The organism is Aggregatibacter actinomycetemcomitans (assembly GCF_003130205.1).
GTDB classification, from domain to species: Bacteria; Pseudomonadota; Gammaproteobacteria; order Enterobacterales; family Pasteurellaceae; genus Aggregatibacter; species Aggregatibacter actinomycetemcomitans_A.
Genome location: NZ_NRDF01000007.1, coordinates 1 through 57,671 on the forward strand (window position 1 = coordinate 1; position 57,671 = coordinate 57,671).

Here is a 57,671-nt window from a genome sequence, read left to right on the forward strand (position 1 = left end):
GCCGTACGGTAGGCGCCGGCGTGGTAGCTAAAATTATCAAATAATTGATAAGACAAACCAAAATAAAACTGAAAAGGCGTATCGAAAGGTGCGCCTTTTTGTTTGGTATCAACTCAGTAATTTTTAGATTGTTCTTTATCTACGACGACCGGATCCACATAATAAACAGCCGGAATCTCCTGTTTATTGATTTGTTTTAACGCATGCTCAATAGCAATAGCTACCTGTTTTTTCGGTAGCTGATCAATAGTATTTTGCATTTTACCTTGTTTTACATATTCAATGGCAAGCGGAATACCGTCATAGCCGGTAACCAGCACTTTGCCAACCAAACCGGCGTTTTCCACAGCGGTAACCGCACCGATTGCCATATTATCGTTAGCGGCAAAAATACCATTAATATTTGGATTAGCGGTTAAAATATTAGTAGTTACATTAAGCGCTTGCTCGGTTTCCCAATTCGCCGATTGCGACGCCACGATTTTAATCTCCGGATATTCAGCAAAGGCTTTTAATGCACCGCCTTTGCGTTGTTCACCGTTATCAACGCCCGGGATACCTTCCAAAACCGCAACGTTACCTTTTCCACCCAACGCTTCGGCCAGGTTTTTCGCTTCCAGATAGCCACCGTTAAAATTATCTACGCCCACATAATTAAATTTCAGCCCCGCGGCTTCAGCAGCTTTTGCATCAAGACGAACATCCAGATCAATAATAGGAATCCCTGCTTTTTGTGCTTTTTGGAACGCCGGGATGAAGGCGATAGAATCATTCGGCGTCACAATAATGGCGTCGACTTTTTTTGCTATCATATTTTCGACCAAGCCCACCAATTGTTCCGTAGAATCTTCTTTCTCGGCCACCTGAATAATTAAATCAACATTTTTCTGTTTGGCGGCTTCCTCTGCCCCTTGTTGCATTGAAATAAAATATTCGTTGCTTAGTGTTTTCATTAATAATGCAATCTGCGGTTTATCCGCCGCTACCGCAAGCGTTGGTAGTGCAGCAAGCAATGCACTGATTTTGAATATGTTTTTTAATAACTTTAATTTCATATAACACACTCCCTGATTTAAGACTGAATAATTTGTTTCTTGACTTGAAACCGCTTTAGTTTACTGAGATTCAATGTTGAAAACTGTGAACTTTCTCCCATTTTTTGCATAAAAAATAATCTATTCTATGAACTACTATTTAGCTGAAACGACGGAGGTTAAATGAGTGAAAATACAATTTTAGAATTAAAAAATATATCCAAGCGTTTTTTTGGTGTGACCGTACTAGACGACATTCATTTGGATATTCGTCAAGGTGAGGTACTTTGCCTGATTGGTGAAAACGGTGCCGGAAAATCCACTTTGTGCAAGATTATTGCCGGTATTTATCATTGTGATGACGGCGAAATGTTTTATTTAGGCCGAAAATATTCGCCGGACACCGTCAAACAGGCGCAGGAGGCGGGCATCGGGTTTATTCATCAGGAATTGATGCTAGTCCCCAAATTAACCGTACTGGAAAATATCTTTCTGGGTTTAGAGAAAACCTCCGCTTTCGGGCGTATGAACTGGACGGCTATGCGGGAAAAAACGCAACATATCATTAACGAACTGGAACTGGATATAAAGCCGGACGATTTAATTTCCGATTTATCTATCGCTCAGCAACAAATGGTAGAAATCGCTAAAGCGGTATTCAGCGAATATAAGATCATTATTTTTGACGAACCGACATCATCCATTTCTCGCAAAAATACCGAGGTATTGTTTAACATTATTCATCAGCTAAAAACGAAAGGCGTGGCGATGATTTATATTTCACATCGTCTGGAGGAATTCAAATATATTGCTGATCGCGTTACCGTTTTAAGAGATGGACGAATTACGGGAACGATGCGCTATCAGGATACGTCGCCGGAAGAAATCGTACGTTTGATGGTCGGACGTAAAATTGATTTCAGTAGATACCTGCGTACAGGTTCCTTTAACGAGGAAAAATTACGGGTGGAAAATTTGCACAGCAAATATATTAAACCGATTTCTTTCAGTGTAAACAAAGGAGAAATACTAGGCTTTGCCGGACTTGTCGGAGCGGGACGAACCGAAGTACTGAGAGCGATTTATGGTGCGGACGAGGCCGGTGGCAAAATTTATATCGACGGGAAAGAAGTAAAAATCAATTCTCCTGAAGATGCGGTAAAGCATAAAATCGGGTTAATTACCGAAGACCGAAAATCTCAAGGTTTGGTACTTGGTATGAGTATTCGGGAAAATATCACACTACCGATTTTAAAACGCTTTTGGCGTAAATTTTATCTGGATAAAAAACAAGAACGGAGAGTCGCTGAAGAAAACAGAACCAAACTCCATATCGTTTCTCACGATCAGGAACAGCAAACTAAAACCTTATCCGGCGGCAATCAGCAGAAAGTGATTCTGGCTCGCTGGTTGGAAAGCGAAGTGGATATTTTATTTTTTGATGAACCGACTCGCGGCATTGATATCGGAGCAAAATCGGAAATTTATGATTTAATGCGCCAATTTACCGAAAGCGGTGGCACCATCGTGATGGTATCGTCGGATTTACCGGAATTAATCACCATCTCCGATCGCGTCGTAGTAATGCGTAACGGTGAAAAGATAAAAGAAATCGCCAATCGCACCGAAATTACGGAAGAAAATTTAATGCGCCTGATGATAGGTATTTAGAATAAGGATGACACTATGTTTTCATTGAAAAAAATAATCTCCAAATTAGGAATCGGGTTAGTTTTATTGTTCATGATTTTAGGGATGTCTTTCACATCGGAAGCCTTTTTATCGACTAACAATATTTTTAATATCCTATTACAAGTATCCGTCATTTGCGTGATCTCCGTCGGTATGACTTACGTCATTCTAACCGGCGGTATTGACTTATCGGTAGGCTCTATCGTCGCATTGAGCGCTGTTTGTTTGGGATTATTCACCCATTGGGGAGTAGCTCTTTTAGGTGAAAATCCGACGGAACTTATGCTTTCGATCGTTGTGATGGTATCCGTGCTTGGCTCCATCGGAGTCGGAGCCTTATGCGGGTATGTAAACGGTGTGATTATCGTTTACGGCAAGGTTACTTCGTTTATTACTACATTAGGCATGATGGGAATTGCACGAGGGCTGGCACTCACGCTGTCTAACGGTAAAACCATCTATAATTTTCCCGAGGCATTACGTTTTTTTGGTAACGGGCGATTGAATATAACGGATGGCTTTGGTATTCCGATACCGGTAATCATTGCTTTAATCGTCGTATTAATCAGCTTTTACATCTTAACCCAAACCGTTTTTGGACGGCAGGTTTATGCACTTGGCGGTAATCGTGAAGCGGTGAGATTATCCGGCATTAACGTGAATAAACTGGAAATTAAGACCTACGTGATTAACGGTGCGCTGGCGGCGATCGGAGCGGTAATTCTGGTAGGGCGGTTAAATGCTGCACAACCTATCGCCGGAACAGGCTATGAACTGGATGCCATTGCTGCAACGGTAATCGGTGGAACCAGTTTGATGGGCGGCGTCGGTTCGGTGATCAGCACTTCCATTGGCGCGCTGATTATGGGCGTGCTGCAAAACGGACTAACGCTTCTGAACGTCACCTCATATCTGCAACGTTTGATTATCGGTCTGGTTATCATTCTTGCCGTATTTCTTGACCAGTTGCGCCGCGGAGAAGTTTCCATCGGTCGTTTAAGACGTATTTTCTTCAGAGAGTAACGAGTATGCATTATTATTTAGGCATTGACTGCGGAGGTACTTTTATCAAAGCCGCGCTTTTTGATCAAACGGGAAGAATCCACGCCTGCGAAAGAGAAAGCCTCAGTGTAATAAGCGAGCAGGCGGGCTATGCCGAACGGGATATGGACGAGCTCTGGCGGGCATGCGCCAATGTTATTCGCGCTACCATAAAACACAGCAAAATTGAACCGCACTTTATTAAAAGCGTCGGCATTTCCGCCCAAGGCAAAGGCGCTTTTTTACTGGACAAAGAAAATAAACCGCTAGGACGGGCAATTCTGTCTTCCGATCAACGCTCGCAACCCATTGTTAAACGCTGGCAGCAAGAAGGGTTGGAAAAGAAAGTTTATCCACTTTCCCATCAAGGATTATGGACAGGTCATCCTGTTTCTATTTTACGCTGGTTGAAAGAAAACCAACCGCAACGTTATTATGCGATCAATAAGTTACTCATGTCGCACGATTACCTGCGCTTTTGTTTAACCGGTGAATTGTATTGCGAAGAGAGTAATATTTCGGAAAGTAATTTATACAATATGGCAATAGGAAATTATGAACCCGAATTGGCTCGATTGCTAGGCATTGAAGAAATCATAGATAAACTACCGCCCATTGTAAAACCGAATCAAATTGCAGGCTATGTCACGCAACAAGCGGCTCACCAATGCGGTTTGGCAGTTGGAACGGCGGTAGTCGGCGGTGTATTTGATGTCACAGCAATGACCTTATGTTTGACAGATGATAATGACGAAACCAAATTAAACGTGCTGTTAGGCACTTGGTCAATTGTTACAGGAATTACCCATACGATTGATGAAAGCCAAACCCTACCATTCGCCCACGGACGTTATGTCGAACAAAATACCTTCTTGATTCAGGAAGCAAGTCCGACTTCTGCCGGTAATCTGGAGTGGTTCATCAAGCAATGGAATTTAACTTATCATCAGACAAATCAAATAGTAGAAGCATTACCGCCGGCACAAAGTGCGGTCATTTTCATCCCATTTTTATACGGAACCAATGCCAAATTGGGCATGACTGCCGGATTCTATGGCATGCAAGCCCATCACACTTTGGCACATTTACTGCAAGCGGTATATGAAGGCGTATTATTCAGCCTCATGACACATTTAGCCTGGATGTATCAACGTTTTCCTCACGTACAACGATTGCGCGTAACAGGCGGCCCGGTAAAATCACCTGTTTGGTTACAAATGTTGGCAGATTTCAGCGGAAAAACGCTGGAAGTACTGCAAACGGAAGAAGTCGGCTGCTTAGGCGCGGCTTTAATGGCCGCGGAAGGAATCAGTCACGAAGCATCCGCTTTAAAACGGAATCAACAGTTAAAAATTATTCGTCCTAATCCCGCTTATTTCGACGCATATCAACAGAAATATCAGCAATATTGCAAGCTGGTTAGCCTACTAAGCGAAATGGCATAAAGTGCGATCAACAACATTTCAATTATTCTCAGGATGCTTCGGGCATATCCTTACCGCTTCCAATTCTTCAACGCGTCGGCAAATGCGTTACCCATGGCGTTATTGGATTTTGGGTTATTACGTTCTTGGCGGGAACCGTTAGCGCGCGGTTTTGCCGATAAAGTGCGGTCAGATTTGCCGTCGTTTTTCACCGCACTTTCATCCAGGCGCATAGTCAACGCAATACGGCGACGCGCGACATCCACTTCCAACACTTTCACTTTGACCACATCGCCGGTTTTCACCACTTGGTGCGGATCTTCCACGAATTTATCACTTAAGGAAGAAATATGCACCAAACCGTCTTGGTGAACACCAATGTCCACAAAGGCGCCGAAATTGGTGACGTTAGTTACTGTCCCTTCTAAAATCATGCCCGCTTTTAAGTCGGTAATCTCTTCCACACCATCGGCGAAAGTCGCGGTTTTAAATTCACCGCGCGGGTCACGCCCCGGTTTTTCCAATTCTTTAAAAATGTCCTGCACCGTCGGCAGCCCGAATTGTTCATCGGTGAACTGTTTCGCATCAAGCTGACGCACCAAACCAGCATTGCCCATTAAATCCTGAATGGATTGCTCCGTCGCCTGCAAGATTTTTTCTACGACAGGATAAGCTTCCGGGTGCACGCCTGAGGCATCCAATGGATTATCGCCTGCCGCAATGCGCATAAAGCCGGCGCATTGTTCAAAGGCTTTCGGCCCCAAACGCGGCACTTTTTTCAATTGTTCGCGGCTGTCGAAACGCCCGTTTTCATCACGATACGCCACAATATTTTGCGCAATGGTTTTGGTCATTCCCGCCACGCGCGCCAACAACGGCACGGAAGCAGTATTCAAATCCACGCCCACGGCATTCACACAATCTTCTACCACCGCGTCCAATTTGCGGGCTAATTGGCTTTGATTCACATCATGTTGATATTGCCCTACACCAATGGCTTTCGGTTCGATTTTTACCAACTCCGCCAACGGGTCCTGCAAACGGCGGGCGATTGATACCGCACCACGCAACGACACGTCCAATTCCGGGAATTCCTGCGCCGCCAGTTCGGAAGCGGAATACACGGAAGCGCCCGCTTCATTCACCACCACCGTTTGCGGTTTATTCTCTTTAATTTCTTTAATCACGTCTTTGGCAAAACGCTCCGTCTCACGGGAAGCGGTGCCGTTACCGATGGCGATTAATTCCACATTATGTTGCTTAATTAATTGGAAAATGGACAACATGGCGCGCTCCATCTGCCCTGTGTGTGGATAAATGGTGTCCGTTGCCAATAATTTACCAGTGTTATCCACCACCGCCACTTTCACGCCGGTGCGCAAGCCCGGGTCCAGCCCCATGGTATTTTTCGCCCCTGCCGGTGCCGCCATCAAAAGTGCGGTCAGATTTCGGGCAAAAACGTCAATGGCTTCCTCTTCCGCTTTCTCACGCAAGGTTGCCATGAGCTCCGTTTCTAAATGCAATGCCACCTTGATTTTCCATGTCCAGGCGATCACCTGCTTACGCCATTTGTCTGCCGGCTGTCCGCTGAAACGTACGCCGAGATAATCGCGAATAATCTCTTCACAATAACTTTGACGGCTGCCTTCTTCCGCGTCAGGATCGGCATTTAAACTTAGCTGCAAAATCCCTTCGTTACGCCCACGGAACATTGCCAGCGCACGGTGTGAAGGCACATTTTTGAACAATTCCTGATGGTCGAAATAATCCTGGAATTTCGCCCCTTCCGTCTCCTTGCCTTCAATGACTCTGGAAACCAACAGCGCATTCTTACTTAAGTAATCACGCACTTTCGCTAGTAAGCCGGCGTCCTCGGCGAAACGTTCCATTAAAATGTAACGGGTGCCGTCCAGTGCCGCTTTGCTGTCGGCAACGCCTTTCTCCGCATTAATGAATTCCTTTGCCGCCGATTCCGGATCGGCTTTCGGCTCGTTCCAAAGTAAGTCCGCCAACGGCTCAAGCCCGGCTTCAATGGCGATTTGTCCTTTGGTACGAAGTTTTGGTTTAAACGGCAAATATAAATCTTCCAACTCGGTTTTGCTTTGCGTAGCTTGGATTTTCTCGCGCAGCTCGTCCGTTAACTTGCCTTGCTCCTCAATGGATTTTAAAATGGTCTGGCGGCGTTCTTCCAGTTCACGCAAATAAATTAAACGGGTTTCAAAATGACGCAATTGGGTGTCGTCCAGCCCGCCGGTGGCTTCTTTACGGTAACGGGCGATAAATGGAATGGTGTTGCCATCGTCTAACAGTTGAATGGCGGCGAGAATTTTGTTATCACGCACATTCAATTCCTGCGCAATAAGTCGGCTGATTTGTTGGTTTAACATGATATGTACTTCTTAGTAATGAAAAAAACGGGCATAGCATACTGTTTTTGGACAAGAGGCTCAAATGTTTGTTTTACCACCTCCGCATTGCTAATTCAGTGTGACAATAGAATAATGATTTCGTTCTAAAACCACTCAATTCAGAAAATGGGATCGTTAAAATTTTCATACTTAACAAAATTAATCGCAAATTAACCGCACTTTTTCATATCACGGATTATTTAAGTATGTTCAACAGTCCAATAAATCGCCCAATTGCCGATGAAAGACGTTTTTCTTTATGGTAAATATAATTTATCCCACGTTTAAATTGAAAACCGTCTAATTCCACAGTCTTCAACATACCCATTTTCAGTTCGTTTTCAACGGAAAATCGAGAAATAATGGAAACCCCTAATCCATTCATTACACAACGTTTAATACCTTCTAAACTATTAATTTCCATAAATTTAAGCATAGAAATCTGATCTTTTGAAAATTGTTGTAAAAGAAATTTTCGGGTTTGGGAATTCTTCGGTTTAATGATAAATAATTCGTCACAAAGTTGCTCAAAACAACAAGATTCATGTGCGGCCAACACATGATCAGGAGGAACAATCAAAATCAGTTCATCAGACAAAAAACGATTAACATCATATTTTTGCGGATCAAAATAAATTTGGTCGGACATAATAATAAAGTCAATGGAATGATTCTCCAGCCCCTGAATCAGCTGTTGGGAAGAAAGAATTTCAAGACGAAGTTCTACATTCGGTGATAATTTTCGATACTCTGCAATAACCTGCGGTAACAAATAAACACCGACAAAATGGCTTGCGCCGATAATAATCTTGCCATAATTAGGATCATCATATTGATGTAGGTGCTCCACTGACATTTCTAAGGTGCTAATTATCTGTTCCACATAACTATAAAAAATTTTACCTTGTTCTGTTAGATATAAGCGGTTGTTGATCCGCTCAAAAAGTACAGTATTTAGGGCCTCTTCCAATTTGCGGATTTTTATACTCACCGCAGGTTGTGTACAAAACAAACGCTTCGATGTTTCAGTCACACTCAAACAATCGGCAAGCACAATAAATGTCTTTAATTGGTTTATATTCATATAATTCCATTAAATTATTTTATGATCCCTATAGGATAATACAATTATTCGTCATGAAATGAAATCACTATAATCGGCATTGACAGATCATTATAAGGAGCTATAGGTTATGAACAAAGCTATTCAGACTACCCCAATAGAGAGTAAAGAAAAGAATAAGCTTCTCAAACAATTAGGTATTCCTCTGGCGCTTGTCATCTTACTACTTTTAATGTGGATGCCTACCCCGGAGGGGCTAGCCATTCAGGGGCAAAAATCCATTGCAATTTTTGCTAGCGCCTTGATTTTGTGGGTGTGTGGTTCTATTCCCATTTATTTGACCTCAATGATTGTCATCATCTTATTATCACTCACCCAAACTGTGGAAAAAGATAAACTTGTTTTTGCCACATTAGGCTATGATGTGATTTGGTTAATGGTATCGGCATTTGTTCTCACCTCAGCTATGATCAAATCGAATATTGCCCGCCGTTTTGCGCTTTGGATGATTACTCATTTTGGACAAACACCGAAAAAAGCCTTATTTGTGCTCGTATTAATTAATTTTATACTTGTTTTCTTTGTTCCTTCAACAACAGCACGAGCCTCATTAATGGTTCCTATTTGCTTAATTCTTTTAGAAATTTACAAAGCCATGCCAGGCGAAAGCAATTTTGGACGATTAATGATGTTACAAGGTGTACAGGCCGATGCGATTGCTACATCGGGTGTGATGACAGGTACTGCTGCCAACATTATTGCTGTTGGTTTTATCAATAGCCAAGCAAACGGCGATATCGGTTATATTGACTGGGTAATTGCCTCCTTCCCTATTGCCTTTATATCCATGATGATTTCTTTCATGGTAGGCTTTAAATTATTTTCTATTAAAAAGGAAACACAATTCATTGAGGCATTGGGGCTCTTACAGGCGGAATTCAAAAAACTGGGTAAATTCACCTTAGATGAGAAGAAAGCCATGGTAATCTTCTTGCTCACCGTAGTGTTATGGGCAACAGAAGATTATCAAAAAATCTTATTTGGTTTCAAAATCAGTGTATATATGACTGCCGTTATTGCAGCCGTACTGTGCTTAATGCCTAAAATTGGATTACTAACCTGGAATGAAGCAAAAATCAAATGGGATTTAATGCTATTTGCTGCCGGTGCTTACGCCGCAGGAAATACGCTTGAGTCAACCAAAGGTGCTCAATGGATTATGGATAAAATTGTTCATGGATTGGGTTTAGAGAGCATGAATCATACCTTCGTCTATGTCGCTGTCATTTTTATTTGTATGTATAGTCACCTGATCTTCACCAGTAAAACCGTGCGAACTACGATTCTAATTCCATCTATTATCGCATTGGCCCAATCTTTAGGGATAAATCCGGTGACACTCGCACTCTCAGCATCATTTACTCTTACCTACACTATAACCTTACCGCCACATTCTAAGGTAAATACCATTTATTTTGCTACCGGCTATTTCAGTGTATTAGATCAGATGAAGTATGGCTTAATCACCTGTTTCATTAGTGCCTGCATGATCTGCCTGGCAACCTTTACATGGTTCCAATTACTCGGATACGGTTTATAAGGAAAAATAAAATGCGTTTAATTTTATTAAGACATGGTGAAACTTTATGGAATAAAGAACACCGTCTACAAGGACACCTAAATTCCCCACTTTCGGAAAAAGGTATTGCTCAAGCAAAAGCGATTAAACCTTTAATCGAAAAATTTTCCCTAAAACAAGTTATTTGCTCCGATTTGGAACGCGCCAAGCAAACTGCTGAACTTATCGGTTTTCCCAATGCCACACCGGATAGCCATTTGCGCGAACTTGCCATGGGTGAATGGGAAGGGCGAAAAAAAGACGAGATTATGCAAGAAAACCCCATCCTTTACCAAGACTGGAGAAACGGTAACTACACACCTAGAGGTGGTGAAAACTGGCAAGATTTTTGTCATCGAATTTCAACCGCACTTTTTCAGTGGACAAATAAATCTGATGGAGACATCTTAGCCATCGTACATAGCGGTGTAGTTCGTGCTGCCTGCGAAAGATTAATTTCTTTATCAACCAAGCATCTATTACCGGTAACCCAGGGAACACTTACTATTTTTGACATAACGCCAAATCATCCCATCAAGTTAGAAGCCTATAATCTAGGAAGTTTTGCGCCGGAAATCAATGTGGCAGATTAATAAGCTAAAGCAATTTAAAAGTAAAATACTTTTTACAAACAGGCATTGATCATTTATAACGTTGAATAGAATTTTATGTGCTGCACTTTTAAATTTAGCTCTATTGGTGAAATAATTGTATTCTTCATTTATAAATTCAAAAAGATAGGCTACAGCCTTTGCCGGAGAGTCTTCCCCGTTCTTGCCAGCTTTTTATTTTATGTTTCAGCCCTTTCTCGAAAAAAACATTAGCGATTTGCCCCAAAAATGGCAGAATAAACGCTAAATTATTTAATGGAGCTTTTACTTTTCTGGCGGAAATACGTTCAAAGCATAAATATTGCAATTATTGGTACCGGTGGCGAATGGCATTCACTTCCGGCACTTTCACTTTGACCACATCACCGGTTTTCACCACTTGGCGCGGATCTTCCACGAATTCACTTAAGCAAGGAATATGCACCAAACCGTCTTAGCAAACACCGATGTCCACGGCGGCGCCGAAATTGGTGACGTTAGTTACCGCTCTTAAGTCGGCAATCTCTTCTACGCTATCAGCGAGGGTTGCAGTTTTAAATTCACCGCGTGGGTTACGTCCCGGTTTTTCCAATTCTTTAAAAATGCCCCGCACTTGTTGGTCACCCAGAATGATATATACTTCTTAGTAATGAAAAAACAAGCATAGAATACTGTTTTGGACAATAGGTTCAAATGTTTAAGCCTTTTTCGATATAATTTTGCAGCAGCTGAGGACATTATTATGGCAAAGTCAAATTACATCACCCGACAAGGCTGGAACATGCTTGATCGGGAATTGAAATTTTTATGGAAAGAAGAACGCCCGCAGGTGACGCAAGCCGTCTCCGACGCGGCAGCATTAGGCGATCGCAGCGAAAATGCAGAATATATTTACGGTAAACGACGCTTACGGGAAATCGATCGCCGCGTACGCTTTCTGACCAAGCGTCTGGAAGTATTGCAAATTGTGGATTATTCCCCGAAACAGGAAGGCAAAGTGTTTTTCGGCGCATGGGTGGAACTGGAAAATGAGAGCGGTGAGGTAAAAGAATATCGCATTGTCGGCTGTGATGAATTTAATCCGGCAAATAACTGGATTTCCATTGATTCACCGGTAGCACGCGCGTTAATCGGCAAGCAGGAAGATGACAAAATTACGGTGGACACGCCTGCCGGCAAAATTTGGCTATGTGTGAATCGAATTTGGTATGAAAAAAACGCATAGCGTTAGAATTGCTTTTCAATAGATGAAAAGTGCGATCGAAAAAACACATAAATTTCTCACCGCACTTTTAGGATATCTAATATTACCGAGCCTTCTCATTATCCGGTTGTTCGGCAAATTCGTGCATCATATCGTGCATTCTGGCGCAATTTCGAGCAAAAGCACGACAGTATGGACAAATAGCCAAATGCATATAAACCTGACTGTGTTGCAACAAGGAAAGCGGTTTTTCCTGACCATCGGAAATTAACTTAGTAACCTGTTTACACTTCATGATGTTTTCCCACTTTATTTCTTTTCATCAAACCAATTATTAGACAGGCAGGCTTGCAACTGTAAGCGTGCGCGATAAAGTAAAACATGCAGATTGGAGACGGATAAATCACATTCCTCGCAAATCTGTTCACTTTTCATTTCAAAATACTCGCGCATCATAAATACGCGGGCTTGTTGTGCCGGCAAATGCTCCAAACAAGCTTCAAAAACAACCCAAAATTCCCGTTTATGTACCTGATTATCAGGTTCGTGCCAGGTTTGTGGGGAAAAATGGCTGCGATCCCAGTGACCGCTCTGATCAAAAAAGGCATTGGGCTCATCTGCCTCATCCTCGCCATCATAAATTTCTGACACATTCACCGTACGTTTACGGTAATTAATCAAATCAATGATTTGATTCTTCAAAATAGCAAAAAACCAGGTTTTCAGTGCAGAAGCCCCTTTAAATGAGGTCGCATGCTGATACGCTTTCACTAAGGTTTCCTGCACGACATCTTCCGCTAAATCTTCGTCCCTTAACTGTAAAGTGGCAAATTTCAGCATTTGCCGGCGAATATCCTCAATTTCTTGAGATGAAATGTGTTGAAAAGAAAATTGCATTGTTGAGTCCATTTTATTTTAATGAGTAGAAAAGAAAGTATTCTACCATCATATAATACAATGCACCTATAATATCTTAAAAATAAATAATTAAATTCAGCAGCAGGCTAAGATTTTTGCGAAAAAAGGACTTGTTCACCACAAGTCCAAAATAAGTGATTATTTATAATGACTTGGAGTGAAAATTACATTTTGTGATCTTTCATTTCCTTGTCCATTTTATGGTCCATGGACTTACCGTCTTTCATCATTTTGTCTTTTTTATGATCCATCATTTTACCATCCTTCATGGTTTTATCCATTTTATGGTCCATCATAGCTTTATCATCTTTCATAGTATGCTCCATTTTATGTTCCATACCTTGTTCCATTTTATGGTCCATTGCTTTCATTTCAGCTGAAGCTTGAGTCGCCATTGCCATAGTGAATACACCTGCTAATGTAGCGAATAATGCTGTTTTTTTCATAATAAACTCCTTTAGAGATTGTGAGATTTGTTATTTATAGAAAAGTGTTTTGTACGTAAAAACTTTACGATTTTCACGTATGTGCATTAGACGGAGTTACTTCTGATTTTCTTACAAAAAATTTTAAATTTTTTAAGTTTTTTATTGAAAGGGAGAAAATAATTTTACCCGACTATGTTACAATGCCTCTCAGATACATTTTTTGCGAAATCACGAACTGGGTTCCCTAACCCCAATTTAAACTAAAAAGGTAATTTCAAATGACATATTCATTTTCGATCTTTAACGATCAACAAAAACGTCGGGCATTGGTTCTGCTCAGTTTCTTCCACATTTTTATCATCGCCGCCAGTAACTATCTCGTGCAGATTCCTTTTGAAGTGTATGTGCCGTTGACGTTCTTCGGCGCACAGGAAAATTTCATGTTTCACAGCACGTGGGGCACGCTGACTTTCCCGTTTATTTTCCTGGCAACCGATTTAACCGTTCGCGTGTTCGGCGCCAAAGAAGCGCGCTGGATTATTTTCGTGGTGATGATTCCGGCGTTAATTATCAGCTATGTGGTTTCCACATTATTTTCAGACAGCCAATACCAGGGTTGGCAGGCATTAACTACGTTCAACTTATTCGTGTTCCGTATCGCGCTGGCAAGTTTCTGCGCCTATGTGTTCGGGCAGTTATTGGATGTGTTGGTGTTCAATCGCTTACGCCAACTGAAAACCTGGTGGATTGCGCCGACCAGTTCTATGGTGTTCGGCTCTATGGCGGATACCTATTTATTCTTTGCCATCGCGTTCTACGCCAGCAGCGATCCCTTTATGGCGGAACATTGGATGGAAATCGGTTTCGTGGATTATTTGTTTAAATTGTTCATCGGGTTATTGTTGTTTGTGCCCGCTTACGGCGTGGTGTTAAACATGATTTTACGTAAGATTCAAACCCTAACGGCAGCCGTGCAAACGGAATTTGACGGAAAAATCGAAGAAGCGAACGGATAACAAAATGCCCTGATGATTAAGGGCATTTTTATTGGGAGAGATTAGTCTTTTTGAGCAATAAGTGCGGTCTCTTTTTCAGGTGTTTTTTCTTCTGCCGCCTGCGGTTTGCGGGGTGGCTATCATGGACTGCAACCCTTCCTTACGTAACTGCGCTGCCGCTGTCGTGTCGCCCACCTGTTCAAAGACATAAGACGCCATGGTAATGTCCGCCGGTTCCAGTTTATCTTTATTCGCAATTAACGCCTTAAACACCTCATTGGCTTTGGCAAAATCATTGTTGCGTACATACAGATAACCTAAAGCGCGGTTGGCGCCGCATTGCACCGACGGATTAGCGCCTTTTAACCATTTGCTGATAAATTTAATTAATTTCGTATTATCTTCCGGCTGCAAACGGCTAATTTGTTTGAAAAGCGCTTGATTTAACGGGCTGTTTTCATCGTCCAGTTTTTTCACCAACTCCAACATGAGTTCATAAGCGGATTCATGATCGTTGGCATCAATTAAACGGCTGATGAGCGCCAGTTTAACATAAACATCGTTACGGCGTTTACGCGGTTGCTCATCCCACCAATCCAACAAACCGTCCACGCCTTCTTCGTTCATTTTTTCATCCAGCAAACCGTCTTCCACCCGATGTTGTAACTGAACAAAGCCTTCTGCCGAGTACAAACCGGATTTTTCCACCTGTTCCAAGATGTTATCTAACGCCTGATAGGCTTTGGATTTCAAATAAATATCCACCGCCAGTTTTAAGACTTCCTTATTGCGCCCTTCCATCAACAACAGACTGTCCACGCAGCTACGTGCCGCAGGTAATTTATGTTGTTGCAACAAAATGCGGGTGCGCGCAATTTCCAGAATCAAACTGTCGGAACCGGCGATTTCCGTGGCTTCGATTAAATAACGATTCGCACTGAATTCATCGCCCCGTTGCTGCGCCGCTTCCGCCGCTTTAATGAAATTCAACACCGGTTCATCGGAATGTTTGGCATTTTTGCCGATGAGTTTTTCCGCTTTGGAATAATCGCCTTCATCCATGCGCATTAAGCCTTCCAGCGTTTGTTTTTGCGCTTTCGCCCGTTTACGACGGGAAAACCAGCTGTAAGTGTTATTGCTCAAACGGAAAAAGCGACTGATCGCCACCTCAATGCTGTACACCAACGCCAGCGCAATCACAAAGAAAATCACCAGCGTGGTAATAGACATTTCGATAATCTGGCTTGCGGTTTCAATGCGCACATAGCCTTGTTTACCCGATAAATACGGACCGGCAATTAAGCCCGCCAACAGCAACAACATTAAAAATAGCACTCTGACCATAATCTATTTCTCCTATTGTTGCCCTTGATGGGTATCTTGGTTTGCTTCATTTGCCGGCGCGGAACCCGCTTCATTTTCATTAGCAGGTTTCTCGGCTGCCGGTTTGTCATCGGCGTTGGTTAAATCTTTATCCACGGAAAGGGTGATTTTTTGGACTTCCTGCGGTTGTTTATCCAACAATTTATCCAACGCATTCAAGCTGCTTAATTGGGTCGGCACATCCACATAAATGGACTGTTCCGCCAGCTCATCAAGGGTTTTCAGGAAATTTTGCGCCACTTCGGTGTTGGTATCAAAATAGGTGCGAATCCAGGAAGCTACGGTTTCCAGGGATTGTTTATATAAATCATCCTGCTGACGTGGTACGGCTAAAATGGCGATTTGCAAACGTAAACGAATGTTTTCGCGTAAATAAATATCCTGATTCGGCGCTAACAACGCTTTATTGTCCGCTTTCTTCGGCGTGATACGAATAAAATGATTTAAAAAACTGACCGCACTTTTTTCTGCATTTTCCTTCCAATCGTCCAAAGAGTCCGTCAATTTATCGCTGTTCGGATCCTCATCAAAATTCACATCCAGCACGGTCAGCTCATCCACGTTATTGGCTAACTGGGATAAATTCTGCATGATGGCATTTTGGTCCACATTGTTCAGGGACAATAATTGTTTTAAATCCGCGTTAATGGCGCTACGTACCTGCGCCACTTGTGGCATAGCGACTTTGGAAAGGGTTTCATCGGCAACTTTCAGCAGGGACACGCTGGTATCCACGTCGTTATCCAACACCAATTTACGCAGGGCGTTATTTAACAGAAAGTCTGCTTCGGTCAGCAACCAATCATTCGGCTGCTCCGCTTTGGCTTGATTGGACAAACGTTGCACCTGCTGTTGTAATGCCGACAGGCTTTGTTCTTTGGTGGACAAATTCTGATTCAAGGCGCTGATTTGATCGCTTGCCACTTGGGAAAATTCCGTTAATTTCGCCAGCTGATTTTTTTCCGCACTAAAATCCGGTATGCCGGCGACATCTGCAGAAGTGCCTTTTTGTTGCAATTGGCTTTCAAGTGCGGTCAGTTTTTGCTGTATTTCGTCAACCTGCAGCTGACCGAAATAATAGCCCGCACCACCTAAACCCAACGCAATTAAAAGTGCCAGCAAGCCTAACGAGGAACCGGTTTTCTTCACCACAACGGTTTCATGCACGATCGGTTTTTGCTCTGATGGCGTGATTTTTTCTTCATTTTGTTGCATCGTTTCTGTCTTATCCTCTGCATTTGTTTCAACGTGTTCATTAGGCGTGGTATCTTGTGTCGCTAAATCAAGATCATCGCTGACATCAATTTTATGTTCAATTTCCGCATTGTTTTTCGGATGATTGGATTTCTTGTTAGCCATATTTGTTACCTATAAAAAAAGTGTTGTTTAACGACATTGTAATAAGGTTTGTAATAAAGTTTGATTGTCCGCACGCGGAGAAATCACCACATTTTGCCAGCCTAAGGCTTCCGCTAAATGGGCGATTCGTTCGCTTACTGTAATAAGTTGACAACTTTTTAACCAATTATGTTCATTTTGCGGCACAAAATCCACTAATTGGGTGAGGATTTCGGCACTGGTCGCCACGATGGTTTGAATGCCCGCGCGCTTGCAAATACTGGTTTGTTCGGCGTTATTATAAACGATAGGTTCACGTCGATAACATTCGACAATTTCCACATTCGCCCCACGCTGTTGCGCCTGTTCGGCAAATAATTCACGCCCGCCGTTGCCACGCAAAATTAATACGGTTTTGTCGGACAGATCCTGCATGGCGCTTAATTGCAACAGTCCTTCGCTGTTTTCCTGCGCGGTAGGATAATGCACGGGCATTTCCGTCATGGCGGCAAAATACTGTGCCGTACCTTGCCCGACGGTAAAATAATGCAAATCGCGGCGCCACACAAACCCCGTCGCCGTTAAGGTTTTAAAGGCAGAATCCACCGCACTTTTTGACACCGCAAAAACATAATCGCCATTTTTCAGCTGCGCAAATTTATTCGGCAATTCGTTCAGTTCCGCACCGCTTTCAATACGAAATAACGGCAAATGAATGGCGACAACGCCGGCTTTTGCCAACATATCCACCAGTTGCTGACCGCGTTCATCGGGGCGGGTAACCAAAACTGCCATACGATTTCTTCCTTACGCGTAAATGTCCTGCAAAATTTTATCCGCCCCCTGCGCCAGCAGCTGTTCGGCAATTTGCACACCCAAAATGTCGGCATTTTCCACCGCACTTTTGCCTTCCGCGCAAATAATTATTGAACCGTCCACGCTGCCCACTAAGGCGCGTAAATACAATTCGCCGTCGCGCAACACCGCATAACCGCCGATAGGCACTTGGCAGCCGCCTTGTAAGCGATTGTTCATGGCGCGTTCCGCCAGCACGCAAGAGGTAGTTTCCGCATCCGCCAGCGGTGCCAGTAATTGCTGAACCGCAACATCGTCTGTCCGACATTCAATGCCCACCGCGCCTTGTCCGGCTGCAGGCAGAGATTGTTCCACATTAATAAAAGAAGCGATACGCGATACCAAGCCCAAGCGGATCAAGCCAGCAGAAGCCAAAATAATGGCATCATAGCCGCCGTTATCCAATTTGCTCAAACGCGTGCCCACGTTGCCCCGCAATGAACGAATATCTAAATCGGGACGTAATGTTTTTAACTGACATTGACGACGCAAACTGGAAGTGCCGACCACGGCACCTTGCGGCAATTCCGCTAAAGTGCGGTAAGAATTTGAAACGAATGCATCACGCGGATCTTCCCGTTTGCAAATGACCGCTAACCCAAGCCCCTCGGGAAATTGCATGGGCACATCTTTCATGGAATGTACGGCAATATCCGCCTCTTTATTCAGCAACGCGTTTTCCAGTTCTTTCACAAATAAACCCTTACCACCGATCTTCGCCAAGGGCGAATCCAAAATCACATCGCCTTTCGTAACCATCGGGACAAGTTCCACATTCAGATCAGGATATAACTGCCGTAAGCGGTCTTTCACATAATTCGCCTGCCATAATGCCAAGGGACTTTGGCGGGTTGCAATTTTTAAGTTTTTTTGCGTCATGCTAATGAAATATTTCTTAATGATATAATAAGCACTTATCCTATCATTGTTAGCCAAGAATGTCAGTTTCCATTTAATTTTTTTGCTTTCGCGGCATTCCGATGGTAGAGTAAGCGCCAACTCAGTATTACCGTTGTCACAGGTTAGGATATTACTTGAAGCTTGATCTCAATAAAGCCAGAAAACGCGTGGATTATTTAGATAGACTTCGCATCCAGCGCGCCCTATCCGATACGCCTGAATCCTTTCAACAAGTATTCCGTCTGATTCCGCTGTTGCTCCATTTTAATCACCCCGATTTGCCCGGCTACATTGCCGATGCGCCGTGCGGTATTGTGCATTTTGTTGCCAATAAATTTCAGCAGAATTATCTCAAACATAATTTTTCCCCTGACAGCATAAAAAACATTTTAAAATCCCACCGCACTTTTCGCGAACGGGTGATTCTCGGCGTATATGTGATGGGCAGTATCGCCTCCATTGCGCAAACGCCTTTTTCCGATTTGGACATTTGGCTTTGCCATCGGGAGGATTTGAGCCCGCAAGCGCGCCAATTATTACAACAAAAAATCGAATTGATTCAACAATGGGCAAAACGTTTTCATGTGGAAATCAACTTCTATTTAATGGATCAAAAACGCTTCCGCTGCTTCCGCGATACAGAACCCGTCGGCATTGAAAACTGCGGTTCGGCTCAATATATGTTGCTGCTTGATGAATTTTATCGCTCCGCTATTCGCCTTGCAGGTAAACCCTTGTTATGGCTACATTTAGCCGTTGAAAACGAAGCGGATTACGAGGCGGAAATCGAGCGCCTGGCACAAAATGGCGAGCTGGATTTAAATGATTGGGTGGATTTCGGCGGGCTGGGCAGCTTATCGGCAAACGAATATTTCGGCGCCAGCCTCTGGCAGCTGTACAAAGGGATCGATTATCCGTATAAATCCCTGCTCAAAATTTTATTGTTGGAAGCCTATTCACACGATTATCCGAACACCTTCTTAATTTCCCGCGAATTTAAACAGGCGCTGCTGAGCAATCAGCGCAAAGTTGAACACAAATTTGACGCTTATCTTGCCATGTTGCAACGGGTAACCACCTATTTAACCCAGCAAAAGGAATTCAAGCGCTTGGATTTCGTGCGTTGTTGTTTTTACATTAAAGTCCACGAAAATGAAGTGGAACCGGAACAAAGCAACTGGCGTCTGGATAAATTACTCAAGCTCACCCAGCAGTGGGGTTGGAAGTGCGGTCAGCTGGAACACTTAAATCACCGTGCCCAATGGAAAATCAAACAAACCACCAAAGTACATAACGATTTGATTAAATTCCTGATGTTAAGTTATCGTAATTTGGTGAATTTTGCCCGCAAACATCAGGTCAATGCCAGCATTATGCCGCAGGATATGAGCATCTTAACCCGCAAGCTTTATACCGCGTTTGAAGAGCTGCCGGGCAAAGTGACCTTGCTCAACCCGCAACTGGCGGTGGATTTGTCGGAAAAATACCTGACCTTCATTGAAGTAAAAAATAACCGCCGCTTTAAAGACGGCTGGTATCTCGTCAATCAAACGCCGACGGTGCAAGGTTTTAGCCGACCGCGTTACACGGAATATAATGAAAGCCTGAATAAATTGGTGGCATGGGCGTACTTCAATCGTTTGCTGACCGCCAACACCGAATTGTTCATTGCCAGTGAAAACGTGGATTTGAAAACCTTACGCCAATACGTCACCGATTTACGTTTAGCCTTCTCGCTGGAAAGTCAATTCGCCAATAATTCCGAGTTGAGCCATCCTTGTGAAATTCGTAATCTGGCAGTCATCGTCAATTTAACGCAGGATCCGACTCGCCATTTAACGGAAGTCAAATCCAGCATTCAATCCAGTGATTTATTCAGTTTCGGACCGAATGAAGAAAGTTTGGTGGGCAGCATTGATCTCACTTATCGCAATGTGTGGAATGAAATCCGCACGTTACACTTTGAAGGGGCAAATGCGATTTTGCTGGCGTTGAAAGTGCTTTCCAACAAAATCTATCGTGGCGCGCCGTTGCCGCAACAGGTTCAAGTCTTCTGTTACAGCCGTTATTACCGCCACGCCTTGCGTCGCATCGTGACCACCCTGATTAATAAATGTATCAGCATTCAAGTGGGAACCGCCGAACCGCCGAAAAATAATCTGTTACGCGTTGCCGGCAAAAACTGGCAATTCTTCTTTGAAGAACGCGGTATCAGCTTGCAGGAAATTCATAATGCGGACATCGGCAAAACGCACCAATTAGACGCCGCACTTAATGCCAAAGTCAAAGCGACGGAGCCGAAAATCGCCAAACCGCACAAATACCCGCACGAAATCGATATGTTCGCCAGCGAAGGCTTCCTGCAATTTTTCTTTGAAGATAATGCGAACGGCAGCTTTAACGTGTACATTCTCGACGAACTGAATCGAATTGAAATTTATCGCAACTGCGACGGCACGAAAGAGAAAAAAATTCATGAGATAAACCGAATTTATCAGTTATCCGGCTTGGATGAAAATGAGAATCCGTATAAAATCGTGCAACGTGATTTTAACTATCCGCAATTTTATCAACTCGTCACGACCAAAGAAGGCGCGACCATCGTTCCATTCCATAGTCGCTTGGCTTTATCCTAAAGGTTTTATATGACTGATAAATTAAAAGTATTAATTATTGATGACCATCCGTTAATGCGTCGTGGAATCAAACAACTCGTTGAATTGGAAGAGGGTTTTGAAGTTGTCGGCGGCGCAGGGAACGGCACCGAAGGCATTAATCTAGCATTACAAACCTCACCCGATTTGATTATTTTAGATCTGAACATGAAGGGGCTTTCAGGGTTGGATACGCTCAAAGCATTAAGAGCGGAGGGTGTGGATGCGCGAATCGTAATTCTCACGGTGTCCGACGCGAAAAATGATATTTTCACGTTAATTGACGCCGGCGCAGACGGTTATTTATTGAAAGACACCGAACCCGATACTTTGCTTTCTCAGCTGAAACAAATCGCCCAAGGGGAAGTGATTTTAAGCGATTCCATCAAAAATTTACTGCTGGAACGTCAATCTTCTCAAGAACCCATTTATTCCCTCACTGATCGCGAAATGGACGTGCTGCGTTTAATCGCCACCGGGCTTTCCAACAAGCAAATTGCAGGGCAATTATTCATTTCGGAAGAAACCGTCAAAGTGCATATTCGTAATTTATTACGCAAGCTCAATGTACATTCCCGAGTTGCCGCAACCGTATTGTATTTTGAACATAAAAATGGTTAAGTCCGTTTATTGAATCCCCCCTTCCAAATAGCCGGCGTGATTGTCGGCTATTTTTATGGAAAGCCCTTGACCGACCTCAGGAAATATTTTGAAAATCCACCGCACTTTGCATTGCAGGGCTTTAGCCTAACGGGTACACTACTGACGTTTGATTTTGAGGTAAATATGAAGCAATCGGACAATCGGATAACACATTGGACAGCCAAAACAATTTTCGTTTTTTGTTTTTTTTGGCATCCGTCGGTATGGGCGGAGCATCTTGTTGACTTGCAAATCACCGGCATCAAAAATGAAAAGTTAAATGAAAACGTACGAATTTACACCAATGCCATAGAAAAAGACGACATGGACGGTTCCGATCGTTATCAGGAATCCGTTCGTCAGGCGGTGGATAAAGGCTTGCGCGCTTTCGGTTATTATGAAAGTGCGATCAGTTTTGAACTCAAAAATCGCGCTAAATCCAATAAACCCTTATTAATCGCTCATGTCACCGTCGGCAATCCGGTGAAAATCACCGCCACCGACGTGGTTATCAGCGGACAGGCGGAAGAAGATCCTGAATTTGCCAAGCTGGAAAGAAAAGTGCCGAAACCGGGCACGGTGCTGAATCATGAAACCTACGACGATTACAAAAGTTCGTTGCAACAACTCGCCTTAACCCGTGGCTATTTCGACGCGGGGTTTGAAACCTCACGCTTAGAAGTGATGCCTTCCACTTATCAAGCGTGGTGGAAACTTCACTTTAATTCAAAAGCCCGTTATCACTACGGCAAAATCAATTTCCAACACGCGCAAGTTCGCGAAGATTATTTGCGTAATATGCTGAATATTCAGCCCGGTGAAGACTATTTACTCAGCGATCTTTCCACCCTGACCAACCATTATTCTTCCACCAACTGGTTTAGCTCGGTGCTGTTACAACCACATTTGGATGATGAACATAAATTGGTCGATCTGGACGTGTTGCTTTATCCGCGCAAGAAAAACATCATGAGCGTGGGTATCGGTTATTCCACCGATGTGGGCCCTCGCCTGCAATGGAGCTGGACCAAGCCTTGGATTAACGATCGCGGACATAGCGTAAGAAGCAATATGTATATTTCTTCACCGAAACAGACGTTGGAACTCACGTACAAACACCCTTTATTGAAAAATCCGCTGAATTATTACTACGAATATTCCGCCGGTTTCGAAAATGAAAATACAAACGACACCAAAACCACCGCCTCTACCCTTGCCGCCTTGCGTTACTGGAATCATCCGACGGGCTGGCAATATTCACTGGGGTTACGGGTGCGTCATGATTCCTTTACCCAAGCGGAAATCAGCGATAAAACCTTGCTCATCTACCCAACGACCTCCCTCACCCGCACCCGTTTACGCGGCGGCGCGTTTCCCGACTGGGGTGATTCGCAACGTATCACTTTTGATTTCGGGCGTAAGTTTTGGCTATCCGACGTGGATTTTTGGAAAATTCAGGCATCCACCGCATGGATTCGAACCTACGCACAAAATCACCGTTTTCTTACGCGCTTAGAAGCCGGCGTGTTAAATACTGCCAGCATTCACCGCATTCCGCCTTCTTTACGTTTCTTCGCCGGTGGCGATCGTAGCGTACGCGGTTACGGCTATAAAAAAATCTCACCGAAAGATCGCAATGGCAAACTCATCGGCGGTTCGCGCTTACTTACCGGTTCCATCGAATATCAATATCAGGTTTATCCGGATTGGTGGCTCGCCACCTTCGTGGACAGCGGGTTCGCGGCAAATTCGTTTGATATGAACGAATTGCGTTACGGCACGGGCGTTGGTGTGCGTTGGGCATCGCCGGTGGGCGCGATTAAATTTGATATTGCCACGCCGGTGCGCGATAAAGACAACAGTAAAAATATTCAATTTTATATCGGGTTGGGTTCCGAGCTATAACCCCCATCAACAAGAACGGATAATAAAATGACAGAACACACGGAACAAGCACCGCAAACGCCTGCACCGAAAAAGAAAAAAAACAAATGGCGCCGCCTTCTCTGCGCCATAAGTGCGGTCGTTTTTTTTCCTGTTTTTGCCCTGTTGGGTATGCTTGCCACAGAAAGCGGGCAGCATAAACTGATTCAATGGGCGGATGATTTCACAAATGCCCTTTCCATTGAACGGATAGAAGGCAATTTAAGTGAAGGTTTGGTGCTAACCGATGTGCGTTTCCAAACGCAAGGCATCGGCGTCCGGGTAAACCAAGCCCGCCTGCAAATACAATTAAGCTGTTTGTGGCAATTGAAGGTTTGCGTTGATGACATCAGCCTGCAACAACCCGGCATTCAAATTGATACCGCCCTCTTGCCGCCGTCGGAACAAAAGCCCAAAAAAAGCGCGCCGATGAAGCGCATTTCCCTCCCTGTTTCCGTACAGGTTAGTCAGCTTGCCGTGAAAGAATTGAGCCTGCTGATTGACAAAAACCAAATGCACTTGGCGACATTTCACACCGCCGCCGGCTTAAATAATGAAACGGGGCTCACCCTCTCCCCAACCCAAATCGACGATTTTCGTTTTGTTCAACAGCTCACTGAAAACACGTCACAGAAAGCCGAGGTTAAACCGGCAAAGACCACACCAGGCACGCCGATTAACTGGGAAAAACTGGAACAGGATCTTAGCCGTCCGTTACTTGCCGATTTACCAAAAATCGACTTGCCTTTTGATATGCACGTTCAAGGCATTAGCGGGAAAAATTGGCAATATCAACTCATTAACGATAAACAGGAAACTCTACAGGACATTTTGGTTTCTTCCGTCGAACTGCAAGCCGACGCGACGGATTATGCGGTGCAGTTACAAAAATTTAACGTGAAAAGCACCCTCGGTGACTTAACGACAAACGGGCAAATGCAATTGAACGACGATTTTCCGCTGCAATTGGCATTACGGGGGGATTTCAACACCTTCAAACACAATAATGACATGTTGTTCCCTGCAAGCAAAATCGATCTAACGCTTTCAGGATCGCTGAAAAAACAGACCGCACTTTCCCTGCAAACCCAAGGTGCGTTAGAAGCGACACTGGAAGCGCAGGCACAATTGAATGCGCCGAAACTGCCGTTAACGCTGCACTTTACTGCCGACAAAGCACAATACCCGTTTAACGATAAAGATCCGTTGAAAATTAACGATCTGGTGTTGGATGTTGAAGGAGATTTACTGGCGGCACAAGTGAACTTAAAAAGTGCGGTCAGCGGTATGGGTATTCCCGCCAGCACCTTTGAATTACAGGCGGTTGGTCATTTATCCAATGTAGAAATCAACCGTCTGCTGCTGAAAGCTTTAAACGGTTCGGCGGAACTGCAAGGCAATTTGAACTGGCGTGACGGCATCGCCTGGGACAGCCATTTGCAACTGGCGAAAATCAACGTAGGCAAATACTTATCCGTCTTCCCCGCCCGGTTATCGGGCAAATTAAGCTCGCAGGGCAAAGCCAATCAAAGCGGTTGGCAGGTTGCCGTGCCGGAATTGGACATTCAAGGAACGCTGTCCCAACGCCCGCTGAACCTGAAAGGCAATTTCACCGCCGGCGATCAGCAGCTGCTCAATATCCCGCAGTTATTGCTCACTTATGGCGACAATAAAATTGAGGCGCAAGGCTATCTCGGCGACACATCGGATTTTAACCTGAATATTAACGCACCGAATTTACAAGGCTTGTGGGCGGATTTATCGGCGGGTTTAAAAGGCAACGTAAAATTAAACGGCAGCCTCACCCGACCGAGTATTCATGCGGATTTAACCGCAAGCCGCTTTGCGTTCCAACAAATGCACCTGAACCAAGCTCTGATTAAAGGTGAAATCAACAGCGCGGAACAAATTAGCGGTCAGCTGGAGGTGAATTTAAACGGCTTTAATTACAACGACATCAAAGTAAATCAGCTCAAATTAACAGCAAACGGCGACGAACAGAAACACAGTGTGCAGCTACAATCGGACAGCAATCCGGTGGCGGCTAACGTAAATTTCACCGGAAATTTCGACCGCACTTTACAGCAATGGAAAGGCACGTTAAGCCAAATGATGATTAAATCGGACTTTGGCAACCTACAAACCAACCAAAATGTTGCCGTCACTTACGACAATAAAAACACCGAAGCCACTATTTCCGCGCACTGCTGGATACACAGCCACGCGGATTTATGTTTCCCGCAAAACTTTAAAGTCGGTGTAAACGGTGAAGTACCGTTTGACATTAAGCGCTTTGACCTGGCTTTCATCAATAAACTGCTTGAACAGGAACTGCTCAGCGGTCAGCTAAACAGTCAGGGCAAAGTGGCTTGGTTTACCGATAAGCCGTTACAGGCGGAGTTACAACTTAACGGCAATCATGTGTCGCTGACGCAAAAAGTGGATCGTAAAACCTTCCGCCTGACAATGCCGCAAATCGGTTTAAACGCCAATTTAGCCAACAATAACCTGGCGCTGAAATCCGAGATTCATCTTCAGGATCAAGGGCGAATCGGCGCCGATCTGAAACTCTCGGATATTGCCAATGCCCGTAACCTGGGCGGCACATTCAGCATTCAAAACCTGAATCTGAATTTGGCGAACCAACTGCTTAACCGTGATGATCAGGTTAATGGCGCACTGAGAACCAATCTCACCCTTGGCGGCAGTTTAACCGCGCCGACCCTCAACGGCGATGTTAATCTAAACAAACTCACCGCCAAAATACGCTCATTGCCTTTTGACATTACCGAAAGCGAGCTGACGTTGCGTTTTGCCGGCACCGGTTCCACCCTGCAAGGGTATGTACAAACCGCCGATAGCCGTTTAAACCTGAGCGGTGAGGCAAATTGGAAAAATGTGAATGACTGGCGCACCCATTTACACGCTGAGGCGGATAAATTTAAAGTGGATATTCCGTCTATAGCAAGACTGAGAATCAGCCCGAATATCGACATCAGTGCAACACCAAAGCTGTTGGAACTTTCCGGCAATATTGATATTCCCTGGGCGCGCATTGCCATTGAAAACCTGCCGGACAGTGCGGTGGCGGTCAGCTCTGATGAAGTGATTTTAAATGGCAATAAGAAGAGTACTCTGCCGAAAGCCTTGCCGAGCGAAACCCAAAGCGGCATGGCAATTCGTTCTGATTTAAGAATCAATATCGGCGACGATGTCAGTTTAAATGCCTACGGTTTGAAAACCCATCTCCATGGGTTGCTCTCGGTGAAACAGGAAAAAGGTAATTTGGGGCTTTACGGCGAGGTCAATCTGAAAAACGGTCGCTACGCTTCTTTCGGACAGGATTTGATTATCCGTAAGGGACTCATCAGTTTTGTCGGTCAACCGTCGCAACCGATGCTGAATATTGAAGCGATTCGCAATCCGGAAGCCATGGAAGATGCAAGCGTTACTGCCGGTGTGAAAGTGAACGGTATAGCGACCGCACCCAGTGTAACCATTTTCTCCGAACCGGGAATGCCGCAGGATCAAGCGCTATCTTACATTTTAACCGGTCGTTCCTTAGAAAACAGCGGCGATACTGCTTCCAGCGGTTCTGTAGGCGCCGCTTTGCTCGGCATGGGGCTCGCCAAAAGTGGTAATGTGGTCGGAGGAATCGGCAAAGCCTTTGGTATCAAAGATCTGAACCTGAGTACCGCCGGGGTGGGAGACAGATCTAAAGTAGTGGTCAGCGGTACCATTACACCACGCTTACAGGTAAAATACGGCGTTGGGTTATTTGACGGTTTAGCCGAAGTAACTCTGCGTTATCGGCTATTGCCGCAACTTTATGTTCAATCCGTCTCGGGTGTTAATCAAGCCTTTGATTTACTCTATCAATTTGAATTTTAATTATGAATAACGAAAATTTACTCAAGAAAGCGAACGAACTCTACGCCCGACGTGGCGAAGTGCGTGAAATCGCCGCGATCGACTTGGGTTCCAACAGCTTTCACATGATCATCGCCCGTATCGTCAACGGCACGTTACAGGTGCTATCCCGCCTGAAACAAAAAGTCCAGCTTGCGGAAGGTTTGGATGAAAACCAAGTGTTAAGCCGGGCGGCAATTGAACGTGGGGTAAATTGTCTGGCGTTATTTGCCGAACGCTTGCAGGGGTTTTCTACCGAAAACGTGAGCGTTGTCGGCACTTACACTCTACGACGCGCATTGAATAACGACGTGTTTTTACGTCAAGCTGCCAACGTGTTTCCTTATCAAATTAATATTATCAGCGGCAAAACCGAAGCCAAAACCATCTACGCCGGCGTTTGCCACACCCAACCGGAAACCGGACGTAAATTCGTTATTGATATTGGCGGTGGCTCAACAGAGATGATTATCGGCGATAACTTCACGCCGTTAATTTACGAAAGCCGTCACGTAGGCTGCGTCAGTTTTGCGAAAAAATTCTTTCCGAACGGCGAAATCAGCGCAGAAAATTTTCGGCAGGCAAAACAAAGCGCATTGAATAAAATTGAAGATCTCGCCTGGGAATATCGTAACCTGGGCTGGCAATCGGTGCTGGGTTCATCGGGGACGATCAAAACCGTGCATCAAGTAATTTGCGAAAATATCGATCCCAACGGTACCATCACGGCACCCCGCTTAGACCAATTGATTGAACAAACCTTACAATATTCCCATTTTAATCAGCTGAAATTTAATGGTTTAAATCCTGATCGCGCCGATGTGTTTGTGCCGGGATTAGCGATTTTAAGTGCGGTTTTTGAAAATTTTCACATTGAAAAAATGCGATATTCCGACGGTGCATTGCGCGAAGGCGTGATGTATAGCCTGGAGCAAAATTTTCAGGTCAACAATATTCGGGAGCGCACCGCACTGGGTCTGGCGGAACAATTTAATATCGATCAGGCACAGGCGGAGCGGGTGTATCAAAGCGCGGCTTTATTATTTAACCAATATAATGCCTGGCAAAATGCCGAACTGATTCCGGAAATGCAGGATGTGCTTTTTTGGGCGGCGCGTTTGCATGAAGTGGGCATTGTGATTAACCATAAAGCCATGCAGAAACATTCCGCGTATATTTTATACAACACGGAACTGCCCGGTTTTGACAACGAGCAGCATCGTCTGCTTTCCACCTTGGTACGCTATCATATCGGTAACTTTAAACTGCCGGATATGTTCAAGTTTTCCCGCTATAACGAAAAAGACGTTTTAGCCCTCATCCGTATTTTACGTTTGGCGGCGATTATTAATCGCTCTCGTCAAGCCACCGAGAAGACCGAAAAAATCATCTTGAAAAACGACCGCACTTTTAGCAATTGGCAGTTGGAATTTGAGGCAGATTATTTAACCCATAACCCGTTACTGAAAAATGATTTGGCGCTGGAAAATCGTTTTTTACAAACCCTGGAATTAAGCCTGTCGGCACGTTGATTTCGTGATAAATAAAAAATCCCCGTTACATCATATAACGGGGATTTTTGTTATATAAGCCGATTACGCTTTAGGACCGGCAGAAATTAAGGCTTTGCCTTCTGCATTGGTGGCGTATTTTTCGAAGTTCTTCACAAAACGACCGGCAAGATCTTTCGCTTTGACTTCCCATTGTGCTTTATCGGCATAAGTATCACGCGGATCTAAGATAGCCGGGTCAACGCCCGGTAACGCGTTAGGAATTGCCAAGTTGAAGATTGGTAATTCGCTCATTTGCGCTTTTTCGATAGAACCGTCTAAGATGGCATCGATAATACCGCGCGTATCTTTAATGGAGATACGTTTGCCTGTGCCGTTCCAACCGGTGTTCACCAAATAGGCTTCCGCACCTGCTGCTTGCATACGTTTCACCAACACTTCCGCATATTGGGTTGGGTGGAGGGTTAAGAACGCCGCACCGAAACAGGCGGAGAAAGTTGGAGTCGGTTCGGTAATACCACGTTCGGTACCGGCTAATTTCGCGGTGAAACCGGATAAGAAGTAGTATTTGGTTTGTTCCGGTGTCAATTTAGAAACCGGCGGCAACACGCCGAAAGCGTCAGCGGTTAAGAAAATCACTTTAGTGGCGTGACCTGCACGGGAAACCGGTTTAACGATGTTATCGATGTGATAAATCGGATAGGAAACACGGGTGTTTTCGGTTTTGGAACCGTCGTCGAAATCCACGGAACCGTCTGCGCGAACCACCACGTTTTCTAATAAAGCGTCACGGCGGATTGCGCGATAAATATCCGGTTCGTTTTCTTCGGAAAGATGAATAGTTTTCGCATAGCAACCCCCTTCAAAGTTGAAGATACCCACATCATCCCAACCGTGTTCATCGTCACCGATTAGCTCACGTTTCGGATCGGTAGAAAGGGTGGTTTTACCGGTACCGGACAAGCCGAAGAACACGGCAACATCACCGTCTTTGCCTACGTTAGCGGAACAGTGCATTGCGCCCACGCCTTTCAACGGTAGGAAGTAGTTCATCATAGAGAACATACCTTTCTTCATTTCTCCGCCGTACCAGGTGCCGCCGATTAATTGAATACGTTCGGTTAAGTTGAACGCTACAAAGTTTTCGGAATTCAAACCTTGTGCTTTCCAGTTCGGGTTGGTGCATTTAGAACCGTTCATCACCACGAAACTTGGTTTGAAATCTTTTAATTCGGCGTCGGTCGGACGAATAAACATATTTTTCACGAAATGCGCCTGCCATGCCACTTCAGTCACGATACGCACCGCAATACGGTCTTTTTCGCTGGCGCCGCAGAAACCGTCGATCACGAACAAGCGTTTGCCGGAAAGCTCTTTGGTGACGATGTCTTTCAAGCTTGCCCAAGTTTCTTGCGTCATCGGTTTATTGTCGTTTTTCGCCGCGTCGGAAGTCCACCAAACGGTGTCTTTGGTGGTGTCATCTAAAACGATATATTTATCCTTAGGAGAACGTCCGGTAAAAATGCCGGTATCTACAGCGACCGCACCGGTGGTGGTTACGGTGCCTTTTTCGAAACCTTCCAAGCCCGGTTTGGTTTCTTCTTCAAAAAGTTGTTCATAACTTGGGTTATAAACCACTTCTTTTACATTATGAATACCAATTGCCTCAAGCTCTCTAATTACGTTGTTTACATCTGTCATAATACTTCACCTCACTGTGTTAAAAGTTAAAAATTGGACAATATTCTATGAAAATTTCTCCCCAAAAACTGTTAGCTTGATCAAATATTTGAACATTGCTTTATTTTTTATTGCATTTTAGGTAAATTTACCCGCCGATTTGAGAAGCATTTTTGCCCTATTAAAAATAACACAAAAAAACCACCGCACTTTCAATGGGAACTTATGATTTGACGCCCGTTCTAAGTAACACAATGACCAACCACCCGGAAAGAATAGCATGAAATTACTCAAAACTTTTTTACTTACCGCTTTACTTTACTTTCCCGCCGCGTGGGCTGCAGACCCTGCCGGTTTAAACATCAAATACAGTTCCAATTATTTAATACCGGCTTATGTACATTTCAAATCGGACGGCTTTGAATATACAATTAAAGCTAACATTAACGTGCCTTTATACAACATTCAATTCACCTCCAAAGGTACGCAAAGCAGTGATTTTTTCAATATGTTAAGTTATCAAGACACGCGTAACAACAAACCTTATGCGGAAGCCAAAATCGCCAATCGTAAAATCGAATACGGCAAAGTAAAAGACGGCTTAAAAACCGAAGAGTTAACCTTGCCGACCTACGATTTATTCACCGTGGCATTCCAGCTCAGTTATTACGATAAACTGCCGAACAGCTTCCAAATCACCAATGGCAAAAAACTCTATCCAATGGAAAATGTAGTGCTGAACACCGGCAAGAAACAGGTTAAATATAACAAACAAGAGGTGACCGAAATCACCTACAAATTCAAAACCGGTGACAAAGACATTATGGTGAAAAAATATGAGGGAGAAAAATTCCCTCGCTTTATTTCCTACAATCGCGACGGCGATGAGTACGAACTCACCTTCAGCGAGTTTGTGAAAGACTAAAATTTTATCGAAAAACAAGGCTGCCTGAATAAAAAAGTGACTTTGTATTGAAAAGTGCGATCACAAAAAACAACGTTTTTTGAATCGGGTGAATAAAAATTTACATATTTTTTCACGCAGTTAAACAGGGGCTAAAAATGAACGCGATTCAGCCTGAAGATAAAGGCTTTTGGCTTTTCACTCGGGAATCAACAATACATTTAATTGACGGCAATCTTCCTTTCGGCAATGCCGCCGAACTGGGATTTGTCAGGCTTCATACCATGCGCATCGGCGAATGGCTGGGACAGCCGCTATATTTAGTGGAAACACAACCGAACGACCACCGCGCGTATTTTTCTTTACGCGACCAACTGCCGCTGCCGCAAGCGCAATTTAATTTGCTTAGCCGTGGCGTGGAGTTAAATCATTTTTACCAAACCCACCAATTTTGCGGAAAGTGCGGTGGAAAAACCAAGCAAATGCAAGAGGAATGGGTGGTAAAATGCCGTGCCTGCGGTTTTCATACCTATCCCGTCATTTGCCCTTCCATTATCGTTGCGGTGCGACGCGGTTCACAAATTCTGCTGGCAAATCATATACGCCACAAAGGCGGCATTTACACCACATTGGCGGGTTTTGTGGAAGTAGGCGAAACCTTTGAGGAGGCGGTATATCGCGAAATTTGGGAGGAAACCCAAATTAACGTAAAAAATTTGCGTTATTTTGGCAGCCAGCCCTGGGCGTTTCCTAATTCGCAAATGGTGGGTTTTTTAGCCGATTATGAAGGCGGCGAAATTACTATTCAGCGTGAAGAAATTTATGACGCACAATGGTTTGATTGCGACCAACCATTGCCCGAACTGCCGCCACACGGCACCATTGCACGCAAATTAATTGAAACTACACTTGAATTGTGTAAACAGCATAAAAATAAACCATGATAAGGAACGGGAATGACTATATTGAAAAATGATCGCTATTTGAAAGCGTTATTACGTCAGCCGGTGGATATGACGCCGATTTGGATGATGCGTCAGGCGGGGCGCTATTTGCCGGAATATAAGGCAACTCGTGCGCAGGCGGGGGATTTTATGTCCCTGTGCCACAATGCGGACTTGGCGTGTGAGGTGACGTTACAACCCTTGCGTCGCTATGCTTTGGACGCGGCGATTTTATTTTCCGATATTTTAACGATTCCTGACGCCATGGGGCTGGGATTAAGTTTCGGCGCAGGAGAAGGACCGAAATTTGAACGGGTTATCGACAGTAAAAGTGCGGTGGAAAATTTACCCGTTCCTGACCCGGAACAGGAACTGCAATATGTGATGAACGCCATGCGCACCATTCGCCGTGAACTGAAAGGTGAAGTGCCGTTAATCGGCTTCTCCGGCAGCCCGTGGACCTTGGCGACCTACATGGTGGAGGGCGGTTCTTCCAAAGCTTTCACGAAAATTAAAAAAATGTTGTATGCCGAACCGCACTTATTGCACGCCTTGTTAGATAAACTTGCCGACAGCGTCATTTTGTATTTGAACGCACAAATTAAAGCGGGCGCGCAAGCGGTGATGGTGTTTGACACCTGGGGCGGCGTGCTGGCGCACCGTGATTATCCGACATTTTCGCTGCACTATATGCACAAAATCGTGGACGGCTTAATTCGCGAACATGAAGGGCGTCGCGTGCCGGTAACGCTGTTCACCAAAGGCGGCGGGTTATGGTTGGAAGCCATTGCCGATACCGGTTGTGATGCGGTGGGGCTGGACTGGACGGTGGACATCGCCGAAGCCCGTCGTCGTGTGGGGCATAAAGTGGCGTTGCAAGGCAATTTGGATCCGAGCGTGTTATACGCGCCGGCAAACCGAATTGAAGGTGAAGTGCGGTCGATTTTGGCGGCGTTTGGTGCGGGCAGCGGTCATGTGTTTAACCTCGGTCACGGCATTCATCAGGATGTACCGGTGGAAAGCCCGAAAGTGTTGGTGGACGCGGTACATCAACTATCTCAGCCTTATCATCTCTAAAGTGCGGTGAAAATATGATACGAAATCCTATTCATAAACGTTTAGAAAATTTAGCCACCTGGCAACACCTGACTTTCATGGCGTGCCTGTGCGAGCGGATGTACCCGAATTATCGGCTGTTTTGCCAAATTACCGAACAACCGCAACATGCCAAGGTGTATCACAATATCCTGAATTTGGTGTGGGAATATTTAACCGTTAAAGACGCGAAGATTAATTTTGAAAATCAGTTGGAAAAATTGGAAAACATCATTCCCGATGTGAACGACTATGATTTTTACGGCGTAGTGCCCGCGTTGGATGCCTGTGAAGCGTTATCGGAAGTGTTACATACCATCATCGCCGGCGATTCCCTAACCCAAGCGGTGAAATTGAGCCAATTATCGTTGCAAACGGTGGCGGATTTGCTGGTGGAGCAAAATGAACGTGAATTATCCGAGGCGGAATTAAAGGAAACGGAGGAAGTTCAGCAGGAACTGGACGTGCAATGGCAGATTTATCGCGCACTGAAAGACACAGAAAAGCACGATGTTGAGCTGATTCTGGATTTAAAAAATGAGTTACGCGAGGTGGGAATTTCGAATATTTGTGTAAAAATTGACCAATAGTGCGATATTTTCTGTAAAAATAACATTTCCTGCTTTGCTTTAAGTGCAACTTAGATTAAGCTTTGCACTGCACTGATTCCAGTGATTATGGTCATTGAATAGATAATCTGAAACGTTGTTTATTCCACCAATGTCAAATTTATTTAAAAATAGAAGGTACTAGTCTATGAACAAAACAGATTTAATTGATGCTATCGCAAGCTCAGCTGAATTGAACAAAAAACAAGCTAAAGCGGCTTTAGAAGCAACTTTAGACGCTATCACCGGCAGCTTGAAAAAAGGTGAGGCGGTGCAATTAATCGGTTTCGGTACATTTAAAGTGAACGCACGCAAAGCGCGTACCGGTCGTAATCCGCAAACCGGCGCAGAAATCAAAATTGCTGCATCTAAAGTTCCGGCATTCGTTTCCGGTAAAGCATTAAAAGATGCTGTTAAATAATTAGCCCTTATCTTTAATGAACTTAACCCTGTTTATCAAAACAGGGTTTTTTATTTTCTATTCCCGAAAATTCTTCCGTTTACACACTGCCTAAATACCGCTAAACTTTCGAACCGAAATTTAATTTGAACTATTTTGACCTAAAAATGACTAAGCGAAACATTCAGACCCGTAATACGCAACAGCGTCGCCACGGCATCATGCAATTATTGCAGGAACGGGGCGAAATCAGCGTCGAGCAACTGGTGCAATTATTCGATACCTCGGAAGTGACGATTCGGAAAGATTTATCGGTATTGCAAAGTAATGGTTTCCTGTTACGTCGTTATGGCGGTGCGATTTTAATGCCGCAGGAATTGCTGGAAGATGCGCAGGAAGATTTTCTTTCGGAACGAAAGTTGGCAATTGCGAAAGTTGCGGCGGAACGCATTCGCGATCATAATCGTATTATTATCGACAGCGGTACCACCACGGCAGCGTTGATTAAACAGCTGAATCACAAGCAAGGTTTGGTGGTGATGACCAATTCCATGTATGTGGCAAATGAATTGCGTTCTTTGGAAAATGAGCCGACCCTGTTAATGACCGGAGGCACCTGGGATAACCGTTCTGAATCTTTCCAGGGCAATGTGGCGGAACAGGTGTTACGTTCTTATAACTTTGATCAGTTATTTATCGGTGCGGACGGCATTGATTTTGAACGGGGCACGACCACCTTTAACGAATTAGTTGGTTTAAGTCGTGTCATGGCAGAAGTAGCGCGTGAAGTGATTGTGATGGTGGAATCACAAAAAATCGGGCGCAAAATGCCCAATGTAGAATTAAGCTGGCAGCAAATTGATGTGTTAATTACCGATAGTTTGTTGGCGGAAGAAAGCAAAAACTGTATTGCAGCCCATGGCGTAGATGTGATCTGCGCTTAAAGTGCGGTGGTTTTCGCAAACGTTTTTTTATTTAATTTAGGAGAGCTAAAGCTTATGTGTGGAATCGTCGGTGCAGTAGCACAACGTGATATCGCGGAAATTTTAATTAACGGATTACATCGTCTTGAGTATCGTGGTTACGACTCGGCAGGTTTGGCGGTGGTTAATTCGCAACATGAATTGCAACGTGTGCGCTGCTTAGGCAAAGTGAAAGCGTTAGATGATGCAGTGGAAAAAACACCATTAATCGGCGGCACCGGGATTGCGCATACCCGTTGGGCAACCCACGGCGAACCTTCCGAAGAAAATGCCCATCCGCACGTTTCCGGCAATTTTGCTGTGGTGCATAACGGCATTATTGAAAATTATGAAGAATTGCGTACATTATTGAAAGAACGCGGCTATGTCTTTACCTCCCAAACCGACACGGAAGTGATTGCGCACTTGGTGGAATGGGAAATGCGCACGGCAGGCAGCTTATTGGAAGCGGTGCAAAAAGTGGTGAAACAATTAACCGGCGCTTACGGCATGGTGGTAATGGATCGTATGCAACCGGAACACTTGGTTGCCGCCCGCTCCGGTAGCCCGTTGGTCATTGGCTTGGGAATCGGTGAAAACTTCCTCGCTTCCGATCAGCTTGCGTTGTTAAGCGTTACTCGTCGTTTTATTTTCCTGGAAGAAGGTGACATCGCCGAAATTACCCGTCGTTCCGTGGATATTTACGATCGCGACGGCAACAAAGTAGAACGTGAAGCGCATGATTCCAATTTAGAAAACGATGCGGCAGAAAAAGGCAAATACCGCCACTTCATGCAAAAAGAGATTTACGAACAACCGACCGCCCTGATTAACACCATGGAAGGTCGTGTGACCCACAATAACGTGGTGGTTGAAGCCATCGGTAACGGCGCCAAAGAAATTCTGGAAAAAGTCGAACACGTTCAAATCGTTGCTTGCGGTACGTCGTACAACTCCGGTATGGTGGCGCGTTATTGGTTTGAAAGCCTAGCAGGTGTCAGCTGCGATATTGAAATCGCCTCCGAATTCCGTTACCGCAAATTCGTGGTGCGCCCGAACAGTCTGTTGATTACCCTTTCCCAATCCGGTGAAACGGCGGATACGTTAGCCGCCTTACGTTTGGCGAAAGAAAAAGGCTACATGGCGGCAATGACTATTTGTAACGTGGCGGGTTCCTCCTTGGTGCGTGAATCCGATTTGGCCTTCATGACCCGCGCCGGTGTGGAAATCGGTGTAGCTTCGACCAAAGCCTTCACTACGCAATTGGCGTCATTGTTAATGTTGGTGGTGGCGATCGGTAAAGCAAAACACACGCTTTCCGCCGAGAAAGAACAGCAAATGGTCAAAGCCTTGCAAGCGTTGCCGGCAGAGATTGAAAAAGCCTTGGCTTTCGATAAACAAATTGAAGCGCTGGCAGAAGATTTCGCCGAAAAACACCATGCCTTATTCTTAGGTCGCGGCGAATATTATCCGATTGCCATGGAAGCGTCCTTGAAGCTGAAAGAAATTTCCTATATTCATGCCGAAGCCTATGCCGCCGGCGAATTGAAACACGGACCATTGGCGTTAATTGACGCGGATATGCCGGTTATTGTGGTGGCGCCAAACAATGAATTATTGGAAAAAATCAAATCCAATATCGAAGAGGTGCGTGCTCGCGGCGGTCAGTTATATGTTTTCGCCGACAAAGAAGCGGGCTTTACCGAAGCGGAAGGGATGAAAATCATCACCATGCCGACGGTCAACGAAATCACTGCGCCGATTTATTACACCGTGCCGATGCAGCTATTGGCGTATCATATAGCGCTGATTAAAGGCACCGATGTGGATCAGCCGCGTAACCTGGCGAAAGCGGTCACCGTAGAGTAATCGCAAAAAACGCTTTAAAATCCGACCGCACTTTGGTTTCAGCAATCAAAGTGCGGTTTGTTTTTTGGGAGATTTTGCAATTTATGATCAAGAAAATAATTGCTCTTTACATATCCTCCCGCCTGCTTGCAGGGGGAGGAGGGAATGAAAGAATTACAACTTCTTCCCAAAGAAATCCGTCAATTTCTCGCTGATTTGTTTCACATATTCAGGTTTCCAGTAGGTTTCGATATGGCTCGCTCCTGGGATTTTCACCAATTCTTTGTCTTGCGAACCTGCTTTTTCGAAGGCTTTTTCACTCATATAAAGGGTGTCGGCTTTGTCGCCCGCTACAATCAATAATGGTGTATTGATTAACTCGGCATGGTCGGTGGCGTCCCATGTCATTAAGTCTAACAAGCTACCCATGGTATAACGTGGAGCGCTGTTCGGGTGGCGGTGGGTGATGCCGTAGTATTCAAAGCCGTCTTTGTATAAGCCTGCCGGCATTTTTGCAATATCCGCTTCAGTGATTTTGCTCATATCTGCGTTGGCGGCATATTCCACCTTGCCTTTCGCTTCTTCTGTACGAGCCGCTGCGGCTTGCGCTAAACGTTCTTGAATAGTGGAAACTTGGCTGTTGCCTAAACCGTTACGACGCACATCACCTGTGTTGAACAAACTAACGGTTGCTACTGCGTGTAAGCGCTTGTCACTTTGTGCTGCGGCAAAAGTGTAGCCGCCACCGCCACAGATCCCTAATGCACCGATACGGTTGGTATCTACACCTTGGTATTTTTCAAGGAAATCCACCATCGCGTGAACGTCGTTAATACGGTTTGCCGGTTTATCGGTTTGGCGTGACTCGCCACCACTTGCGCCTTGGTAAGCCGCATCAGCGGCGATGGTAATGTAGCCTTGTTCCGCTAATTTTTGTGCGTATAAACCTGCTACCTGTTCTTTCACACCGCCGTTCGGGTGGGCTACGGTAATTGCCGGGTATTTTTTGTTCAGGTCAAAGTTGGCCGGTGTGTAAACGTTGGCGGAAATTTTAATACCGTCGTTATTGATATAAGTAACCGGATGAATGTTCACTTTGCCTTGTGCGTTTTCAGTGATTGCGCCGTCATAAGCTAAAGTAAATGGATTTTTGCTGTAATCTGCTGCCATTGCGTTTGCTCCTATAAATGATGTACCGATTAATGTGGCTAAAAGGGGAGTTTTTAAAAATTTCTTCATAGTAAAGTTCCTATTGTGAGAGGTGTTCGTGATTTAATGTAATGCATTATAGATTGGCATTATGATAAGATAAACCGCTCTTTCCTTAATACATTAGAAAGTAATGCTTAATAATCTTCCCAATCTCAACGAGCTGTATTATTTTATCCAAGTGGTGCAAGCAGGCTCTTTTGCTAAAGCGGCAAATAAATTAGGTGTGACTTCATCGGCATTAAGCCAAAACGTGAAAAGCCTTGAAAAATCATTAGGGTTACGCCTGCTCAACCGCACCACGCGTAACATTTCCCCCACCGAAGCCGGGGAAAAATTACTCGCCCAAATCACACCGCACTTTCAAGCTATCGTGTGCGGATTAAATCAGTTAGACGACTGGCGACATTCCCCTCTTGGCACCATCCGCATCAACACCAGTGAAGTGGCAGCAAATTTGCTGCTTTATCCGAAATTAAAAACACTGATGCAAAATTACCCCGAATTGAAAATCGAAATAGTGGTAGACAACCGCTGGGTAGACATTGTAGAACAGGGGCTTGATATGGGCGTGCGGCTGGGCTATGCCTTATATAAAGATATGATCGCGGTGAAAATTTCCGATCCCGTGCGAATGGTTGTGGTGGCAAGCCCCGATTATCTGCACGGCAAACCGCCGATAAAAGAGATTGCCGATTTACAAACCCATCGCCTCATCGGTATGCGGTTTTCCAATCAACATGGCGAAACCAACTGGGAATTTAAGCAAAATGGCGAACGTATTACCTTTCAACCCGAACCGCATTTTTCCATCAACAACGGACTGCGCCTACAAGCTGCGCGAGACGGCTTAGGCATCGCGTGGCTACCTGATATTATGGTCAAAGAAGCGATTGCAAAAGGGGAATTGGTGGAATTATTGAGTGACTATGCCATGGAATACGAACCGCTGTATCTCTACTACCCTAACCGTCAAGGGCATTCACGGGCGTTTGAGTTGGTGGTGGAGGCGTTGAGGGTGTAGCTGTCCGTGGGTATAAATACCCACGGTTAAGCATAGCCATACCCCGTTGGGGTATTAAAAGAATCAGCTCCAAAGGGGCTGAACTATGCCTAACTGAGGGTAACTTGTTACCCTCGGCTTTACGGCTTATTGGGAATTGATTACTTATCCAACCCCTTCTCCTTCAACCAGCGCGCCATTTCTTCCGCTACTTTGTCGTTGTTCAAATCGCTGAACATAAAGTGCGTGTTGCCTTTAATACCGATTTTCGGCAGGTGAATCAGTTCCGCTTTGCCGCCGTGTTTGTTCACCGTATCAACAAACTGTTGCGCCATTTTCATACGAATGAACCACTGTTCGCCGCCTTGCGTGCCGTCCAAATGATCCGGGATGAAGTCGCCGAAATAAATTACGATAGGGATTTGCGTCAGTTTTTTGAATTGATCCATTGATACTGTCATTGGCGCAACATCACCAAATTTGCTTTCAAGTTTTGCTGGCACTTCGCCCTCAGGGAACGGGAACGCACCGGGTTCATAAGCAACAATGCCCTCGACTTTATCGCTCGCCATTGCGGCCGTCCAGCCAATCACACCACCGGCAGAGTGAGTCACAAACACACCGCCACCCGTTTTATCAAACAGTTTCACCATGCTGTCGGTAATCACCCCCATGTCAAACGCACCGGTGTTAGGTGTCATCGTACGGAAAAATTGCTCTTGTGCGGCAGGATCGCTACGCCTTCGTTCATCTTCGGATATACGCCGATCCGGAACTGCGCATACCAAAATTGATCATCGGGTGCGGCGGTGATGTTTTCCGCCACCGTGCTACGTCCCGCTTGTCCACGACGAGGCTGGTCGATCAGATAAACAGGGTATTTACGTTGCAAAAATAACTCGTTGAAGCCCGTACGTCCATCAGGCGTGGTCATCCAACCACGCGCGGACTGACCATAACCGTGCAGGAACACCAAAGGCGTTTTTTTCGCTTCTGTCGGAATTTGGTAGAACACGCTGGCGTGATCGCCGTGCAGGGTCATACCGCCCGCTTGTACTGCGGCGTTGTAAGTATCCCAAAACGAGCCGCCTTTGCGCTCGGCAATGGTTTTAGGAATTGGCGTATACGTGCCTTCGGCGGTTTTCACTGTGCCGCCCACGGCAAAAGAGCCTTGCTTCTCAATGGAAAGCGGCGTGGCGTAGGCTTGTACTGCTAAGGCACAAGCGGTGAAAAGAGTGGAGAGTTTTGCGAGTTTTTTCATGGGTTTTCCTTTTTTGAGTAATGCTATATTGTGTAATTTCTTCGTTAATCAATACTGCCACAAACGCATACGTTTGAACGTTGCTTTAGCAACGGCACGAAGTGTGAGCGCAGCGAATAAATCTCCCCTACCCCTCTTTGCTAAAGAGGGGATTTTCTTTATAGATTAAGATTATTTGGCTCATTAACTACAAGCTCTTGAAGATAAAAGATGAAATATATATTCGCTCGATCTAATCCCCCTCTTTAGCAAAGAGGGGTAGGGGAGATTTGGCAGAATCTAAACCAACCTCATACTCAATGAGCTACATGATCTTAGCTTTAAAAATACCTAAAACTTCATCCCAGGCGCTAACAATCTCTGCAATTTCGCGTCATGATGTTGTTTCACCTCCGGCTTATTATCGAAAATCATCACGTTGCCATTTTCGCGGGTGTAAGCGTCCCATTGCGGTAAGCCCTCGGCATTTGGGTTGCCGGTTTTGGCGAAGTTTGTCCACGCGCGGCTCATTTTATCCGCCAACGCTTGAGCTTCTTCGCCACCGCCTGTGGTTTGTGCCATGCGTTGAATATTGTTAAACACAAAGGCGATTGAGGTATGGTAGCTCATCGGCGTGCCGTTGAACACCGGCGTATCCCACGTGAACAAATAGTTATACACAGGCGCACCTTGTTGATCGGCTTTGAGACTTGCGGTTTTTAACGCAGGCGCACGCAAGAAGCTGTCCACATAGAGGGCATCAGCAAGCATACGGTCCGGATAGGCTTCACGGAATGCCGCCACCACTTCATCGTTTTTCTCGCCATATTTCGCTTTTAATTTTTCCTGAACTTGCGCTTCCGTCCACGTAAAGCGGTTATCTTTTTGTGAATTTGCCAAATCTAATTGCAACGGGAAACTTTCCCATTCCGTTAAGTTTGAACCGATTAAAAGCGGAATATCTTTCGCAATCTCTGGATATTTTTCACCCACAGGTTCTTGTGGAATTACTTTGCCGTCTAAGGTTGGCGCCCACGATAACGCCGTATTTCGATGGTATAAATCCGTTAAGCCGAGTTCTTTCGCGGTTTGCAGGTTCGCTTTAATCGCCGCCTCGTTAATTTGTGCAGGCGTGAAGTTATTCAGCTTCTCAAGTGCGGTCGATTTTACGCCTAAATTTGCAAGGGTGAGTTCTGCCACGCGATGGCTGGCTTTTTGCGAGGTTAAGGTCATCCCCATTTTTTCCACCGCACCACTTTCCACAACGGCTTTATGGAATAAACCTTTCGCACTTGGCATTGCCATCAGCGTCAGCACTTTTGCACCACCGCCGGACTCACCGAAAATGGTCACGTTATTTGGATCGCCACCGAATTGAGCGATGTTCGCTTTCACCCATTCTAATGCCGCCACTAAATCTTGCATACCTACATTGCCGGAATCTTTATATTTTCCGCCGTAAGCAGAGAGATCTAAAAAGCCCATAGCGTTTAAGCGATGGTTTACCGAAACCACAACCACATCGCCCGTTTTGGCGAGATTTGCACCGTCATAGCTATCTAAATCGTTCGATGCGCCCGATTGGAAACCGCCACCGTGAATCCACACCATCACAGCCCGTTTTTTGCCGTCATTTTTCGGCGCCCACACGTTTAAATTCAAACATTGCTCGCTTTCCGTCATTTCAGGTCCGGTAAAGAAGAAGCTACGACCGCCCATCGGCACTTGCGGACACACATCACCATAAGTCAATGCCATTTTCGCTCCTTGCCAATTCGCGACGGGCTTCGGTGGCATAAAACGTTCTGCCGTGGCATAAGGCACGCCTTTGTAAGTCGCCACGCCATTTTGCACAAAGCCTTGTAATGCTCCCGCTTGGGTTTGCACCACAGCAATGCCGTTGCCTGCTTGCACGGTATCATTGGCGGCATAACTGAAATTTGCTGTACTCATAAATACTGAGCCAATCAATAAAGCGGATAATAGTGTTTTCTTGAAAGTGCGTTGCATTAGATGCTCCTCATTGTGTTTGAATGAGATCATTATAAATAAAAAAATTGTTTTGATTAGATAGGTAAAGTGGGAAAGGGTTGTGAATGGGATTCAATAATTGATTACTTATGATGCCTAGGGTAACAAGTTACCCTAGGTTACGCATAGTTCAGCCCCTTTGGGGCTGAATTTTATCCTCTCGCCCGCTTGCGGGAGAGGGGATTTATCTATTAACGATTAATCATCGCCTGCCCTGCCGCACTATAACGCTCACCCACAATTTGAATTTGCGAAAGTGCGGTTTGAATTTGGGCTAAATCTTCAGCCGTTAAACGAACGTCTGCGCCGCCTAAATTTTCCACCAAACGATGCGGTTTGGTTGTGCCGAAAATCGGGGCAATCCACGGTTTTTGCGCCAACACCCACGCCAAGGCAATTTGCGCAGGGGAAACGCCTTTTTCGGTGGCAATGTTTTTCACCAATTCGGCTAGGGCAAGGTTGGCTTTTAACGCTTCGCCTTGTAAACGTGGCACGCTGTTGCGGAAATCGTTCGCCGCGAATTGGGTATCGGTGGTGATCGCGCCGGTAAGCAAAGATTTCGCCAACGGGCTAAATGGCACAAAGCCGATATTAAGGGATGCTAACAGCGGCAGAATTTCCGCTTCGGGTTCACGCCACATTAACGAATATTCACTTTGCAACGCCGACACGGGTTGAACCGCGTGCGCGCGACGGATAATCTCCGTACCCGCTTCGGACAAACCAAAATACTTCACTTTGCCCTCCGCAATTAAGTCTTTCACCGCGCCCGCTACGTCTTCAATTGACACATTCGGATCGACGCGGTGTTGATACAATAAATCAATATAATCGGTGTTCATACGTTTGAGCGATTGCTCCACCACTTGACGAATGCGTTCAGGGCGGCTATCCAACCCCTCCGCCACATTGCCATTTTTGAAACCGAATTTGGTGGCAACCACCACCTTATCACGAAATGGTGCCACGCCTTTGCCCACTAACACTTCATTCGCTTCGCCATAGGCTTCAGCCGTATCAAAAAACGTGACGCCCAAATCAAAGGCTTGGCGAATAAGTTTCACACCGTCTTCTTGCGGAATTTCCGTGCTATAGCCGAAAGTCATGCCCATACAGCCTAAACTGAGCGCAGAAACCGTTAAACCTTGTGAACCTAATTGTCGGGTTTGCATACTGTTCTCCTTGATTTTAGTAAAAATGGCAGGACAAATCCCACCCTGCGTTTTATTTTGCTTCCGAGAAATTCAAAATCGCTTCAGGCAAACGCAAGCCTGCAATTTCAATGGCTTCCAATTCTTTGCGGAATTGTGTTAATTCTTCCGCAGTAAATTTCACCGCATCCGCGCCCAAGTTATCCATTAAATGGTAACCTTTGGTTGTCCCCGGGATTGGCACGATAAACGCTTTTTGAGCCATCAACCACGCAAGGGAGAATTGCGCCGGCGTACAAAGTTTTTGGTTTACCCAGCGTTTTACCAACTGAAGCAATTCCACGTTGTGTTGCATATTTTCAGGCGTAAAACGGGGAATAATGCCGCGTAAATCTTTGCTTGGATCGGCTTCAAAACGGCTGTTTTCATCGACATACCCGCCCAATGCGCCCATTGCCAGCGGCGACCACGGAACGAAGCCGATACCCAAATCTTCACACACAGGAATTACGTCTTTTTCGCGTCCGCGGAAGAACAGCGAGTATTCGCTTTGCACGGCAGTGAGCGGTTGAATGGCGTGGGCTTTGCGAATGGTTTGCTCGCCCACTTCCGACAAGCCCCAGTTCAGCACTTTACCCTGTTTCATTAAATCTTGGATTGCGCCTGCCACATCTTCAATCGGCACGTTCGGATCCACGCGGTGTTGATAAAGCAAGTCGATGCGGTCGGTTTGCAGGCGTTGCAACATGGCATCGACCACGCGTTTGATGTGGTCAGGACGGCTATTCAGTTTGCCTGTGCGCTGCCCCTTTGCTGGTCAATATCCCAACCGAATTTGGTCGCGAGAACCACATGATCGCGAATGCCTTTCAAGCCTTCCCCCACAACGCATTCACTTTCAAAAGGCCCGTAGGCTTCGGCGGTGTCAAAAAATGTCACGCCATGATCGAACGCTCGGCGAATAATCCGCACGCCTTGCTCGCGGCTCGGTTGTGGCACGCCGTACATATTCTGCCCAAGCTCCTGACAGCCTAAGCCGATTGATGACACGGTGAGATTGCCTAATTTGCGTTGACCCGGCAGCTTGTTATTGGTAAAAGTTGGGCTATTTTTAACCGCTTGCTTCGCCATTGCCGTTCCGCCTAAGCCAAGTGCTAATGCGGTTAAACCGCCGGTTTTTAATAAATTGCGTTTGGATTGGTTGATCATGGTGTTTTCCTTGTGTGAATTTTTACTTTATACCCCCTCTCCCGTTTACGGGAGAGGGTGGAGAAAATTCGAAGAATTTTCGGAGGGGGAGGGGAAAACAAATATCGCTCCCCTCTCGTCTTCCGAAAATTGCCTTACGCAATTTCCGTCTGCCTCTCTCCCGCAAGCGGGCGAGAGGATAATGTATCGTTTGAATAAGAACATTATAAAAGGAAAAGATTGTATTGATTAGATAGGGGAAATAAGAAAAGGTTGTGAATGGAATTCAACAATCAACACAAAATACTTAAAAGTGCGGTTAATTTTGACGGAGATTTTGCAAACAAAAACGGCTGTTGATTAAAAGCAGCCGTTTACCGAACTAAGCTGTCGTTGCGTAATGTGGTTTTAAATTTAATGCCTGCATTATTCGCATAACCGTATCAAAACGTGGCTTTGCGCCGTCGGTCAGCGCTTTATAAATACTTTCACGTGCCAAACCTGATTTTTGAGCGATTTCCGCGATGCCTTTTGCCCTAGCCACATCGCCCAATGCCACAATAAAATCGTTGCTGTCGCCTGTTTCGGCTATTTCGTTCAGATAAATTGCAATAGCTTCATCGCTATCAAGGTATTTCACCATATCAAATCGTTGGGTTTTAATCATGTTGTGTATCCTTTTTCTGAAGTTTTAACTGAGAAAAAATCTGTTTCGCCCGTTCAATATCAGCAGATTGAGTAGATTTATCGCCGCCATTCGTCAAGATGTAAGTAATCTCACCAAGTTGCCCGTAATAGATTCGGTAACCTTTGCCAATATCAATTCGCATCTCACTCACGCCACCCGTGTTGGGCAGCGGCTTATGATCACCAAAATTCCCATTTTCTGCTCGGCGGATACGGGTCGCAATTTGTACTTTTGCGCGTAAATTTTTCAATCCATCGAGCCAATCATCAAACATTTCGGTAGTTTCAATGAGGTTCATTCTCTTTTTTCCTGTATTGTAATCACTTGGCTACAAAGGCGCAATAATTTACCTAAGAGCTTGACGAAATGTGAAGGAACGATTGATCGTTGTTGAGCTTGTCTTTTTAAATTTTCGAGCGGGATCGCAAAATAAAAAAGAAGAAGGGAAAAATATGGGAAGGCATAAAAAAATAGGGCGGTTGACCGCCCTATAAATGTTGACTTTTACCCACGAAATTCCGCTAACCACGCAATCATTTTCGGATCGCGGTGATTGAAGATGATTTCATTGCGGTTGAGGGTTGCGATGTCGGCTAAATCTTGTGCGTCTAAAGTAAAGCTGAAAATATCACGGTTTTCAAGCATACGTTCTACTTTTACCGATTTCGGGATAATCGCCACGCCACATTGGTTTAACCAGCGCAATACCACTTGCGCCACCGATTTACCGTGTTTTTCGGCAATTTTGGTTAAAACAGGGTTGGTAAAAATGTCAAATTTCCCTTCTGCCAACGGGCCCCAAGATTGTTGCAAAATGCCGTGTTCTTTGTGGAACGCAATTTCTTCGTCGCGTTGATAGAACGGGTGGGTTTCGATTTGGTTTACTGCCGGCACGATCTCGTGGCAAGTCATCAAATCCATCAAACGGTCGGTGTGGAAGTTGCTCACGCCGATGGCACGGGCTTTGCCGGCTTTGTATAAGTCTTCCATCGCGCGCCACTCTTCGTGAACATCGCCCAAGGGTTGGTGCATTAAATACAAATCCACATAATCCAAACCTAAGCGTTCAAGGGAATCTGCCAAGGCTTTTTTGGTGTTTTCGTAGCCGTCTTCACGTTGAATCCACAGTTTAGTGGTGACGAAAATTTCTTCACGCGGAATGCCGCTGGCTTTAATGGCACGCCCTACTCCCGCTTCGTTGGCATAAACGGCGGCGGTGTCTAATAAACGGTAGCCCGCTTTTAGGGCTTCTAACACGGCTTTTTCGGTTTCTTCGTCGCTGACTTGATATACGCCGAAACCTACCATTGGCATTTCTACACCATTGTTTAATTTGAATACTTTTTCCATTTTGATTTTCCTTGTTTTGTTGAATTTTGAGGCTACTTTATCCCCTCTCCCGTTTACGGGAGAGGGTAGAGAAAATTCGCAGAATTTTCGGAGGGAGAGGGGAAAATCAATATCGCTTCCCCTCTCGTCTTCCGAAAATTGCCTGACGCAATTTCCGTCTGTCTCTCTCACGCAAGCGGGCGAGAGAATCATTCCGCGTTTCGTTTTGATGAGTGCATTATAGAAAACTTTTATTCATTTGATTAGTAGGAAAAAATCGGATAACCTTGTGAATAATATTCAACAATAGAACGCATACTATGATCGACAACATCAACGAACTTCGCACCTTTATCACCGCGGCGCAAGAAGGCAGTTTCACCAAAGCCGCCGCAAAATTAAACGTTTCCACCTCCGCATTAAGCCATTCCATTCGCAAGCTGGAAGAACAACTCAACATCAAACTGTTCAACCGCACCACGCGCAGCATTGCCACCACCGAAGCGGGCGAGCAGCTGTTTCAAAATCTCTTGCCCTTGTTTGAAAGCATTGAAGACAATCTCAACGCATTAAGCACTTTCCGCGACACCCTGAAAGGCAAGTTGCGCATTAACGGCAACGATCACGTCTTTTTATTTGTGTTGTGGGATAAATTGATGGCGTTTAGCGCGCAATATCCTGAAATGGAACTGGAACTCACCAGCGACACCAAATTTGTGGACATCGTGGCGGGGCGATATGACGCAGAAATTCGTTTAGGTTCCGATGTGGCGCAAGACATGATTGCCGTGCGATTAAGTGACAAAATGCAAATGGCGGTGGTGGGCAGCTCCGATTATTTCGCCCGAAAAGGGACGCCGAAAAAGGTGGAAGATTTGAGTGAACATGACTGTTTACTCTTCCGACTGCCCTCCACCGACAGCATTATGGCGTGGGATTTCCGCCCCGCGAAACAATCCTCCCCTGTGGTGCAATTCCACCCGAAAGGGCAACTTTGTTTTAACAACAGCCATTTAATCAGCCGTGCCGTGTTGGCGGGAAAAGGCTTGGCATGGTTGCCTATTGACACCGTGCAGCCTTATTTAGACAGTGGCGAATTGGTGGAAGTATTGAGCGATGTTGCCATCAGTTATGACGGCTATCACCTCTACTACCCAAACCGCCGGCAAAACTCACCGCTCTTTAAAGCCTTGGTAACAGCATTGAAAATCTAACCACAGGAAAAACACGTTGAAAACAAACCGCACTTTTGGTTTTCTCAATCAAAGTGCGGTTTGTTTTTGCGCCAAATTTAAATGCCGCTTTAGCTAATTTGATAATGCAGGAAACGATAAGATTTACGCACCGTCGGCACAATCCACATAATGGCGGCTTGCAACAAACCGATACGTTTCCAGGCGGGAAAATCAAACATATATTTCGCCGAAATCAGGTGCAGATTATCCGCCCAACGTTCCATTTCATGATCATCATCGCAGCCGTAATCAAACTGCGCCCGCATATGTTTCATCACGTCATGGTGTTTTTGCGAATTGCGACTCATCCAAGTGCTGCCGATGTCAAAGGCGATTTCACCACCACTAAAACGGGCGGCAAGATCTTCAAACAGCTTTTTCACCTGCGCTTCATTGAAATACATCAGCACGCCTTCAATAACGAATAAAAACTGCGCCTGCGGATAAGTAGCGCGTAACTCGTCCATCCAATCCGTGTCAAATGCCGATGTGGCAAGTAGAATTTCATTTTCCGCCGGCGGCATCAGTTGTTTGCGCAATGCAATCACATCGGGCAGATCCAGCTCATAGAACGGCACATTTTTGCCGATGTCGCCCACGCGCTCATGACGTGCATCCAGCCCGCAACCGATCATCACGATAATCGGTTGCTGGTGTTGTTGAATAAAGGCTTTGGTGATGCTATCCAAATAGGTGGCGCGAATCGCCGATCCCACCGAACTGCGGATAGCGGTGTCAAACTTACTGAAATCATAATCAATTTGCGGCACCAGACGCAGCGCCGAGGCGTCGTGAATAATCGGCTCGGGCTTGAGGGACTCGTGATAACGCATATAGAGCGGAATAAGCAGGGTCTCGCTGACCGCATCCTGAATTTTAAACATCATTACCTCCTTGTGGAAACGCGCGGTTAAACCGCGTGGAGCGTCATGTGTGGCGGACAGTACGGCGCAATCTGCCGTCGGGAAAAGACGAGAGTTGTCTTCTTGAGAACAGGAAGATTATAGATGAGAATTATTCTTAATTAAAGGATGGGATGAGGGCAGGCGCTGAAAAACGTTTGAAAAAATGACCGCACTTTGATCTGCTCCCCAAAACTTGGACAGATAACTAAACCTAAGTTAAATATTGAGCTCTGTACTGCATAGGGCTCAAATTGTTTAATTTAGGCTTAATGCGCTCCTCGTTATAATAACGAATATAGTCGTGTATCGCCCGTTCTAATTCGTCAATGTCCTTAAACTGACGGGAATAAAAACATTCCGACTTCAACGTGCTAAAAAAACTTTCTATCACCGCATTGCCATAGCAATTCCCGCGCCGGCTCATGCTCTGTACGGCATAAGGCGAACCATCATCCCGAATCAACATTTTCCGCCAACGGGCAAGCCCGTAAAGACAGCCCTGGTCGGTGTGAATAATCGGTAAATCCGTTTCCTTTAACTGAACCAGCGTCTTTTTCAACATTGACGAAACCAAGCCGAATGTCGGGCGTCGTCCCGTTGTAAAGGCGATAATCTCCTGATTGGCTAAGTCCATCATTGGAGAAAGATACAGTTTCTCACGCCCCACCCGAAGTTCGGTCACATCCGTCACCCATTTCTCTTTCAACTTCGTCGCACTAAAGTTGCGTTGCAGTAAATTCGGTGCAATAAGACTCGTTTTCCCCGCTGTCTTACGTCGTTTCACTTTCACACAAGAACGAATCCCCAGTGCCCGCATATGTGTCAACACCGTTTTGCCACTGAGGAATATTCCTTCTTTTCGCAGTTTTATCCGAATCATTCGATACCCATCGCGCCCTTCGTTTTGCTGATAAAGGGCTAAAATACGTCGGCGCATGTCGCCGTGCTCTTTGGCTTTCGTCGTGTAATAGAAGGTCGAACGGGCAAGCCCGATAATCTTCAATAACAACGGTGTCGAATGCCGGTCTGTTAACGCGTTGACGATGTCCCTTTTTTCTGTCGGGCTTTTTGTTCGTCCGGCTCCTTGAACTTTTTTAAGATGGCGTTCTCCGCTTCCAAATATTCAATGCGTTTTAATAGCGCTTTGATATTTTGAGGATTATCGCAAAGTGGCGTTTCTTTTCGCTTTGGCATTTTCACTTTTCTCGCTGTGGCAGGTTGACGATGTAACCCATTGATACCGTATTTTTCAAAGCGTTGCAACCGGACAACAACGGAAGAATGGGCGGCAATATGGAAGTGTTGTGCGGCTTCACGAATGCCCCAATGTTCTTCTAAGACAAGTTTGACAATGTGATGTTTGAATTCGATTGAATAATGTTTACCCATAAAAATCTGCACCTTAATTGGTTGGTTGTGATGTCCAACTTTTGGGGTGCAGATCAAAGTGCGGTCATTTTTACGGGTGAATTTTACTTCTTAAACGCGCCCAGAATGCCGCGCATGATTTGTTTTGTCACTTGGTTGCGAATATTGCGGCCGACGGATTTTGCCACACTGCTGACGACTTGTTCGGTAACAGAGAGTTGTTCGCCGCGTTTTTTGGTGCCGAAAATCATGCGGCTGAGGTTGCCCATAATGCCGTTTTCTTCTTCCTGTTTGGCTTGCTCCGCCTGTTTTTGCGCTACGGCGGCGAGATCCGCCTGCGCATTTAACACTTCAAATGCCGATTCGTTATCCACATAATCTTTATAGAACGCGTACAAGTCGTCGTCTTTCACCCACGCTGCGCGTTGTTCGGCGGTAATCGGCGCCAATTGGCTTTTCGGCGGGAAAATGTAGGCGATTTCCACCGGTGTCGGCATGCCTTTTTCATCTAAGAAAGAGACCAGCGCTTGCCCCACGCCAAGGGTGGAGATGGTTTCTACCACATTGACTTTCGGGTTGGAACGGAACGTTTCCGCCGCCGATTTCACCGCTTTTTGATCGCGCGGCGTAAAGGCGCGTAGTGCGTGTTGTATGCGGTTGCCCAGCTGACCGAGCACGGTGTCCGGCAAATCCAGCGGGTTTTGGGTCACGAAATAAATGCCCACGCCTTTGGAACGAATCAGGCGTACAACCTGTTCCACTTTATCCACCAACACACTTGGCGCGCCGTCGAACAATAAATGGGCTTCGTCAAAGAACATGACGAATTTCGGTTTATCGGGATCGCCCACTTCCGGCAATTGCTCAAATAATTCCGCCATTAACCAAAGCAGGAAGGCGCTGTACATGCGCGGGGAATTGATCAGTTTTTCCGAATTTAACACATTGATGACGCCGCGACCGTCGCGGGTTTGCAACCAGTCTTCCAGATTCAGCGCCGGTTCGCCGAATAAATTCGCCGCGCCTTCATTTTCCAGCGTTAATAATGCACGCTGAATGGCGCCCACGCTGGCGGCGGACACATTGCCGTATTCCACCTGGAAGGTTTTGGCATTTTCCGCCACATATTTCAACATGGCACGCAGATCTTTTAAATCGATAAGCAATAAGCCTTTGTCATCGGCAACGCGGAACACCAGATTGAGCAAGCCTTCTTGGGTGGCATTTAAATTCAATAAGCGGGAGAGCAACAACGGTCCCATTTCGGAAATGGTGGTACGTAGCGGAATGCCGGTTTCGCCGAAAACATCCCAAAAGGACACGGGATAACCGCTTAAATAGCTTTCACCGCCTAAATTGAACTGTTCGATACGTTCGGCGATTTTGCCTTGCATGGCGCCCGCTTGCACCAAGCCTGATACGCCTTTCACATCTACCAGAAATACCGGCACGCCGTCGTCACTGAAGGCTTCCGCCATTTTGCGTAAGGTGACGGTTTTGCCGGTTCCGGTGGCGCCGGCAATTAAGCCGTGACGGTTTGCCATTTTGGCGGTAATGCCGAGTTGTTGATTTTGTTCGGTTTGGGCGAGTAAATATTGCATATTGATTGTTCCTGATAAATGACGGATAAATTTCCCGCATGATATTTAAAAATAGAAGTGCGGTCAAAAAATAAGTTGTTTTTACGGTATAATTCCACACATTTCAGAAAATAACGGGGAAAGTGATGACAATGGCAGAAATTTTGATCATTAAAATTGGCGAGGTGCAACAGCTTACCTTTGCCGACGGCTCGCGCTATGAAAGCGCTATTCGTAAGACGCCGGTGGAAGCGGTGAAAATTCACGCGCTCGGTGCGGAAGGCAATGATGTGGGATTGAAAGCCCATCATGGTGGCGTCGATAAAGCGCTGTTTTTTATGTCGGCAGATGCCTTTCCGGCGTTAAATTCGCTATTAGGCGAAAATTTTTCTTATCAGGGCACGGCGGTTTACGGCGAGAATTTTGTGGTTTCCGCGCTGAATGAAGATTCCGTGTGCGTGGGTGATATTTATCAAATTGGCTCCTGCGTGGTGGAAGTGTCGCAGCCGCGCAAACCTTGTGAACGCCTGTCTAAAAATACCAATAATCCGAACACACAACAAACCGTGTATCGCTCCGGTTGGTCGGGCTGGTATGTGCGGGTGGTGCGCAAGGGGGAAATTCAGCGGGGCGATAAATTAATTTTGCAGTCGCGTCCGCATCCCGACTTTACCATTCGCCATTTGAACCGTTTGCTTTCGGCACCCGACACGATTAACGAATTGGAACAGGCGTTGGCACTTGAGGTATTGGCGCCGGCGTTTAAACGTTCGTTGCATTCTCAGCTTACCAAGTTACAACAAAAACAGGGTTAAAAATGACCGCACTTTTCGATTCCCATTGCCCTCCTTGTCAGTCCCGGAAAACCTATGGGGAATGCTGCGGGCATTTTCATTCTTACGCACAGTTTCCCGAAACCGCCGAACAACTCATGCGCTCGCGCTATGCCGCGTATGTGTTAAAAAATGTGCCGTATATTGTGGAAACCACCGTGCCGAGCCAGCAAAAGCTGCTGAACGTGCAGTCTATTCAAACATGGGCGGAAAATACGCAATGGCTTGGTTTGCAGATTCTGAACACGGAAACTCTGGCGAAGGTGCAAAGTGCGGTGGAATTTAACGCCGTTTTTCAGGGCGAGGACGGTGAGCAGTCGCATCATGAACGTTTGATTTTTGTAAAAATTGATGGGCGTTGGTATTTTGTGGATCCGACGGTGCCGCTACCGACCATGAAACAGCCTTGCGTATGCGGATCCGACAAAAAATTTAAGCATTGCTGCGGAGGATTGTTATGATTGATCTGAAATCCTTTTGTACGTTGTTTTGGCAACGGTTTAATCACAATAAGCTCACACAAGCCGCCGGTTATCTGACTTACAGCACCATGCTTGCTATTGTGCCGCTGATTATGGTGGTGTTTTCTATCTTTTCTGCTTTTCCGGTGTTTAACGAAGTTACCGGTGCGTTGAAAGCGTTTATTTTTACTAACTTTGCCCCGTCCGCCGGCGATGTGGTGGGGCAATATATTGATGAATTTGTGAATAATTCCAAACAGATGAGTGCGGTGGGCATAATCAGTTTAATTGTGGTGGCATTGATGTTGATTAATTCCATCGACCGCACCTTGAACGGCATTTGGCACGACACCAGCACCCGCCCGATTTTTACTTCTTTTGCGATTTATTGGCTGATTTTGACGTTAGGCCCGCTGTTAGTGGGCACCAGTATTGCCGCCAGTTCTTATGTAAAAACTATGTTTGAGCATTCTGCCGCCTCTTCTTTCGGCTTGAAATTACTTGGTTTTGTGCCGTTTCTTTCCACCTGGTTTATTTTCACCGTGATTTATATGGTGGTGCCAAATAAAAAAGTCAGCATTAAACATTCCGCTGCCGGGGCGCTGATTGCCGCAGTGTTTTTTACGCTGGGTAAGCAAGCATTTGCTTGGTACATCGTGACCTTTCCGTCTTATCAATTAATTTACGGCGCCATGGCGACCTTGCCGATTATGCTGTTATGGATTCAGTTAAGCTGGACTTTCGTGCTACTCGGCGCGCAACTGGCGGCGGTGCTGGCGGAAGTGCGGTCGAAAAAACAAATAAATTATCAGGAGGTGGGACAGTGATTGCGTTAATTCAGCGGGTAACCCAGGCAAAAGTAGAAGTAGGCGGTGAGGTTGTCGGACAAATCGGCGAGGGATTGTTGGTGCTGTTGGGCGTAGAAAAGGATGATGACCGACAAAAAGCGGATAAACTGGCGGAGAAAGTGTTGAATTATCGCGTGTTTAGCGACGCAGATAACAAAATGAATCTGAATGTGCAGCAAATCGACGGTGAATTATTGGTGGTGTCGCAATTTACCTTGGCGGCAGATACGCAAAAAGGGCTACGCCCAAGTTTCTCTAAAGGAGCGCCACCGCCGTTGGCAAATGAGCTTTATGCGTATTTCGTGCAAAAGTGCGGTGAAAAATTAAAAGTGGAATGCGGACGTTTTGCGGCGGATATGCAGGTGAGCTTGGTTAATGACGGTCCCGTCACATTTTGGTTAAGTTGTTAGACCGGATGAAATTTTTATGCGTTTCCCTGGCAGTCACCTGATTTTTCTGCTAAATTGAAATTCCTTCCGTGATCGATAAAAATTTTTTATTCTTCGCATAAAAATTCCCGGTGTTTAAAATCATTAGCAATAACCGGGATTTCATTATTAAAAAGAGGATGTTCTATGACTTTCAATACTTTTGAAACCCTCGCACTGGCAGGCTTTGTGCTGTTGCTTGGGTATTTTCTGGTAAAACGTATTTCCTTATTGAAAAGCTATAATATTCCTGAGCCGGTTGTGGGTGGTTTCTTAGTCGCGATTATTCTCACCGTTTTATATCAAGGCTGGGGATTGTCTTTTATGTTTGATACGAATTTGCAATTCACCATGATGTTGGTATTCTTTTCTTCCATCGGTTTAAGTGCTAACTTTGCGCGCTTGGTAAAAGGTGGTAAACTGTTAATTATTTTTGTGATTGCAGCAACATTATTGATTACTGTACAAAATATCGTGGGTGTAACAGGTTCGGTCTTACTCGGTATCGACCCTGCTTACGGTCTAATTGCCGGTTCGGTCACCTTAACCGGCGGACACGGTACCGGTGCGGCATGGGCCGGTAAATTAACAGAGTTATTCCACCTTGAAGGCGCCTTGGAATTAGCCATGGCTTGTGCCACCTTTGGTTTGGTCTCCGGTGGTATTATCGGCGGTCCGGTGGCGCGCCATTTATTAGGGAAAATGAAACATGGCGAGAATCCGGAAAGCGATGATGTCGATGATGTACAAGAAGCTTTTGAGCACCCTACTTACCAACGTAAAATTACAACCCGTTCACTGATTGAAACGATTACCATGATGACATGCTGTTTGCTTATCGGTCAGTTCTTGGATGCACACACAAAAGGTACCGTCATTGAATTGCCAACATTCGTATGGTGTTTGTTTACCGGGGTCGTCATTCGTAATTCTTTGACTCATATTTTCAAGTTTAATGTTGCCGATTCTGCCGTAGATGTTTTGGGTAACGTGGGTCTGTCCTTATTCTTAGCTATTGCATTAATGTCCTTAAAATTATGGCAATTAGCAGGGTTGGCGTTACCGGTCATGGTCATTTTGGCAATTCAGGTTGTTCTTATGGCAGTCTTTGCGGTTTATGTGACTTACCGCATAATGGGTAAAGATTACGACGCAGTAGTATTAAGTGCCGGTCACTGTGGTTTCGGTCTTGGTGCAACACCGACGGCAGTAGCGAACATGCAGGCTGTGACAAGCCGTTTTGGACCGTCACATAAAGCTTTCTTAATTGTACCGATGGTTGGCGCATTCTTCATCGACTTGGTAAATGCTTCCGTGCTCAAAGTCTTTTTATTCGTGGTATCGGCATTGCACTAATTGAATTTATAGAAACAAAAAACCCATTGAGTTGTTCAAATGGGGTTTTTTGTTAAATTATTTTGCTACCCAAAGCGGTAAGCGTAAGATAACGGCTAAGCCACCCAGATCAGCTTTCCCTGCCCAGACTGCGCCGTGATGGTCTTTCGCTGTATTGGCAACAATGGATAAGCCTAAGCCGGTGCCACCGGTTTCGCGGGTACGCGTTTCATCAACGCGATAAAACGGCTTAAAGATTTTTTCATATTCATCTTCCGGTAAGCCTGCACCGTTATCTTCAATACGAATAAATAAGTCATTTTCATGCCTATAGATGTGGACGGAAATTGCTGATTTTGTGTATTTCAACGCATTTCTGACAATATTTTCCACCGCACTTGCAAGAAGTCCATGGTTACCATTGAGGTAATACTGTTCAGGATGGGCGATGCCTTGTTCCACGTTAAAACGAATATTTCGTTGAGCTGCTTCAAATTTTGCATCTTCTAAAATTTCTTTCCAAAGCAAAGGTATCGGGAAGATGTCTTTTTCCAGATGGCTATTCAGCTGTTGACGGGAAAGCTGTAGCAAGTCACTGACCATTTTATCTAAACGTTGTGCTTCCGTATCAATACGCTGAATTTCGTTACTGTCACCTAAGCGACGGCGCAATAACGCCGTTGCCAGTTGTAGACGGGTCAGCGGTGTTCTTAATTCGTGAGAAATAGAAGATAATAACGATTGCTGATTTGACAATACCTCTTCAAGAGAGAGCATCATGCGGTTAAAACTTTGTCCTACTTGACGCAACTCGATCAACCCCTTGGTTTCAAGATTTTTATTAATTTTTAAATTTCCTATGGCAACG

Annotated in this window: 49 protein-coding genes and 3 pseudogenes (1 of these 52 running past the window's edge); 26 read left to right on the forward strand and 26 right to left on the reverse strand. The window is 45.2% G+C overall.

Going from position 1 to position 57,671, the window contains the following annotated elements; translation table 11 throughout:
* Positions 1-113: 113 nt before the first annotated feature.
* The gene (locus DK423_RS06430; RefSeq protein WP_005559526.1) at positions 114-1,055 is read right to left on the reverse strand and encodes a sugar ABC transporter substrate-binding protein; all 942 of its coding nucleotides are present in this window, start codon (positions 1,053-1,055) and stop codon (positions 114-116) included.
* 162 nt (positions 1,056-1,217) lie between these two features.
* Between DK423_RS06430 and DK423_RS06435 the strand changes: the two genes are divergently transcribed.
* From DK423_RS06435 to DK423_RS06445, 3 genes are read left to right on the forward strand one after another with little or no spacing between them, the layout of a single operon-like run.
* Positions 1,218-2,705, forward strand: coding sequence for a sugar ABC transporter ATP-binding protein (locus DK423_RS06435; protein WP_005559524.1), 1,488 nt, complete (start codon positions 1,218-1,220; stop codon positions 2,703-2,705).
* Between the two features lie 15 nt (positions 2,706-2,720).
* Positions 2,721-3,749, forward strand: a complete 1,029-nt coding sequence (locus DK423_RS06440; RefSeq protein WP_005559521.1) for an ABC transporter permease — start codon at positions 2,721-2,723, stop codon at positions 3,747-3,749.
* A 5-nt stretch (positions 3,750-3,754) separates the two neighbouring features.
* The gene (locus tag DK423_RS06445) at positions 3,755-5,212 is read left to right on the forward strand and encodes an FGGY-family carbohydrate kinase (RefSeq protein ID WP_061886774.1); all 1,458 of its coding nucleotides are present in this window, start codon (positions 3,755-3,757) and stop codon (positions 5,210-5,212) included.
* A 50-nt stretch (positions 5,213-5,262) separates the two neighbouring features.
* Here the strand turns inward: DK423_RS06445 and DK423_RS06450 are convergent, their stop codons facing one another.
* Together DK423_RS06450 and DK423_RS06455 are read right to left on the reverse strand one after the other, a co-directional pair.
* Positions 5,263-7,578, reverse strand: a complete 2,316-nt coding sequence (locus tag DK423_RS06450; protein WP_005559517.1) for a Tex family protein — start codon at positions 7,576-7,578, stop codon at positions 5,263-5,265.
* A gap of 217 nt (positions 7,579-7,795) precedes the next feature.
* Positions 7,796-8,683, reverse strand: a complete 888-nt coding sequence (locus DK423_RS06455; protein WP_005559515.1) for a LysR family transcriptional regulator — start codon at positions 8,681-8,683, stop codon at positions 7,796-7,798.
* A gap of 109 nt (positions 8,684-8,792) precedes the next feature.
* Here DK423_RS06455 and DK423_RS06460 point away from each other — a divergent pair, with 109 nt between their 5' ends.
* Positions 8,793-10,262, forward strand: coding sequence for an SLC13 family permease (locus tag DK423_RS06460; RefSeq protein ID WP_005559513.1), 1,470 nt, complete (start codon positions 8,793-8,795; stop codon positions 10,260-10,262).
* Between the two features lie 11 nt (positions 10,263-10,273).
* Positions 10,274-10,873, forward strand: a complete 600-nt coding sequence (locus tag DK423_RS06465) for a histidine phosphatase family protein (protein ID WP_005559511.1) — start codon at positions 10,274-10,276, stop codon at positions 10,871-10,873.
* Positions 10,874-11,207: 334 nt separating this feature from the next.
* On the opposite strand, the pseudogene DK423_RS06470 reads toward DK423_RS06465, so the two are convergent.
* A pseudogene (locus DK423_RS06470) lies at positions 11,208-11,483 on the reverse strand (S1 RNA-binding domain-containing protein); the annotation flags it as partial.
* Positions 11,484-11,612: 129 nt separating this feature from the next.
* Here DK423_RS06470 and greB point away from each other — a divergent pair.
* Entirely contained in the window at positions 11,613-12,095 is a 483-nt protein-coding gene (gene greB, locus DK423_RS06475) for a transcription elongation factor GreB (protein ID WP_005559504.1), read from the forward strand.
* 82 nt (positions 12,096-12,177) lie between these two features.
* Here greB and DK423_RS06480 read toward each other — a convergent pair whose 3' ends face one another.
* From DK423_RS06480 to DK423_RS06490, 3 genes are all read right to left on the reverse strand, one after another.
* A complete protein-coding gene (locus tag DK423_RS06480; protein WP_005578025.1) occupies positions 12,178-12,369 on the reverse strand; it encodes a zf-HC2 domain-containing protein in 192 nt (63 codons plus the stop codon).
* Positions 12,370-12,383: 14 nt separating this feature from the next.
* Positions 12,384-12,971: a sigma-70 family RNA polymerase sigma factor gene (locus tag DK423_RS06485; protein ID WP_005559502.1), complete on the reverse strand. Its 588-nt coding sequence runs from the start codon at positions 12,969-12,971 to the stop codon at positions 12,384-12,386.
* A gap of 185 nt (positions 12,972-13,156) precedes the next feature.
* Entirely contained in the window at positions 13,157-13,438 is a 282-nt protein-coding gene (locus DK423_RS06490) for a hypothetical protein (protein WP_005540529.1), read from the reverse strand.
* Between the two features lie 260 nt (positions 13,439-13,698).
* Here DK423_RS06490 and DK423_RS06495 point away from each other — a divergent pair, with 260 nt between their 5' ends.
* Positions 13,699-14,436, forward strand: coding sequence for a 7-cyano-7-deazaguanine/7-aminomethyl-7-deazaguanine transporter (locus DK423_RS06495; protein ID WP_005559500.1), 738 nt, complete (start codon positions 13,699-13,701; stop codon positions 14,434-14,436).
* A gap of 41 nt (positions 14,437-14,477) precedes the next feature.
* On the opposite strand, the pseudogene DK423_RS06500 reads toward DK423_RS06495, so the two are convergent.
* From DK423_RS06500 to hemC, 4 genes and pseudogenes are all read right to left on the reverse strand, one after another.
* Positions 14,478-15,759: pseudogene (locus DK423_RS06500) on the reverse strand (heme biosynthesis HemY N-terminal domain-containing protein).
* 12 nt (positions 15,760-15,771) lie between these two features.
* Entirely contained in the window at positions 15,772-17,157 is a 1,386-nt protein-coding gene (locus DK423_RS06505) for a uroporphyrinogen-III C-methyltransferase (RefSeq protein WP_109043927.1), read from the reverse strand.
* A 27-nt stretch (positions 17,158-17,184) separates the two neighbouring features.
* A complete protein-coding gene (locus tag DK423_RS06510) occupies positions 17,185-17,931 on the reverse strand; it encodes a uroporphyrinogen-III synthase (RefSeq protein WP_005559495.1) in 747 nt (248 codons plus the stop codon).
* Between the two features lie 12 nt (positions 17,932-17,943).
* Entirely contained in the window at positions 17,944-18,870 is a 927-nt protein-coding gene (gene hemC, locus DK423_RS06515; protein WP_061885965.1) for a hydroxymethylbilane synthase, read from the reverse strand.
* A gap of 155 nt (positions 18,871-19,025) precedes the next feature.
* On the opposite strand from hemC, the gene DK423_RS06520 reads away from it, so the two are divergent.
* From DK423_RS06520 to ppx, 5 genes are all read left to right on the forward strand, one after another.
* Complete coding sequence (locus DK423_RS06520) at positions 19,026-21,527, forward strand: class I adenylate cyclase (RefSeq protein ID WP_005559491.1); 2,502 nt, start codon at positions 19,026-19,028, stop codon at positions 21,525-21,527.
* A gap of 9 nt (positions 21,528-21,536) precedes the next feature.
* Positions 21,537-22,166, forward strand: a complete 630-nt coding sequence (narL, locus tag DK423_RS06525) for a two-component system response regulator NarL (RefSeq protein WP_005559490.1) — start codon at positions 21,537-21,539, stop codon at positions 22,164-22,166.
* 66 nt (positions 22,167-22,232) lie between these two features.
* On the forward strand, positions 22,233-24,092 hold the full coding sequence (gene tamA, locus DK423_RS06530; RefSeq protein WP_005559488.1) for an autotransporter assembly complex protein TamA: 1,860 nt from the start codon (positions 22,233-22,235) through the stop codon (positions 24,090-24,092).
* A gap of 27 nt (positions 24,093-24,119) precedes the next feature.
* Entirely contained in the window at positions 24,120-28,001 is a 3,882-nt protein-coding gene (gene tamB / locus DK423_RS06535) for an autotransporter assembly complex protein TamB (protein WP_109043928.1), read from the forward strand.
* Positions 28,002-28,003: 2 nt separating this feature from the next.
* Positions 28,004-29,551, forward strand: coding sequence for an exopolyphosphatase (gene ppx, locus DK423_RS06540; RefSeq protein WP_005559484.1), 1,548 nt, complete (start codon positions 28,004-28,006; stop codon positions 29,549-29,551).
* A 63-nt stretch (positions 29,552-29,614) separates the two neighbouring features.
* On the opposite strand, the gene pckA is transcribed toward ppx, so the two are convergent.
* A complete protein-coding gene (gene pckA, locus DK423_RS06545; protein WP_005559482.1) occupies positions 29,615-31,231 on the reverse strand; it encodes a phosphoenolpyruvate carboxykinase (ATP) in 1,617 nt (538 codons plus the stop codon).
* 259 nt (positions 31,232-31,490) lie between these two features.
* Between pckA and DK423_RS06550 the strand changes: the two genes are divergently transcribed.
* The 7 genes from DK423_RS06550 to glmS all read left to right on the forward strand — a co-directional run bounded on the left by DK423_RS06550 (position 31,491) and on the right by glmS (position 37,992).
* The gene (locus tag DK423_RS06550) at positions 31,491-32,135 is read left to right on the forward strand and encodes a hypothetical protein (protein ID WP_005559480.1); all 645 of its coding nucleotides are present in this window, start codon (positions 31,491-31,493) and stop codon (positions 32,133-32,135) included.
* A gap of 137 nt (positions 32,136-32,272) precedes the next feature.
* A complete protein-coding gene (gene nudC, locus DK423_RS06555; RefSeq protein WP_005559477.1) occupies positions 32,273-33,058 on the forward strand; it encodes an NAD(+) diphosphatase in 786 nt (261 codons plus the stop codon).
* A gap of 12 nt (positions 33,059-33,070) precedes the next feature.
* Positions 33,071-34,135, forward strand: coding sequence for a uroporphyrinogen decarboxylase (hemE, locus tag DK423_RS06560; protein ID WP_005559475.1), 1,065 nt, complete (start codon positions 33,071-33,073; stop codon positions 34,133-34,135).
* 14 nt (positions 34,136-34,149) lie between these two features.
* The gene (locus DK423_RS06565; RefSeq protein WP_005559474.1) at positions 34,150-34,743 is read left to right on the forward strand and encodes a YjaG family protein; all 594 of its coding nucleotides are present in this window, start codon (positions 34,150-34,152) and stop codon (positions 34,741-34,743) included.
* A gap of 166 nt (positions 34,744-34,909) precedes the next feature.
* A complete protein-coding gene (locus DK423_RS06570) occupies positions 34,910-35,182 on the forward strand; it encodes an HU family DNA-binding protein (RefSeq protein ID WP_005541993.1) in 273 nt (90 codons plus the stop codon).
* A 146-nt stretch (positions 35,183-35,328) separates the two neighbouring features.
* Positions 35,329-36,105 (forward strand): DeoR/GlpR family DNA-binding transcription regulator, encoded by a 777-nt coding sequence (locus tag DK423_RS06575; protein ID WP_032995642.1) that lies wholly within the window; start codon positions 35,329-35,331, stop codon positions 36,103-36,105.
* 54 nt (positions 36,106-36,159) lie between these two features.
* Complete coding sequence (glmS, locus tag DK423_RS06580; RefSeq protein WP_005559470.1) at positions 36,160-37,992, forward strand: glutamine--fructose-6-phosphate transaminase (isomerizing); 1,833 nt, start codon at positions 36,160-36,162, stop codon at positions 37,990-37,992.
* A gap of 153 nt (positions 37,993-38,145) precedes the next feature.
* Here the strand turns inward: glmS and DK423_RS06585 are convergent, their stop codons facing one another.
* Positions 38,146-39,210 (reverse strand): alpha/beta hydrolase, encoded by a 1,065-nt coding sequence (locus tag DK423_RS06585; protein WP_109043929.1) that lies wholly within the window; start codon positions 39,208-39,210, stop codon positions 38,146-38,148.
* 103 nt (positions 39,211-39,313) lie between these two features.
* On the opposite strand from DK423_RS06585, the gene DK423_RS06590 reads away from it, so the two are divergent.
* The gene (locus DK423_RS06590; RefSeq protein ID WP_005559465.1) at positions 39,314-40,204 is read left to right on the forward strand and encodes a LysR family transcriptional regulator; all 891 of its coding nucleotides are present in this window, start codon (positions 39,314-39,316) and stop codon (positions 40,202-40,204) included.
* Positions 40,205-40,344: 140 nt separating this feature from the next.
* Here DK423_RS06590 and DK423_RS11595 read toward each other — a convergent pair.
* The 8 genes and pseudogenes from DK423_RS11595 to DK423_RS06625 form a co-directional block, all read right to left on the reverse strand.
* A pseudogene (locus DK423_RS11595) lies at positions 40,345-41,444 on the reverse strand (alpha/beta hydrolase).
* A 330-nt stretch (positions 41,445-41,774) separates the two neighbouring features.
* A complete protein-coding gene (locus DK423_RS06600; protein WP_005559457.1) occupies positions 41,775-43,433 on the reverse strand; it encodes a carboxylesterase/lipase family protein in 1,659 nt (552 codons plus the stop codon).
* A 212-nt stretch (positions 43,434-43,645) separates the two neighbouring features.
* Complete coding sequence (locus tag DK423_RS06605; protein WP_005559455.1) at positions 43,646-44,626, reverse strand: aldo/keto reductase; 981 nt, start codon at positions 44,624-44,626, stop codon at positions 43,646-43,648.
* A gap of 52 nt (positions 44,627-44,678) precedes the next feature.
* Positions 44,679-45,353 carry an aldo/keto reductase gene (locus tag DK423_RS11600; protein ID WP_005559453.1) on the reverse strand — a complete coding sequence of 225 codons (675 nt, stop codon included), beginning with the start codon at positions 45,351-45,353 and terminating at the stop codon, positions 44,679-44,681.
* Between the two features lie 38 nt (positions 45,354-45,391).
* Positions 45,392-45,814: an aldo/keto reductase gene (locus DK423_RS11605; protein ID WP_005559451.1), complete on the reverse strand. Its 423-nt coding sequence runs from the start codon at positions 45,812-45,814 to the stop codon at positions 45,392-45,394.
* A gap of 361 nt (positions 45,815-46,175) precedes the next feature.
* Positions 46,176-46,460, reverse strand: a complete 285-nt coding sequence (locus DK423_RS06615) for an addiction module antidote protein (RefSeq protein ID WP_061886215.1) — start codon at positions 46,458-46,460, stop codon at positions 46,176-46,178.
* Positions 46,453-46,779: a type II toxin-antitoxin system RelE/ParE family toxin gene (locus tag DK423_RS06620; RefSeq protein WP_061886214.1), complete on the reverse strand. Its 327-nt coding sequence runs from the start codon at positions 46,777-46,779 to the stop codon at positions 46,453-46,455. Before DK423_RS06620 ends, DK423_RS06615 begins: the two co-directional genes overlap by 8 nt.
* A 206-nt stretch (positions 46,780-46,985) precedes the next feature.
* Positions 46,986-47,831: an aldo/keto reductase gene (locus DK423_RS06625; protein WP_061886213.1), complete on the reverse strand. Its 846-nt coding sequence runs from the start codon at positions 47,829-47,831 to the stop codon at positions 46,986-46,988.
* Positions 47,832-48,130: 299 nt separating this feature from the next.
* On the opposite strand from DK423_RS06625, the gene DK423_RS06630 reads away from it, so the two are divergent.
* Positions 48,131-49,024: a LysR family transcriptional regulator gene (locus DK423_RS06630; RefSeq protein WP_061886954.1), complete on the forward strand. Its 894-nt coding sequence runs from the start codon at positions 48,131-48,133 to the stop codon at positions 49,022-49,024.
* 89 nt (positions 49,025-49,113) lie between these two features.
* Here DK423_RS06630 and DK423_RS06635 read toward each other — a convergent pair whose 3' ends face one another.
* The 4 genes from DK423_RS06635 to DK423_RS06650 form a co-directional block, all read right to left on the reverse strand.
* Entirely contained in the window at positions 49,114-49,929 is an 816-nt protein-coding gene (locus tag DK423_RS06635) for a class I SAM-dependent methyltransferase (protein ID WP_005559446.1), read from the reverse strand.
* Between the two features lie 232 nt (positions 49,930-50,161).
* Positions 50,162-51,073, reverse strand: coding sequence for an IS3 family transposase (locus DK423_RS06640; RefSeq protein WP_109043930.1), 912 nt, complete (start codon positions 51,071-51,073; stop codon positions 50,162-50,164).
* Positions 50,980-51,339, reverse strand: coding sequence for a helix-turn-helix domain-containing protein (locus DK423_RS06645; RefSeq protein WP_005559442.1), 360 nt, complete (start codon positions 51,337-51,339; stop codon positions 50,980-50,982). The genes DK423_RS06640 and DK423_RS06645 overlap by 94 nt, the downstream gene beginning before the upstream one ends.
* Before the next feature lie 83 nt (positions 51,340-51,422).
* A complete protein-coding gene (locus DK423_RS06650; RefSeq protein ID WP_061886953.1) occupies positions 51,423-52,919 on the reverse strand; it encodes a helicase HerA-like C-terminal domain-containing protein in 1,497 nt (498 codons plus the stop codon).
* A 125-nt stretch (positions 52,920-53,044) separates the two neighbouring features.
* Between DK423_RS06650 and DK423_RS06655 the strand changes: the two genes are divergently transcribed.
* The 5 genes from DK423_RS06655 to gltS all read left to right on the forward strand — a co-directional run bounded on the left by DK423_RS06655 (position 53,045) and on the right by gltS (position 56,824).
* Positions 53,045-53,713, forward strand: a complete 669-nt coding sequence (locus DK423_RS06655; RefSeq protein WP_005559438.1) for an MOSC domain-containing protein — start codon at positions 53,045-53,047, stop codon at positions 53,711-53,713.
* Positions 53,714-53,715: 2 nt separating this feature from the next.
* On the forward strand, positions 53,716-54,192 hold the full coding sequence (locus DK423_RS06660) for a YchJ family protein (protein WP_005559436.1): 477 nt from the start codon (positions 53,716-53,718) through the stop codon (positions 54,190-54,192).
* Entirely contained in the window at positions 54,189-55,019 is an 831-nt protein-coding gene (locus tag DK423_RS06665; RefSeq protein ID WP_061885848.1) for a virulence factor BrkB family protein, read from the forward strand. The genes DK423_RS06660 and DK423_RS06665 overlap by 4 nt, the downstream gene beginning before the upstream one ends.
* Complete coding sequence (gene dtd, locus DK423_RS06670; RefSeq protein WP_061885847.1) at positions 55,016-55,450, forward strand: D-aminoacyl-tRNA deacylase; 435 nt, start codon at positions 55,016-55,018, stop codon at positions 55,448-55,450. The genes DK423_RS06665 and dtd overlap by 4 nt, the downstream gene beginning before the upstream one ends.
* A 165-nt stretch (positions 55,451-55,615) precedes the next feature.
* Positions 55,616-56,824: a sodium/glutamate symporter gene (gene gltS, locus DK423_RS06675; RefSeq protein WP_005559433.1), complete on the forward strand. Its 1,209-nt coding sequence runs from the start codon at positions 55,616-55,618 to the stop codon at positions 56,822-56,824.
* Positions 56,825-56,881: 57 nt separating this feature from the next.
* On the opposite strand, the gene cpxA is transcribed toward gltS, so the two are convergent.
* Positions 56,882-57,671, reverse strand: the 3' portion of a protein-coding gene (cpxA, locus tag DK423_RS06680; protein WP_005559431.1) for an envelope stress sensor histidine kinase CpxA. Its footprint extends 599 nt past the window's final position; only the last 790 of its 1,389 coding nucleotides appear in the window; its start codon lies off the right edge, out of view; the stop codon is at positions 56,882-56,884.

Coding starts and splice junctions, on each gene's coding strand:
- DK423_RS06480 (WP_005578025.1), bottom strand. CDS start 12,369: ATGAAGTGTAAACAGGTTACTAAGTTAATTTCCGATGGTCAGGAAAAA.
- greB (WP_005559504.1), top strand. CDS start 11,613: ATGGCAAAGTCAAATTACATCACCCGACAAGGCTGGAACATGCTTGAT.
- glmS (WP_005559470.1), top strand. CDS start 36,160: ATGTGTGGAATCGTCGGTGCAGTAGCACAACGTGATATCGCGGAAATT.
- DK423_RS06665 (WP_061885848.1), top strand. CDS start 54,189: ATGATTGATCTGAAATCCTTTTGTACGTTGTTTTGGCAACGGTTTAAT.
- DK423_RS06605 (WP_005559455.1), bottom strand. CDS start 44,626: ATGCAAACCCGACAATTAGGTTCACAAGGTTTAACGGTTTCTGCGCTC.
- DK423_RS06625 (WP_061886213.1), bottom strand. CDS start 47,831: ATGGAAAAAGTATTCAAATTAAACAATGGTGTAGAAATGCCAATGGTA.
- DK423_RS06445 (WP_061886774.1), top strand. CDS start 3,755: ATGCATTATTATTTAGGCATTGACTGCGGAGGTACTTTTATCAAAGCC.
- DK423_RS06590 (WP_005559465.1), top strand. CDS start 39,314: ATGCTTAATAATCTTCCCAATCTCAACGAGCTGTATTATTTTATCCAA.
- nudC (WP_005559477.1), top strand. CDS start 32,273: ATGAACGCGATTCAGCCTGAAGATAAAGGCTTTTGGCTTTTCACTCGG.
- DK423_RS06650 (WP_061886953.1), bottom strand. CDS start 52,919: ATGCAATATTTACTCGCCCAAACCGAACAAAATCAACAACTCGGCATT.
- DK423_RS06460 (WP_005559513.1), top strand. CDS start 8,793: ATGAACAAAGCTATTCAGACTACCCCAATAGAGAGTAAAGAAAAGAAT.
- DK423_RS06645 (WP_005559442.1), bottom strand. CDS start 51,339: ATGGGTAAACATTATTCAATCGAATTCAAACATCACATTGTCAAACTT.
- pckA (WP_005559482.1), bottom strand. CDS start 31,231: ATGACAGATGTAAACAACGTAATTAGAGAGCTTGAGGCAATTGGTATT.
- DK423_RS06600 (WP_005559457.1), bottom strand. CDS start 43,433: ATGCAACGCACTTTCAAGAAAACACTATTATCCGCTTTATTGATTGGC.
- DK423_RS11600 (WP_005559453.1), bottom strand. CDS start 45,353: ATGTTGCAACGCCTGCAAACCGACCGCATCGACTTGCTTTATCAACAC.
- DK423_RS06455 (WP_005559515.1), bottom strand. CDS start 8,683: ATGAATATAAACCAATTAAAGACATTTATTGTGCTTGCCGATTGTTTG.
- DK423_RS06565 (WP_005559474.1), top strand. CDS start 34,150: ATGATACGAAATCCTATTCATAAACGTTTAGAAAATTTAGCCACCTGG.
- DK423_RS06550 (WP_005559480.1), top strand. CDS start 31,491: ATGAAATTACTCAAAACTTTTTTACTTACCGCTTTACTTTACTTTCCC.
- DK423_RS06575 (WP_032995642.1), top strand. CDS start 35,329: ATGACTAAGCGAAACATTCAGACCCGTAATACGCAACAGCGTCGCCAC.
- DK423_RS06615 (WP_061886215.1), bottom strand. CDS start 46,460: ATGATTAAAACCCAACGATTTGATATGGTGAAATACCTTGATAGCGAT.
- hemC (WP_061885965.1), bottom strand. CDS start 18,870: ATGACGCAAAAAAACTTAAAAATTGCAACCCGCCAAAGTCCCTTGGCA.
- DK423_RS06435 (WP_005559524.1), top strand. CDS start 1,218: ATGAGTGAAAATACAATTTTAGAATTAAAAAATATATCCAAGCGTTTT.
- DK423_RS06450 (WP_005559517.1), bottom strand. CDS start 7,578: ATGTTAAACCAACAAATCAGCCGACTTATTGCGCAGGAATTGAATGTG.
- narL (WP_005559490.1), top strand. CDS start 21,537: ATGACTGATAAATTAAAAGTATTAATTATTGATGACCATCCGTTAATG.
- DK423_RS06630 (WP_061886954.1), top strand. CDS start 48,131: ATGATCGACAACATCAACGAACTTCGCACCTTTATCACCGCGGCGCAA.
- DK423_RS06655 (WP_005559438.1), top strand. CDS start 53,045: ATGACAATGGCAGAAATTTTGATCATTAAAATTGGCGAGGTGCAACAG.
- DK423_RS06510 (WP_005559495.1), bottom strand. CDS start 17,931: ATGGCAGTTTTGGTTACCCGCCCCGATGAACGCGGTCAGCAACTGGTG.
- DK423_RS11605 (WP_005559451.1), bottom strand. CDS start 45,814: ATGATCAACCAATCCAAACGCAATTTATTAAAAACCGGCGGTTTAACC.
- DK423_RS06440 (WP_005559521.1), top strand. CDS start 2,721: ATGTTTTCATTGAAAAAAATAATCTCCAAATTAGGAATCGGGTTAGTT.
- DK423_RS06585 (WP_109043929.1), bottom strand. CDS start 39,210: ATGAAGAAATTTTTAAAAACTCCCCTTTTAGCCACATTAATCGGTACA.
- tamB (WP_109043928.1), top strand. CDS start 24,120: ATGACAGAACACACGGAACAAGCACCGCAAACGCCTGCACCGAAAAAG.
- hemE (WP_005559475.1), top strand. CDS start 33,071: ATGACTATATTGAAAAATGATCGCTATTTGAAAGCGTTATTACGTCAG.
- DK423_RS06485 (WP_005559502.1), bottom strand. CDS start 12,971: ATGCAATTTTCTTTTCAACACATTTCATCTCAAGAAATTGAGGATATT.
- DK423_RS06495 (WP_005559500.1), top strand. CDS start 13,699: ATGACATATTCATTTTCGATCTTTAACGATCAACAAAAACGTCGGGCA.
- DK423_RS06430 (WP_005559526.1), bottom strand. CDS start 1,055: ATGAAATTAAAGTTATTAAAAAACATATTCAAAATCAGTGCATTGCTT.
- DK423_RS06620 (WP_061886214.1), bottom strand. CDS start 46,779: ATGAACCTCATTGAAACTACCGAAATGTTTGATGATTGGCTCGATGGA.
- DK423_RS06490 (WP_005540529.1), bottom strand. CDS start 13,438: ATGAAAAAAACAGCATTATTCGCTACATTAGCAGGTGTATTCACTATG.
- DK423_RS06660 (WP_005559436.1), top strand. CDS start 53,716: ATGACCGCACTTTTCGATTCCCATTGCCCTCCTTGTCAGTCCCGGAAA.
- DK423_RS06465 (WP_005559511.1), top strand. CDS start 10,274: ATGCGTTTAATTTTATTAAGACATGGTGAAACTTTATGGAATAAAGAA.
- gltS (WP_005559433.1), top strand. CDS start 55,616: ATGACTTTCAATACTTTTGAAACCCTCGCACTGGCAGGCTTTGTGCTG.
- DK423_RS06505 (WP_109043927.1), bottom strand. CDS start 17,157: ATGGCTAACAAGAAATCCAATCATCCGAAAAACAATGCGGAAATTGAA.
- DK423_RS06570 (WP_005541993.1), top strand. CDS start 34,910: ATGAACAAAACAGATTTAATTGATGCTATCGCAAGCTCAGCTGAATTG.
- DK423_RS06635 (WP_005559446.1), bottom strand. CDS start 49,929: ATGTTTAAAATTCAGGATGCGGTCAGCGAGACCCTGCTTATTCCGCTC.
- ppx (WP_005559484.1), top strand. CDS start 28,004: ATGAATAACGAAAATTTACTCAAGAAAGCGAACGAACTCTACGCCCGA.